Source organism: Roseovarius sp. CH_XMU1461 (assembly GCF_037027165.1).
Taxonomy (GTDB): domain Bacteria; phylum Pseudomonadota; class Alphaproteobacteria; order Rhodobacterales; family Rhodobacteraceae; genus Roseovarius; species Roseovarius nubinhibens.
Map to the genome: position 1 here is coordinate 1 of NZ_JAYMDV010000001.1, position 55,381 is coordinate 55,381.

The window sequence follows — 55,381 nt, forward strand, 5'->3', positions numbered from 1 at the left end:
ATCATGTTCTTCACATAGTCAGCGTGGCCGGGGCAGTCGACGTGGGCGTAGTGACGGGTGTCGGTCTCGTATTCCACATGTGCGGTCGAGATGGTGATCCCGCGGGCCTTCTCTTCGGGCGCGCCGTCGATCTGGTCATACGCTTTGAAGTCGCCGAAATACTTCGTGATCGCAGCGGTCAGCGTCGTCTTGCCGTGGTCAACGTGACCAATCGTGCCGATGTTCACATGCGGTTTCGTGCGGTCAAACTTTTCCTTTGCCATATTCCGGGCGCCTTGTCAGTTGGGGGGCCATCCTGACCCAGTTACACTTTCCGCGCGGCACATATTGCGTTGCAGTCGGAAAATCAAGCGGTTCCTTGCCCTCTCGGGGCGACAGATTGCGGGGGATCAGTTTCTGCGCGGTGTCTTGGCCGCGCGGGGCGCCTCTTTGGTGCCGCCGAACCAGCCTTCTTGATGATATTGCCGTTCAAGCCAGCTCTGGATCTGCTTCGAGGCATTGAGGCTCAGGTTGCGCATCTGCCGGGCCTTGGACTGGGTCAGCCCCGAGCCGAGAAACGTGTTGCCAGACAGGGTTTCGACCACGGTGATCGTCTCTGGCTTGTCGTTGAGCTTCTTGCCCGCCGCATCGTCCCAGACCGTCACATTGAGGATCAGCGCCGATTTCGGTGAAGCGACGATCGGCACGCCCGGCACCGCCAGAACATAGCCTTCGATCGACACGCCCAGATGATAATAGGCCTCGCCATCATAGCGCTTGAACCGGTCATCCACCGCCGTTTTCACGGCCTTGATCCACTCTTCCTTGCTGGCTTCGCGCGACGCGGGCCCCTTGGTCAGGTTCGGCGCCACCACGGCATTATGCCCGAGAAGGAAATTGCCAAGCTCGGCCGGTTCCTCATGCAGATCATGGGGGTTGGTGCAGGCCCCAAGAGCCAGCAGCACAAGCAGGGGCATCACAAAACGCAGCATGGGCACATCCCAGTTAGGTTACATCGCCCCCCGATAGCCTAGCCAGCTCCGCGGCGCAACGATTTGCCCCACGCCTCTGCCGCGCTATAGTCGCCCTAGCCACGAAAGGAGCCGCCATGCCCCCTGCCCCCCCGGTACGAGTGCCCCTCGTGACGAAACCCATGGGCGTACTGGCCTCGCTGCGCTCCGTACGGCGCAATATCCTGAGCATCATTCCCGAGATCGCCACCAAACAGCCGATGGTCTCGGGCCGCACCGGCAAGCGCTGGCATATGGTGATGGACCCCGGCGCGATACGGCGTATCTTGTTGGAAGAGCTCGACAATTACCCGAAATCCCTGGTCACGAAGAACCTGCTCCGCCCGGCAGTGGGCGAGTCGCTCTTTATCGCGGAGGGCGATCATTGGCGCTGGCAGCGCCGGGCGGCGGCACCGGCGTTTTCCCATCGCAACGTGCTCAACCTCGCGCCGGTGATGAGTGGCGCGGCGGGGCGCTCGGCGGATCGCGTCGCCGCTGCACAAGGCCAAGCCCTTGATATGGCCGAAGATATGGTGCGCACCACCTTTGACGTGATCAGCGATGTGACCTTCTCGGGCGGCGATGCCTTTGACGCGGATGGGGTGCATCGCGCGATTGACGATTACATCTCGGCGGCGGGCAAGATTTCGCTCTTCGACATCCTCGGATTTCCCGATTGGGTGCCGCGTCCGGCCCGGGTCGCGGCGGGGCCCGGGATGCGCCAGATGAAGGCGCTGGCGGACCGGGCGGTGAATGACCGAAGAGCCCGCGGCCATGACGGCACGCCCGACCTCCTCGACCTGCTGCTCGCCGGGGAAGACCCTGAAACCAAACGGAAAATGAACACGGCCGAGCTGCGCGACAACCTCCTGACCTTCATCGTCGCGGGCCATGAAACCACGGCGCTGACATTGGCCTGGTCGCTCTATCTCTGCGCCTTCGACCAAGAGGTGCAGGACCGCGCCCGGGCCGAGGCCGGGGCCGTTCTGACCCAAGGCCAGCCCGCCACCGGCGAGGATGTGGCGAAGCTGCCCTTCATCCGCCAGATCGCCGACGAGGCGCTGCGGCTCTACCCGCCGGCGGGGATGATCTCGCGCACGGCGCTCAAGAAAGACCGGCTCTGCGACCGCGATATTCGCCCCGGCGACACGGTGATCATCCCGATTTATGCCTTACATCGCAATCACTTGCTCTGGGAGGACCCCGATCACTTCCGCCCCGAGAGATTTGCCGATCGCAAGGCGGTGGACCGCTATGCCTACCTGCCATTTGGCGACGGGCCGCGCATCTGCATCGGGTCGAGCTTTGCCCTGCAAGAGGCGGTGATCATCCTTGCCACGTTGCTCGCGCGCTTCCGCTTTCGCCCCGTAGCAGGCCGCGATCCCAAACCGGTGATGATCCTCACCCTGCGCCCCGAAGGCGGGGTCTGGCTCACCGCCGAAGAGCTCTGAAACGGCACGTCGGTAACACGTCGGTATTGCGACAGCAAAACGACAGTGGTGATTTCGACCCCTCTCGACCATGAAAAAACCCGGCCGCGATGCGCTGCGGCCGGGTCTCTTTCTGGTGTCAAATACCCCTGCCCGACAGGGGCCAAGGCCGCGCCCGTTCAGGTAAAGCGGTTGTCGCGTGGGAAGCCGCGTGGCGCCATGCGCCCGGTCCCGGCCCGTTTGCCAAGCCATTCGCCGAGATCCGTCTCGGTCCGGGTGCGCCCGGCCGGGTCGAGCCAGCTCAGCCCTTCGGCCAGCGTAAAGGTCGTGGCATCCGAGAGCCCGCCATCCTTGTACTTTTGCAACCGCACGCCCTTGCCGCGGCCCATCTCGGGCAGCTCGTCGAGCGGGAAGACCAGAACCTTGCGATTCTCGCCCACCACGGCCACGTGATCGCCGCTCACCGGCTTGCAGACCCGCGCCCGCGTGTCGCCGCGCACATTGAGCACCTGCTTGCCGGTCCGGGTCTGTGCCAAAAGCTCTTCTTCCGGCACCACGAACCCATCGCCCGCCGAGGACGCCAAGAGCATCTTGCCGCCGGGCTTGTGAATGAAGATGTCGATGATCTCGGCCTCGTTGGGCAGATCGACCATCAGGCGCAAGGGCTCGCCCATGCCACGCCCGCCGGGCAGGTTCGCCGCCGAGATCGTGTAGAACCGTCCGGTCGAGGCAAAGACCAAGAGCCGGTCGGTGGTCTCGGCATGGAACATAAAGCTCGGCCCGTCGCCATCCTTGAACTTGAGCTCGCGGCCAAGGTCGATATGGCCGGTCATGGCGCGGATCCAGCCCATCTGGCTACAGACCACGGTGATCGGCTCGCGCTCGATCATCGCCTCGATCGGCACCTCTTCGACCTCGCCCGCCTCGGCAAATGTGGTGCGTCGGGCGCCCCCTTCATAGTCCTTGCCGAAGGTCTTCTTGGCCTCGCGCAGCTGATCCGAGATCGCCGCCCATTGCAGATCCTCGCTCTCGAGCAGATCCTCGAGCCCGGCGCGTTCCTCCATCAGCGCGTCGCGCTCTTTCACCAGCGCCATCTCTTCGAGGCGCCGCAAGGCGCGCAGCCGCATGTTGAGGACCGCCTCGGCCTGCACCTCGGTCAGCCCATCCGGGGCCCCCGGCGCGGGCGGCACGTAATCGGCCTCGTCCATCGCACGGACAAAGTCGCGGCCCCAATCCTCGCGCATCAACGCGGCCTTGGGGTCTTCGTCATAGCGGATGATGTCGATCACCCGATCGAGATTGAGGAAGGCCACGATCAGCCCCTCGAGCACCTCGAGCCGGTGGTCGATCTTCTCCATCCGGTGCACCGAGCGGCGCTGCAGCACCTCGCGGCGGAAATCGAGAAAGGCGCGCAGCACTTCCTTCATCGAGCAGACCTTGGGCGTGACCCCGTCGATCAGCACGTTCATGTTGAGCGAGAACCGCACCTCGAGATCGGTGCTGCGGTAGAGCATCCCCATCAGCACCTCGGGATCGACATTCTTCGAGCGCGGCTCGAGAATGACGCGGATGTCATCGGCGCTCTCGTCGCGGACATCGGCGAGGATCGGCACTTTCTTGGTCTGGATGACCTCGGCCAGCTTTTCGATGAGCTTGGATTTCTGCACCTGATAGGGGATTTCGGTGACGACGATCTGCCACTGCCCCCGCCCCAGATCCTCGACCTCGTAGCGGCAGCGCAGGCGGAACGCCCCGCGCCCGGTGCGATAGGCCTCGGCGATGTTCTCGCGCGGCTCGACGATGATGCCGCCGGTCGGGAAATCCGGCCCCGGCACATAGTTGAGCAGCGTGTCGTCGCGCGCATCCGGCACCTTGATCAGATGCAGGCAGGCATCGACCAGTTCGGGGATGTTATGCGGCGGGATATTGGTCGCCATGCCGACCGCGATGCCGCTCGACCCGTTGGCGAGAAGGTTCGGGAAGGAGGCGGGCAGCACCACCGGTTCGGTGAGCGTGCCGTCGTAATTGTCGCGGAAATCAACGGCGTTCTCGGCCAGCCCCTCGAGCATGGCCTCGGCCACCGCCGTCATCCGCGCCTCGGTGTAGCGGCTGGCGGCGGGGTTGTCGCCGTCGATATTGCCGAAGTTCCCCTGCCCGTCGACGAGCGGGTAGCGCACCGCGAAATCCTGCGCCAGACGCGCCATCGCGTCATAGATCGCGGCATCGCCATGGGGGTGGTAATTGCCCATCACGTCGCCGGAAATCTTGGCCGACTTTCGGAAGCCCCCGGTGGAACCTAATCGCAGCTCGCGCATTGCATATATGATCCGGCGGTGAACGGGTTTGAGCCCGTCCCGCGCATCCGGCAAGGCCCGATGCATGATCGTCGAGAGCGCATAGGTGAGGTAACGCTCGCCAATGGCGCGGCGCAACGGTTCGGCCACCGCCTGGGGGGCCTGATCGGGATCGTCGAGAAGGTCGTTCATGGCGATTGTGATACTCGGGCGTCGGGGAACGGTAAAGCGGCTTTACAGGCCGCACCGGGGAAACTTTCTGGGCTTTCCCACAAAAGCTACACGAGAATCGTGTATACTGTGGGGGCTGCTACTCGGGTAACGAGAAAAATGATTGGGGGAACTATGTGGCGCTTTATCTTGATAACATTTGGATTTCTAGGCTTCGCCTTTTACGAGCTGAGCGGAGGGGCCGATTATGCGCCCAGTGACGATTCCCTGCAGGCGCATATGCAGCGCGACCGGGCCGAACGCCAGGTTGCCGCTGCCAGTGCCACGCCCGCTGAAACACCCGTTTCCTCCGCTGCCAAACCGGCCCAAGCCTCGCCGCAGGTGACGCTCGCCACGGTCAAGGCCGAGACGCTGAGCGCGACCTCGGGTCAGGACGCGGCCATCGATCTGGCGCTGGCCAAGGCGTTGCAGGACAGCAAGGGCACGCCCCCCTCTGCTGAGGCCACCGAAGCCAAGGTCACCACCGCCGCGCAGACCGTGATCGGTCTTGGCGAGCTGACCGGGCGCACCGGCAATGGCAACGGCGTGAACCTCGTGCTGGCCTCGGCTGGCAGCGCGGACGCCTCGGGCATGGGCGCGCTGGGCCAAGGGCTTGAATATGTGCAAGTGGCCGCGGCCGACAGCCGCAATGTGGCGGGTGCGGGTCAAGCCGCCAGCGCGTCTGAGGCCAAGCCCGAAGAGACTTTCGTCGTGCTTTCCACCGATCGCGCCCCCGATATGCGCGAAGTGACCGGCAATGTGGTCAATATGCGCTCGGGTCCGGGCACGAAATATGGCCGTCTCGATCAACTCAACCGTGGCGCCAAGGTCGAAGTGCTCGAAGATATGGGCAATGGCTGGCTGCGGCTCCGGGTCGAGGAAACCGGTCGGGTGGGGTATATGGCGGCACGGCTCGTCTCTGACGCGGGCTAAGACGCACGCAGCCCATTGCACAAGGGCCGCATCCGGGTCAGGGTGCGGCCATGAGCCAAAAAACCATTCTGATCACCGGATGCTCGTCGGGCATCGGATATGACGCCGCCCTCGGTCTGCGCGACCGAGGCTGGCGCGTGTTTGCCGCCTGTCGGCGCGAAGAAGACTGCGCCCGCCTGCGCGAGCTGGGCTTTGACGCGCCGCGCATCGACTATCAGGACGGCGCCTCCATAGATGCCGGGCTGGCCGAGGTGCTGAAGGCCACCGGCGGCACGCTGGACGCGCTCTTCAACAATGGCGCCTTCGCCTCACCGGGTCTTGTCGAAGACATGCCGACCGATGGGCTGCGGGCCATTTTCGAGGCGAATTTCTTTGGCTGGCACCATTTGATCCGGGCGGTGATCCCGGTGATGCGCGCCCAGGGCCATGGCCGCATCGTGCAATGTTCCTCGGTGCTGGGTCTGGTGACCCTGCCCTGGCGCGGCGCGTATAATTCCACGAAATTCGCCCTCGAAGGCATGACTGACACGCTGCGCATCGAGATGCGCGGCACCGGCATTCATGTGAGCCTGATCGAGCCGGGCCCGGTCACCTCGAAAATCCGCGAAAACGCCATCCCCCATTTCGAACGCTGGATCGATTGGGAAAACGCGCCGCGCGCCGAGGATTATGCCAAGCTGCGCCACCGGCTCTATCAGAGCTCGGGGCCCGATGCGTTCGAACTGCCGCCCTCGGCGGTGACCCGCAAGCTCGCCCATGCGGTCGAGCATCCGCGGCCGCGGCCGCGCTATTATGTGACCACCCCGACCTATCTCATGGGCGGGCTGAAACGCGTGCTGCCGACGCGTTGGCTCGACGCCATTCTGGCCCGCGCCTGACGCCCGACTTCTTCTGGCCTTAAATATCCTCGCCGAAGGCGAACGCGCGCTCAGACAAGATCGGTTTTCTCGGCTCTCAGCAGCGCCTCGGGGGCCGGGCGCATCAACCGGGCCGCGCCATGCCCCGCCTCGCCGAGCCAGAGCGGCCAATCCTCCTCGGCCAGCACCACCGGCATCCGGTGATGGATCGGCGCGAGGGTCTCATTGGCGGCGCAGGTGACGATGGCGCAGGTGGCCTGCCGCGCTTCAGCCTCACCCCAGTCCTGCCAAAGCCCGGCCAGCGCCAGCGGGGTGTCATCCGGGGCGGCGATCTTCCACGGCTGTTTCGCCCCCTTCTCGCCGGTCCATTCGTAGAACCAGCTCGCCGGGATGAGACAGCGCCGGGCGCGGGCGGCGGCGCGAAAGGCGGGTTTTTCGGCCAGGGTTTCGGCCCGCGCGTTGATCAGCAGCGGGCCGTCATTCAGCGCCCGCGCCCAATGCGGCACGAAGCCCCAGCGCATCTGGCAGAGCTGCCGTCCCGTCTCGCCCTGCCGCACCACATGCACGGGATCTGTGGGGCGGATGTTGAGATTGGGCACCGGCGGCAGATCATTGGCAGGCTGCGCCCGAAAGAGCCGCGCCATGGCATCGTCTGGCAAGGTGATGGCAAACCGTCCGCACATGGGCAGAAGATGGCGCGGGGCCGCGCCGCTGACAAGGGGGCGCTGCCCCCGGCCTGCGGCCTCCCCCGGGATATTTGACGCCAGAAGACGCGCGCGCCGCTTGACGCCGCTCGGAGGGCGCTGCAAACACTCGGGCCATGATCATACTCAAGATATTTCGCGCCGAGGAATGGGCGGCGCTGCGCGAGACCGGCGAGAGCCGGGGCGCGCCTGTCGATCTGGCCGATGGCTATATCCATTTTTCCACGCCCGAGCAGGCGCCCGAGACGGCGGCCAAGCATTTCAAAGGCGAAAAGGGCCTGATGCTGGTGGCGGTCGAGACCGACCGGCTGGGCGATGCGCTCAAATGGGAAGTGTCGCGGGGCGGGGCGGAGTTTCCGCATCTCTACCGGGAGCTGCGGCTCAGCGACGTAACCTGGGCGCAGCCGCTGCCCTTGGAGAATGGCACGCATCACTTTCCGGCGGGGCTCTGATGAACAGATTGGAAGAACTGGGCCTCAAGGCGCTTCACAAGTTTGATCCCGAACGCGCCCACGGGCTGGCGATCAAGGCATTGACCAGCGGGCTTGTGCCGCTGTCTGGCCCGGTGACATCACCGCGGCTGCGCACCGAGCTGGCGGGGCTCGACCTGCCCAATCCGGTGGGGCTTGCCGCCGGGTTTGACAAGAATGCCGAGGCGCTCGGGCCGCTGTCGCGGGCCGGGTTCGGATTTATCGAGGTGGGGGCGGTGACGCCGCGCGCCCAGCCCGGCAACCCGCAGCCGCGGCTCTTCCGGCTCACCGAGGATCGGGCGGTGATCAACCGGTTCGGGTTCAACAACAAGGGGATGAAAGCGGCGGCGGCGCGGCTCGCCCGGCGGCCCAAGGACGCGGTGATCGGGCTCAACCTCGGGGCCAACAAGGACAGCGCCGACCGGGCCGATGATTTCGCGCAGGTGCTGCGACGCTGTGGCGTGCATCTCGACTTTGCCACGGTCAACGTGTCCTCGCCCAATACCGAGAAGCTGCGCGATCTGCAGGGGGCCGAGGCGCTGGCGCGGCTGCTGGCCGGGGTGATGGAGGCGCGCGATAGTCTCGGGCGGGCGTTGCCCGTCTTCCTCAAGATCGCGCCGGATCTGAGCGATGGCGAGCTCACGGAGCTGGCCGAGGTGGCGCAGGCGGGCGGCGTGGCCGCGATCATCGCCACCAACACGACGCTCGGGCGGGATGGCCTCAAGAGCGCGCATCGCGACGAGGCGGGCGGGCTCTCGGGCGCGCCCCTCTTTGAGAAATCGACACGGGTCTTGGCGCGGCTGTCGCAACTGACCGAGGGCAAGATGCCGCTTGTCGGGGTGGGCGGGATCAGCTCGGCCGAGGAGGCCTATGCCAAGATCCGCGCCGGGGCGAGCGCCGTGCAGCTCTATTCGGCGCTGGTCTATGAGGGGCTGAGCCTCGCTGGGCGCGTGGCGCAGGGGCTCGACGATCTTCTGGCGAAGGACGGGTTTGCCCATGTGGCGGATGCGGTCGGCACCGGGCGGGAGGCCTGGCTATGAGCACGCTCTGGCACAATCCGCGCTGTTCCAAATCACGGCAGGCGCTGGCGCTCTTGGAAGAGCGCGGCGCGGCGGTGGCGATCCGCCGCTATCTCGACGACGCGCCGAGCGAGGCCGAACTGCGGGCGGTGGCCGCGGCGCTGGGCCTGGGCCCGCGCGACATGATCCGGCGCGGCGAGGCGGCGTATCGCGAGCTGGGCCTCAAGGACGCCAGCGAGGACGCGCTCTTTGCCGCCATGGCGGCGCACCCCAAGCTCATCGAGCGGCCGGTGTTCCTCAAGGATGGGCGCGCGGCACTGGGCCGTCCGCCTGAGCGGGTGCTCGATATCCTCTAGCCTTGGCGGGCGCGGACTAGGCCTGTGCCGCGCGTTCGAGCGCCGGGTAGCGCATCCCGAGGGTCACGCCCCGGGCGACAAAGCTCACCAATAGCGCGAGCCACAGCCCGTGATTGCCAAGCCAGGGCACGAGGATCAGCGCCGCCACGATATAGGCGGCGAGACTCAGCACCATCATGTTGCGCATGTCCCCGCTGCGCGTGGCGCCGATGAAGATCCCGTCGAGCATCCACGCCCCCACCCCGAGCACCGGGGCCGCCACCATATAGGGCAGGTAATCGCGCGCCGCCTCGCGCACCAAGGGCGCGGTGGTCATCACATCGATGAGCAGCCCGCCCGCCAGCGCAAAGGCCGCCGCCAGCACCACATTCGTGCCGAGCGCCCAATGGGTTGCCAGAAGCGCGCCGCGCCGCAGCCGGGTGACGCTCCGCGCGCCCATCGCCTGCCCGACCAGCGCCTCGGCGGTAAAGGCGAACCCGTCCATCGCATAGGCGGTGATGTTGAGGAATTGCAAAAGCACCTGATTGGCGGCGAGCGTCACATCGTCGAACCGGCCGCCGAGCAGCAGGAAGGAGACGAAGATCACCTCGAGCATGAGCGAGCGCAGCAGGATGTCGAAATTCACCTGCGCCATGTTGCGCAGCGCCACCGCGTCAAAGACCCGCGTCCAGTCGCGCCAGGCTGGCACCCGGAACGCATCGCGGCAGAGCCAGAAGCCGAGCGCCAGCCCGCTCCATTCCGCGAGGAAGGTGGCAAAGGCCACGCCTTCGACGCCCCAGCCGAGACCGAGCACGAACCACAGGTCGAGCACGATGTTGAGCCCGTTCATCCAGATTTGCAGCACCAGAACCGCGCGCGTTCTCTCGAGCGCCACCAGCCAGCCGGTGATGCCATAGAGCGCGATGACGGCGGGGGCGCTCCAGATGCGGATCTGCATATAGGCGCGGGCCATGCTCTCGACCTCGGCGCTGGCGGGCGAGACCATGAACGCCCCGGCAAAGATCCAGATCTGCAGCGCCACGAGGCAGATGCCGGCGCTGAGCCCGATCATCAGTGCCCGGGTCAAGAGCGCCGCCACCTCGCCGGTGCGGCCGGCGCCATGGGCCTGGCTGGTGAGCCCGGTGGTTCCCATCCGCAGAAAGCCGAAGATCCAGTAGATCGCGGTGAGCACGATCGCCCCCACGCCCACCGCGCCGATCGGCACCGGATCGCCCAATTGGCCGACCACGCCGGTGTCGACCGCGCCGAGGATCGGCACGGTGGCATTGCTGAGCACGATGGGAAAGGCGATGCGGAACACCCGGCCATGGGTGATGTGCCGCTCCGGCTCGGGGATGGCCCTAGCCATCTTTGCGGGGCATCACGAAATGGCCTTGGGCCTGGGCAAAGGGGCGGTCGCGATTGTCTTGCCATGCCTCGACATGGACCGAGCCATAGCGCCGCCCGGCCCGGGTCACCCGCGCCCGCGCATAGGCGTCGCGCGGCAGGCCCGAGCGCAGGTAATCGACAGTGAAATCGACGGTGCGCGGCAGCCGGGGCATCTGGCCGCCGGCGAGCGCCTCGGCGTCAAACGCGCCGCTTTCGATCTCGGACCACAGGAGGTTCCAGCTCAGCCCGATGATCGCGGTGACCTCGAGAAAGGCCGCGGTCGCGCCGCCATGCAGGGCGGGCAGGATCGGGTTGCCGATGAGCTTCTCGTCAAAGGGCATGATCGCGGTGAGCTCGTCGCCACGGCGGTCGAACTGAATGCCGAGGAAACGGATATAGGGCACGCCATCGACCAGCGCGGTGAGCGCGGCGTCGCGGCGTTGTTTGACCACCTGGACGGGATCGGGGCGGGCGCGCGGGCTCATCTGCGGTCCTCCACGGTGAAAGTGCCGGTGGCGGTGGCCACCGGGCGCGTTTCGTCGCCATCCGAGGCGATGGCGCGGACAAAGGCCACCGAGCGGGTGATGTGATGGCATTCGGCGCGCACCCGGATTGTGGCGCGCGGCGTGGCCGGGCGCATATAGTCGATGCGCAGCCCGATGGTGGCGGTCACCCCCTTGAGCTGCGGATGGCTCATCGCCGCCGCGCCACAGCAGGTGTCCATCAGCGCGCTCACCGCGCCGCCGTGGATCACCCCGGTTTCCGGGTCGCCCACCAGATCCTCGCGCCAGGGCATCGACATCACCGCCACCCCGTCGCCCATCTCTTCGGGCTCCATCCCGAGCGCCACGGCATGGGGCAGCGCCTCGAAGAAGCGGCGCGCCATGCCGAGCCGCTCGCCCGGCGGCACATCGCCGCCTTGCAGCGGGTTGAAGGTGGGGTCTGGTCTGTCGTTGCTCATCGCGCGGCCTCGGGCTCGGATCGGTCGGATTCTGCTCTCTTGCCAAAACTTTAGGCGCTTCCGCCAGCCCCCGCCAGCCGAAAGCGGGTTTTCGCCCTGCCCCCAACTCCTGCCTGGCGACAACACTTGACAGTTGAGGAAACACTGCTAACTGTTGCAATTGAGAATAATTCGCAATTGCAGGAAACATGATGACCCCGCCCGCAGACAGCACCATGGCCTATGACACCACGCCCGCCCCTCTTGTGGCGCGGCTGGGCGCGTTCCGGCCCAAACGACTGATCATCGCGATGGCCTTTCTGGCGCTGGCGCTCTGGCCCGGCGAGCTTGGCGAGGTCACCCGTGGGCTGATGGTCGATGCCTATGTGCAGGTCTCGGTCTTTGTCGCCGCAACATTGATGCTGTTTTACGGGGCCGAGCGGCTTTTCCGGTTCAACATCGGCACGGCGCTCAGCCGCGCCAAGGGCTGGCAGGTGCCGATTGCGGCGCTGATGGGGGCGACGCCGGGCTGTGGCGGCGCGGTGGTCGTGGTGGCCGCCTATTCCTCGGGCCATGTGGGCTTTGGCGCGGTGGTGGCGACGCTCACCGCGACCATGGGCGACGCGGCCTTTCTGCTCATCGCGACGCGGCCCGAAGCGGCGCTGGTGGTGCTGCCCCTGTCCTTTGTGGTGGGCATCCTGTCGGGCTGGCTCGTCGATCGGTTCAACCGGGTCGAGCTGCATTCCAGCGCACGCCAGCATTGCGAGATCGCGCCGCGCCTCGGCAACACCCGGGCCCGCGACTGGGCCTATCTGGCGCTGGCCCTGCCCGGTCTGGTGATCGGGGTCAGCCAACTCGCCATGTATGACATCGACGCGCTCTATGGGCCGCTGCCGCTGATCCTCGGGCTTGCCGGCACGGCGCTTGGCCTGGCCATCTGGGCCAGCTCGCCCTTGCAGGCGATGACCAATCCGGAAGACGGCCCGCTGACCCGGATGGCCGAAGAGACGAGTTTCATCTCGGTCTGGGTGATCGGCGCCTATCTCGCCTACGACTACATCGTGATGTTCACCGGGCTCGACCTTGAACAGCTCTTTGCGACCGTGGCCCCCGTGCTGCCGCTGGTGGCGGTGCTGATCGGCTTTGTCCCCGGTTGTGGGCCGCAGGTTCTGGTGGCGACGCTCTATATCAACGGGGTCATTCCCTTCTCGTCGCTGATCGCCAACGCGATCTCGAACGATGGCGATGCGCTCTTTCCGGCGATTGCGCTCAACCCCAAGGCGGCGGTGCTCGCCACGGCCTATTCGGCGGTGCCGGCGCTCATCGTGGGCTATGGGTTCTACCTGCTGGCACCCGGCTTTATGAACTAGGCGGTGCCGCAACCTTCCCCTGCTGTAAGGTTTCGCCCCCCGGTCACACGGGGGGCTTTATTCCGCGACGCAAATCGTGCAGGCTGGCCCTACCGGAGCGTTAACAGAGGTAGACCCGAGCCTTCCATGAGCGACACCCGCCTGACCCTCAAAGAAATGTGCGCCAAGTTCGACGCAACGCCGCGCACCCTGCGTTATTATGAGTATATCGAGCTGTTGCAGCCCGAGCGGGAGGGCCGCACCCGATATTACGGGCCGCGCGAATGCGCCCGGATGACGCTCATCCTGCGCGGGCGGAAATGGGGGTTTTCGCTCGAAGAGATCCGGCAATGGCTGTTGATCTACGAGGATGAGGGCAATGAGGCGCAGATGCGCAGCATGATCGAGCTGGCCGACCGGCAATTGGCCGATCTGGCCGAGCAGCAAAAGCAGCTCAAGGAAGCGGTGAGCGAGCTGCAGGAGCTGCGCGACAAGGTGGCGGCGGATCTGTCGAAGGGCTGAGCCCCCTCCCCCAAACGCGCCCCGAGCCCATCCCGCACCTAGCCCATGCTCGCCCGTGCCGCCTCTGTCATGGCGCGGCTGAGCGGGGCGAGCTCTTCCGCCGCGAGCCGGTTCACCTGCCAGTAAAGCGGCCGTTCCATCACCGCGCCGGGGATGAGTTCCACGAGACGCCCCGCCGCCAGATGATCCGCCACCATCGGCGCCGGGTTGAGCGCCCAGCCCATCCCCATCACACAGGCTTCGACAAAGCTCTGCGACGAGGGCAGGAAATGGGTGGGATAGCTGAGGCTATGGCCAAATTCTGCGCGCAGCCAATCCTGTTGCAGCCCGTCCTTCTGGCTAAAGGTCAGGCCGGGGGCGCGGGCCATGGCCGCCTCGGTCACGCCTTGGGGGAAGTATCTGCGCAGGAACTCGGGGCTCGCCGTGGCGTGGTAGCGCATCGCGCCGAGCGGCGTCACCTCGCAGCCCTGCACCGGGCGCTGCGTCGCGGTCACCGCGGCGAGCACCCGGCCCGCGCGCAGCGCCTGCGCCGTCTCGGTCTCATCCTCGACGGTGAGATGAATGAGATAGCCTTCGCTTTGCGAAAATGGCGCCAGCGCCGCCAGCGCCCAGGTGGCGAGACTGTCGGCATTGACCGCGAGGCTGAGCGTCACCGGTGCCGCCCCGATGCCCGCCCCTGCGCCGCCGGGCAATTCGCGAAAGAGCGTGCGCTCCATCAACCCGACCCGTTCCATATGACGGCAGAGCGCCGCGCCTTGCGGCGTGGCCCGACAGGGCGAACCGCGCTCGATCAGCACCGCGCCGAGCCGTTCCTCGATCTGGCGCACCCGCTGGGACACGGCCGAGGCCGTCACCCCGAGCGCGGCGGCGGCCCCGTCGAAACTGCCGGTCTGGGCGACAAGCGCCACGGCGCGGGCGGCGGGATAATCGATCATGATATTAAGCCTAGCTAATGCAAACTTAGATTGTTTAATTTGTTTAACCCAGCGCCCTGCGTTAGGCCAGCCCCGGTAACCAGGACGGCAAAAGGTGTTGGCGATGGATTTTTCGGTATTTCTCACAGGGCTTGGCATGGGGCTCGGCCTCATCCTCGCCATCGGGGCGCAGAACGCCTTTGTCCTCAAACAGGGGCTGCGGGGGGCGCATGTGCTGCCGGTGGTGCTGGCCTGTGCGATCTCGGACGCGGCGCTCATCCTGTTGGGCGTGACGAGCTTTGCCAGCATCTCGCGGCTCTTGCCCTGGCTCGATCCGGTGATGCGTTTGGGCGGCGCGGCATTTCTCGTCTGGTACGGGGCGCGCAGTGCGCATTCGGCGCTGCGCTCGACCGAGGCGCTGGAGACCAGCGCGCTGCGCGACGCCCCGCCCGAGCCGCTCTGGCCGGTGCTGCTCACCTGTCTGGCGCTGACCTGGCTCAACCCGCATGTCTATCTCGATACGGTGGTGCTCTTGGGCTCGATCTCGACCCAGTTCGACGGCCAGCAGACGAGCTTTGCGGCGGGGGCGATTGCCGGGTCCTTCCTGTTCTTCTTCAGCTTGGGCTATGGCGCGGCGCTGTTGCGGCCGGTCTTTGCCAGCCCGGCGTCGTGGCGCATTCTCGAAGGGGCGGTGGCGCTCACCATGTGGGGGATTGCGGCCAAGTTGATCTTTGGCAGCTAAGCCCCGCCCCGGACACAAAAAAGGCGGCCGCTGATGCGGCCGCCGAAACTTGTTACACAACGGTCAGGCAGGATTAGCCGTCATATTCGGGCTGTTGTTCCAGCTCTTCCTCGGTGGCGTTGATGTAGACGCGCACGTTGCCGTTTTCATCGTTGAGCACTTGCAGTTCCTCGAAGGACACGGCGATCTCTTTTTCGCCAATGCCGAGGAAGCCGCCGACGTCGATGATGGCATGCTCGACTTCACCGCTGTCGGTGAGGATCAGGTTGCCGATCTCGCCAACATCTTCGTCATTGGTGCCGTAGACACGCTCGCCCACCAGGGTATCGGTCGAGATTTTAGTGAAGTCGGTGACTTCATTATAGCCTTCGAGCTGCATCTGCGGACGCTCGAGCGGGGTGCGCTCGGTGCCGGCTTCTGCCATCTCGGCGGTCTCGGCATCGGCCTTGGCTTCGCCTTCGGCCATCTCGGTGGTGGCCGCTTCTGCGGTTGCGTCGACCTCTGCGTTGGTCTCGGCAGTCGCCATCGTGTCGGCATTCGCATCAGCGTTGGCGTCCGCATTGGCTTCGGCGTTCTCTGCGTTCGCGTCAGCATCAACCTGAGCGGTCAGGTCGGTGTTGGCAGCGTCGCCCTCGGCCTGAGCCTGGGTGTCAGCATTGGCTGCGACCTCTTCGGACATCGGGCCTTCTTCGGGGTTGGCAGCGGCCAGGGTACGGCGGCCTTCACGCTCCACATTGGGAGCCGATTCAAGCTCTTCCGGGGCGATGTTCACGACAAGGAAGCGCTCGCCGCTGTCGCCGTCCTCATGCAGCACCTTGATGCTGTCCATGTTGATGGCCACGTCTTTTTCACCAATGCCGAGGAAGCCGCCGACGCCGATGATGGCCACTTCGACTTCGCCGTTGGTGTTGACGATCAGGTCGTTGACTTCACCGATGTCATCCCATTCCTGGGTGGCGTCGGCGTTGATTTTCGCTTCGTTTTCAAATTCTTGCTCGGCGCGATAGACACGCATACCGATCAGGTTCGATGCGTAGAAATCCTGCTCGGCATTGAATTCATAGCTGGTGGCCTGGCCTGCGTCCTGGGCATAGGCGCCAGTGCTGAGCACGAGGGCGGTTGCAGCAGTTGTCAGAAGACGTTTCATGTTTTCCTCCGATAGTCGGGTTGAATTGCTTCGTGGTGGATCAACGCCAAACTGTCGGTGCGGTTCCGGGGTGGTGAATATTTTTCGCGACCTACAGCGCGCCACTGGTCAACCCTTTGGATCGCCCCACATTCCTAGCTCGCGCGCGCGAGACGACCCGCAAGAGAGCCGGTGTGTTGGCAATATTTTTCCCAATCCGGGGGCAGGTGTTTAATTGACGCAACGTACTACTTACGTAAACGTCAATCAGGGCGCTATGCTGTCTCTATCAGCCGCGCCTTTCCCGAACGCTTCGAGACGAGACGAGAATGACCGACACGGACACACGAACCATCCGCCAGATGTGCGACGCCTTTGACGTGACCCCGCGCACCTTGCGATTTTACGAGGCCAAAGAGCTTCTCTTTCCGATCCGCGATGGGCAGAAACGCCTGTTCACGCGCCGCGACCGCGCCCGGCTCAAGCTGATCCTGCGCGGCAAGAGATTCGGCTTTAGCCTCGAAGAGATCCGCCAGCTTCTCGATCTCTATGACACCGGCGATCAGCAATATACGCAGATGAAGGAAACCCTCGCCCTCGCCCAAGAGCGGCTCGAGGCGATGGAAGCGCAGCGCGAAGAGCTCGACCATGCGATCACCGATCTGCGCGACCAGATGGACTGGGTGTCGAATGTGCTCGGCTCGCTCGACCCCGACAAGAAAGCCGCCGAGTAACCTCGGCCCTGCCCCGACAAAGACGTTTAAGTGGAGGAGACTTAAAACATGACCCGCTACACCGCGCCCACCCAGGATATTCAATACCTGCTGCACGATGTTCTCGACGTGGCCAATGACCCGACCCCGGGCTATGCCGAGCTCGAACCCGATTTCACCTCTGCCGTGCTCGAAGAGGCGGGCAAGATCGCGGGCGAAGTGCTGCACCCGCTGAACGCGGTGGGCGATCAGGAGGGCTGTGTTCTCGAAAACGGTGTGGTGCGCCCGCCGAAAGGGTTCAAGGAAGCGTTCGACCAGGTGCGCGAAGGCGGCTGGACCGCGCTCGACCTGCCCGAGCAATATGGCGGCCAGAACATGCCCTATCTCTTGGGCACCGCCGTGGGCGAGATGTTCTCGGGCGCGAACCAGGCCTTTACCATGTATCAAGGCCTGACCCATGGCGCGGCTTCGGCCATTCTCGTCCATGGCACGGATCAGCAAAAAGACACCTACCTGCCCAAGATGTTCAGCTGCGACTGGACCGGGACGATGAACCTGACCGAGCCCCATTGCGGCACCGATCTGGGCCTCATGCGCTCCAAGGCCGTACCGCAGGACGATGGCAGCTATGCGATCTCCGGTCAGAAGATTTTCATCTCGGCGGGCGAACATGACATGGCCGAGAACATCATCCATCTGGTTCTTGCCAAGATCCCCGGCGGCCCCGAGGGCATCAAGGGCGTGTCGCTCTTCATCGTGCCGAAATTCCTCGTCAAGGAGGATGGCAGCCTTGGCGACCGCAATGGCGTCAAATGCTCGAAGATCGAAGAGAAGATGGGCATTCACGGCAATTCCACCTGTGTGATGGATTACGACGGCGCCAAGGGCTGGCTCTTGGGCGAAGAACACAAAGGCATGCGCGCCATGTTCACCATGATGAACGAGGCCCGGATCGGCGTCGGCATGCAGGGTCTGGCGCAGGCCGAAGTGGCCTATCAAAACGCGCTCGACTATGCCCGCGACCGCCTGCAAGGGCGCAGCGTGACCGGCGTGGAAAACCCCGACGGGCCGGCCGATCCGCTCATCGTGCATCCCGACATTCGCCGTAACCTTCTGGATCAGAAGAGTTTCATCGAGGGCGCGCGGGCCTTCCTTCTGTGGGGCGCGCAGATGATCGACCGGGCCGAACGCGGCAAGGACGAGGCGGCGCATGGCATGGTGTCGCTGCTTACCCCGGTGATCAAAGGCTTTCTCACCGATGAGGGCTATGACATGACCGTGCAGGCCCAGCAGGTCTATGGCGGCCATGGCTATATCGAGGAAACCGGCATGTCGCAGTTCACCCGCGATGCCCGGATCGCGATGATCTACGAGGGTGCGAATGGCGTGCAGGCGCTCGATCTGGTGGGGCGCAAGCTCGCCCAGGATGGCGGCAAGCATGTGATGGCGTTTTTCGACATGGTGAAGGGCTTTATCAAGGAGGCTGGCACCGAAGGCGCCATGGCCGAATTTACCGAACCGCTGAAATCCGCCTCCAAGGATTTGCAATCGGCGGGCATGTTCTTCATGCAGAACGGGATGAAGAACCCCAACGCCGCGCTGGCCGGGTCCTATGATTTCATGCATCTCTTTGGCCATGTCTGCCTTGGCCTGATGTGGGGACGCATGGCCGAGGCCTCGCTCAAGGCGCTGGCCGAGGGGCGTGGCGATGCGGATTTCCACGAAACCAAGCTCGCCACCGCGCGGTTCTACATGACGCGCCGCCTGCCCGCGACCAAGCTGCATCTGGCGCGGATCGAAAGCGGGGCGGACCCGGTGATGGCGCTCGACGCCGACCGGTTCTGATCCAAGGCCCGGCCCGCCCGAGGAGGGGTGGGCCGGGACAGACAACAGGGAGGATGGCCCATGCCAAAGCGATTTCGCCTGACCCGCCGCTTCAACGCGGCGATGACCGAGGATGGCTATCGCCGCCTGCGCCGTTTTGCGCAGGAGGCCGGGCTCGACGAGGGCGAGGCGCTGTCCTTTCTGTTCGAGAATTTCGACAGTGTGATTGACGAGGACACGTTCGGCCACCGGCTTCGGATCTTCAATTCCGATCTCGAGGCCCGCAAGAAATGACGCAACCCCCGAGGGAGGATCAGGGCGCAATGACCATCAAACTTTACTGCATGGGCGAGAGCGGCAATGCCTATAAGGCGGCGCTGGCGCTCGAACTGGCCGGGCTCGACTGGGCGCCGGTGCATGTCGATTTCTTTGGCGGTGAAACCCGCACGCCCGAGTTTCGCAAGATCAACGTGATGGGCGAAGTGCCGGTGATGATCGACGGCGATCTGACCCTCACCCAATCCGGCGTCATGCAGATGCATATCACGGAAAAGACCGGGAAATTCGGCGGCAAGGACGCCGTAGAGGCGCGCGAAGTGCTGCGCTGGATGTTCTGGGACAATCACAAGCTCAGCTCGCCCGCGGGCATGACGCGGTTCTTGATGAATTTTCTCGCCGCCGACAAGCGCCCCGCCGAGGTCATCGCGTTTCAGCAGGGCCGTCTCAAAGCCGCCTATCAGACGCTCGACATGCATCTCGAGGGCCGCGACTGGATCGTCGGTGACGGGCTCACCAATGCCGATATGTCCTGCTGCAGCTATCTCTTCTACCCCGAGCCTTTCGGTTTTGACCGCAAGGACTGGCCCAATATCGACCGCTGGCTGAGCCATATCGAGGCCGTGCCCGGTTGGAAACACCCCTATGACCTGATGCCCGGCTCCCCTGCGGACCGGGCCTGATGAAAGGAGACATCATGTCTGACGCCTATATCTACGATGCCGTCCGCACCCCGCGCGGCAAAGGCCGCAAGGACGGCGCCCTGCACGAAGTGACCTCCGTGCGCCTCTCGGCACAGGTTCTCAACGCGCTCAAAGAGCGCAACGGTCTCGACGGGCATGCCGTCGAGGATGTGATCTGGGGCAATGTCACCCAGGTGATGGAACAGGGTGGCTGTCTGGCACGGACCGCCGTGCTCGCCTCCGATCTCGACGAGAGCATTCCGGGCCTCGCCATCAACCGGTTCTGCGCCTCCGGCATGGAGGCGGTGAACCTCGCCGCCAACCAGGTGCGCGGCGGTGCCGGTCAGGCCTATATCGCGGGCGGCGTCGAAATGATGGGCCGCGTTGCCATGGGCAGCGACGGGGCGGCGATTGCCGTTGATCCGACCGTGGCCATGGACAGCTATTTCGTGCCGCAAGGCATCAGCGCCGACATCATCGCCACCGAATACGGGTTCACCCGTGATCAGGCCGATGCGCTGGCGGTCGAAAGCCAGAAACGCGCCAAGGCGGCCTGGGACGACAACCGGTTCGAGAAATCCATCATCACGGTGAAGGATCAAAACGGGCTCACCATTCTCGATCATGACGAATACATGCGCCCGGGCACCGACATGCAGGCGCTCGGCAGCCTCAACGCGAGCTTTCAGGCGATGGGCGAGGTGATGCCCGGCTTTGACGCGGTGGCCAAGCTCAAATACCCGCATCTCGAGCGGATCAACCACATCCACCACGCCGGCAACAGCTCGGGCATCGTGGATGGCTCGGCGGGCGTGCTCATCGGCAATGCGGAGTTCGGCAAGGCCTATGGGCTCAAGCCGCGCGCCCGCATACGCCAGACCTGCAAGATCGGCACCGATCCCACGATCATGCTGACCGGGCCGGTGCCTGCCACCGAAAAGATCCTCGCCGACAGCGGCATGAAGATCGGCGACATCGACCTTTTCGAGGTCAATGAAGCCTTTGCCAGCGTCGTGCTGCGCTTTCAGCAGGCCTTTGAGGTTGATCCCTCGCTGGTCAATGTCAACGGCGGCTCGATCGCCATGGGCCACCCGCTCGGCGCGACCGGGGCGATCATCATCGGCACGCTTCTGGACGAGCTCGAACGCTCGGACAAGGAGGTGGGTCTCGCCACGCTCTGCATCGCGTCCGGCATGGGCGCGGCCACGATCATCGAACGCGTCTGAGCGCCAGGACAGAGGAGAAAGACATGACCGATTTCACCATGGAGACAGGCGCCGACGGCGTCGCGATCATCACCTGGGACACGCAAGGCAAGTCGATGAACGTGATGAACCAGCAAGGGTTCATCGATCTCGACGCGCTGGTCGACAAGGCGCTGGCCGATGACGCGATCAAGGGCGTCATCCTCACCTCCGGCAAGGAGGGCTCTTTCGCCGGCGGGATGGATCTCAACATCATCGCCCGGATGAAGGAAAGCGCGGGCGACAACCCGGCGCAGGGGCTGATGGATGGGCTGATGCAATGCCACAATATCCTGCGCAAGATCGAACGCGCCGGCATGGACCCCAAGACCAACAAGGGCGGCAAGCCTATCGCCGCCGCCCTGCCCGGCACCGCGCTTGGCATCGGGCTCGAAATTCCGCTCGCCTGTCACCGCATCTTTGCCGCCGACAATCCCAAGGCCAAGATCGGCCTGCCGGAGATCATGGTCGGCATCTTCCCCGGCATGGGCGGCACCACGCGGCTGGTGCGCAAGATGGGCGCGATGGCGGCCTCGCCCCTGCTGCTCGAAGGCAAGCTCAACGATCCCAAGAAGGCCAAGCAGGCCGGTGTCGTGGACGAGGTGGTGCCTGCCGATCAGCTCATCGAAAAGGCCCGCGAATGGGTTCTGTCCGAGCCCAATATCGTCAAGCCTTGGGATGAGAAGGGCTATAAAATGCCCGGCGGCGCGCCCTATCATCCGGCGGGGTTCATGACCTTTGTCGGTGCCTCGGCGATGGTCCATGGCAAGACCCAAGGCGCGTTTCCGGCGGCCAAGGCTTTGCTCTCGGCGGTCTATGAAGGCGCGCTCGTGCCCTTTGACACGGCGATCAAGATCGAGGCCCGCTGGTTCACCAATGTGCTGATGAACCCCTCGTCGAGCGCGATGATCCGGTCGCTCTTCATCAACAAGGAAGCGCTCGAAAAAGGCGCGAACCGTCCCGATGTGGCCGATGAAACCGTCCGCAAGGTCGGCGTCATGGGCGCCGGCATGATGGGCGCGGGCATCGCGCTCGTCTCGGCGCAGGCGGGGATGGAGGTCGTGCTCATCGACCAGAAACAGGAGGCCGCCGATCGCGGCAAATCCTACACCGCCGATTACATGGACAAGGGCATCAAGCGCGGCAAGGCGACCGAGGCCAAGAAGGACGAGGTTCTCGGCCGCATCACCGCCACCACGGATTATGCCGCGCTCAAGGGCTGCGACCTGATCATCGAGGCGGTGTTCGAAGACCCCGCCGTCAAGGCCGAGGTGACCAAGGCCGTCGATGCGGTGACCGATGACAATTGCATCTTTGCCACCAACACCTCGACCCTGCCGATCACCGAACTGGCCAAAGCGTCGAAAAACGCCGAGAACTTCATCGGCATCCATTTCTTCTCGCCGGTCGAGAAGATGATGCTGGTCGAGATCATCAAGGGCCGCGACACCGGCCCGCGGGCAGTGGCCAAGGCGCTCGACTATGTGCGCCAGATCCGCAAGACGCCGATCGTGGTCAATGACGCGCGGTTCTTCTACTGCAACCGCTGCATCATCCCCTATATCAACGAGGGCATCCGCATGGTGGCCGAGGGCGTCGCCCCCGCGCTCATCGACAATGCGGCACGTCAGCTGGGCTTTCCGGTGGGACCGCTGCAGCTGGTGGACGAGACCTCGATCGATCTCGGGGCCAAGATCGCCCGCGCCACCCGTGCCGCCATGGGGGATGACTATCCCGATGCGGCGGTGGATGAGGTCATCTTCTGGATGGAAGGCGAAGGCCGGCTCGGTCGCAAGACCGCCAAGGGCTTCTTCGACTATGACGACAAGGGCAAACGTCAGGGCTATTGGTCCGGTCTCGAAGAGAAATACCCCCGCGCCGAGGATCAGCCCGATCTCATCACCGTGCAGCATCGCCTGATGTTCGCGCAGGTGCTCGAAGCGGTGCGGGCGCTCGAAGAGGGGGTTCTCGAAGACATCCGCGAAGGCGATGTCGGCGCGATCCTCGCCTGGGGCTTTGCGCCCTGGTCGGGCGGGCCTTTCTCCTGGCTCGACATTCTCGGCACGCCCTATGCGGCGGACCGCTGTGACGAGCTGGCCGAAGCCTTTGGCCCCCGCTTTGCCACGCCCGCGCTGCTGCGCGAGATGGCGGACAAAGGCCAGAGCTTCTATGGCCGCTTTGCCGGGGAAAAGGCCGCCGCCTGATCGCCCGCAAAACAACAAAGGGCCGGGGTTTCCCCCGGCCCTCCCCCAAGACCCGTCAATCTGCCCTCCGTCAGATCATCGGGCACAGCTCCGAGGCGCGTGCCTCCTGAAGCGTCAGCGTCTCGACAATGTCCCGCGCCAGCGTCAGCGGCAGCATCTCATACTGCGGACGGTCGCCATCAAGATCGAGCAGATCGCGCGACGACGGGCAGTGCAGCAGGCCGCCCTCTCGCGAAAACACCACCTCTTCTTCGGCAAAGCGCAGCGTGACACAGCGTGTCTTGGCCCGCACCGGCAGGCGGCTCACCCCCGGCAGCGCCTCGAGCGCCAGCGCCGGGATCACGCTGAACGGATCACCATAAAGCAGCTCGGCCGCGTCGCTTTCGACCATGACGCCCTGTTGCGGTGGCAGCCGCAATGTCGTCCGGTTGCCGAGCGTGTTGGCCGGCATCTCGACCAGCCAGTGATCCTGCGGTGCAAGCCCGTCACCGGTCCAGCTCTTGGCGCTCTCGACGGCGGTCACCTCGCGGAACCCGTTGTCGAAGGTCAGCACCATATCGCCCGCGACGAGGCCCTCCACCGCGCGCCAGCCCATCGGCGTGGCCACCTGCGTGTCGGACAAAAGGCCCGTCGCCACGATCACGGCTTTTTCATGATTTCCGCTGTCCCGGCCCGGCGTCCCGACCGTGCCCTCCCTTGGCCGTCCCTGGGCCGTCACTCTTTCTGCAAACATCGTCATCCCCTTGTGTTGGCACATTCTGCGCCCCGCCTGTCTGAGCAGCTGGGATCAACCTGCCTGCGATTCGGGATGGAGTTGTGCCGAGATTATGGCGCAATCGCGTCACTGTTCGGGCAGATGCACCAATCCTGAGGGAATTGATTTAAAGTTTCTGTATCCACGCCTAAAACGCGTAGCCGAACCGCGCGATATCCTCGGCACAGAGCCGTCCGACGAGCTCCGAATCGGCCTCGGAGTAATAGCTGCGATAATCGCGCCTGCGCCTTGATACATTGGCCTTTGGCAGCTCTATGCCAAAGCCGAGATGGGCCTCGAATGCGGCGATATCGCGTTGGAAATCTTCCAGCCTGACGAAGAAATCGCCCCGTTTTGCCCCATTTGCCAAAGTGACATGCCGCTCGAAGGGCCATTGCAGGAAAGACGCCTGCGTATGCGGGTGATTGAGAAACCCGGAAAAGCTCAGCCCTTGCGCCAGCCGCACCGCCTCGTGATCAAATGTCTGCTCCTGCAGCCAATGGTAATAGCTCACCAGCCGGTCCCACGGGTTGCGCACCATGCAGATCACTTTCATCTGCGCCATCTGCTCGGGCGGCAGGATCCCGTCGATATCCGCCAGCGTCGAATGTTTCCAAAGCCGCCCCGCCGCCTGTAGACCCTTGAGCCGCCCGCGTCGCCGCTGCGCCTTGGGCGTGTCACCGATCAGGATGTCATCCGCCGCCGCCCGCGCCTCGAGCGCCAGCGCCAAAGAGGTGCCGCCGGTCTTGGGGATATGCACAAAGATATAGCGGCGCCGGGTCGAAATGATCATGCCCTACCCTAGCCCGCCGCCCCGCCGCTGGGAACGCCAATAGGCCTGCCGAAGGGGATTTCGCTGCGCCGCCCCCAATTGTAAGACAATTAAAAAATTGACCGGCGGATTTTTCTCAATATTGTCACCCAACCGGGCGAGGAGAATCAGGGAGGATTCGATGGGCTGGATGAAGGACGAGACAGGGCTCGACAAATGCGCGGCGAATTTCGTGCCGCTGACGCCGCTGTCGCATCTGCGCCGCGCGGTGCAGATCTATCCCGATTACGAAGCGCTGGTCTATGGCGAGACCCGCCGCAGCTATCGCGAGTATCACGCCCGCGTCACCCAGCTCGCCTCGGCGCTGAAGAACCTCGGGCTGCGGCCCGGCGATGTGGTGGCGACGCTGCTGCCCAATGTCCCCGCCCATGTCGAGGCGCATTTCGGCGTGCCCGCCAGCGGCGCGGTGCTCAACGCGATCAACACGCGGCTCGAGCCTGACACGATCTCCTATATCTTCGGCCATGGCGAGGCGCAGCTCGCCCTTGTCGACACCGCGCTCTTGCCGCTGGCCGAGGCCGCCATCGCAAGGATGAAGGGCAAGGGCCCGCAAATCGTCGAGGTGGCCGACCCGCAGGCCGGATACCCCGCCACTGGCCGCTATCTCGAATATGAAGATTTCCTCGCCAGCGGTGACGAGGATTTCAACTGGATCATGCCCAAGGATGAATGGGAGAGCCTCGCGCTCAACTACACCTCGGGCACCACGGGCCGCCCCAAAGGCGTGGTCTATCACCATCGCGGCGCCTATCTGATGACCATGGGCACGGCGGTGAGCTGGCCAATGCCGCATCAGGCGCGCTATCTCACCATCGTGCCGCTCTTTCACTGCAACAACTGGAACCACAGCTGGATGATGCCGCTGGTCGGCGGCTGTGTGGTCTGCTGCCGCGACATCACCGCCCGCGCCATCTATGACGCCATCGCCGATGACGGCGTGACCCATATGGGCGGCGCGCCCATCGTGCTCAACATGATCGTCAACGCCAAGCCCGAGGACCGGCGCGCCTTTGACCATATCGTGCAGACCTACACCGCCGGGGCGCCGCCCCCCGCCGCCACGCTGCGCGCGATCGAACCGCTGGGGTTCAGCGTGACGCAGGTCTACGGCCTGACCGAGACCTATGGCCATGTCACCGAATGCACCTGGCACGCCCGCTGGGACGGCGAGGAGGACGAGGAACGCTATGCGATCAAGGCCCGCACCGGGGTCTTGATGCCGATGATGGAGGACATCACCGCGCTCGACCCCGAGACGATGAAACAGGTGCCGATGGATGGCGCCACCCAGGGCGAGATCATGATCCGCGGCAATGCGGTGATGAAAGGCTATCTCAAGAACCCCGAGGCCACCAAAGAGGCCTTCAAGGGCGGCTATTTCCACTCCGGCGACATCGCCTTTCAGCATCCCGACGGCTATCTCAAGATCGCCGACCGGGCCAAGGACATCATCATTTCGGGCGGTGAAAACATCTCGTCCATCGAGGTCGAAGGCGTGTTGATGAAACACCCCGAGGTGCTGCTCTGCGCCGTGGTGGCCAAGCCGGATGACAAATGGGGCGAAGTGCCCTGCGCCTTTGTCGAGCTCAAGGAAGGCGCGGTCTGCGACGAGGCTGCGATCATCGCCTTCGCCCGCGAGCGGCTCGCCGGGTTCAAGACGCCGAAACAGGTGCGGTTTCAGGAATTGCCCAAGACCTCGACCGGCAAGATCCAGAAATTCGAACTGCGCAAGATCGCCGCCGAGGGCTGAGCCATCAGCCCTTGGTGCGAAAGCTATAGCGCGCCTGGATCGCCACCGGGAAATTCACCGACCGCGCGATGAAACAGACCTTGTGGATCTCGCCATGGACCGCGTCGGCGCGGGCCGGGTCGGCCCCCTCCGCCAGCACGATGCGCGGGCGCAGCGTGGCGCGCAGAAAGCGGCTCGCGCCATTGGCCTCGGTCTCGCCCACCGCCTCCGGCGCATCCTCATAGCCCAGCACGGTGATGCCCGCATCGCTCGCCAGATGCAAAAACCACAGCATGTGACAGGCCGAGAGCGCCGCGATCAACAGATCCTCTGGATTGTGCAGCCCCGGATCACCGCCCAGAAGCGGATCGTTCGAACACTGCACCACCGGCTTGCCCGGCGTGCTCACATCCCATGTGCGGTCATAGGCGCGGTAATGCGCCGTCCCTTCGCCCCGGTTGCCGGTCCATGTGACCCCGGCCGTATAGAGATGTTCCGCCATGTCGCCCCCCTAGCCGAAGCTGATCACCTCGGCCTCTGTCACCAGCATATCCAGCGGCTGATCCGTCACTTCGAGCGGCAGCCGCGCCGCCTCCTGCGCACCATAGGCAAAGCCGATGGCCAGCGTCGGCCGTTTCGCGCGGAGCTTTTCAAGCGTCCGGTCATAGAACCCGCCGCCATAGCCAAGCCGCCCGCCCTGCCGGTCGAACCCGACCAGCGGCACGATGAGGATCTCCGGCTCAAAGAGCTCGCCCTTGGCCGGAACAGAGGCGCCGAACGGCCCCTCCACCATCTCGCACTCCGGCTCCCAGCGCGAAAAGATCAGTGGCGCGCCCTCGGCCACGATCACCGGCACGCCGACCGGCCCATGCGCCGCCGCCTCGGCCATGGCGGGCAGCGGGTCGATCTCGGTGCGGATCGGCATATAGCCCGCCAGCGGCACGCCGCGATAGCCTGCGAGCACCTCGCTGAGCCGCCCCGCCGCACCGGGGGCCGCCGCCGCATGGGCCGCCTTGCGCCGCGCAAAGGCCGCCCGCCGCGCCTCTGCCTTGATCTCGATAAGTGCCGCGTCGCTCACAACAGCCACATCCCTGCCAGTCCCAGAAAGGCGAAGAACCCGACCACATCGGTCACGGTGGTCACAAAGGCCCCCGAGGCCAGCGCCGGGTCGACGCCGATACGTTCGAGTACCACCGGGATCACCGTCCCGGCAAAGCCCGCAACGACAAGATTGATCACCATTGCGGCGGCAATCACATAGCCAAGCTCTGGCCCGCCGAACCACAGCACGCCGACGATCCCCATGACCACGGCAAAGATCGTGCCATTGACCAGCCCGACCAGCACCTCGCGCCGGATGACGCGCCAGACGTTGCGCCCGGTCAAGTCCTTGGTGGCGATGGCGCGCACCGCCACGGTGAGGCTCTGGGTGCCGGCATTGCCGCCCATCGAGGCGACGATCGGCATCAGCACCGCCAGCGACACGAATTTCGCAATCGTATCCTCGAACATCGAAATCACCAGCGACGCGAGGATCGCCGTCACCAGATTGACCGCCAGCCAAGGAAAGCGCTGCCGCGTGGTCTCGGCGATATTGTCGTTGAGACCGCCTTCGCCGACCCCGGCGAGACGCATGATGTCTTCCTCATGTTCCTCGTCGAGCACCACCATCGCGTCATCGATGGTGATCACCCCGACGAGCCGGTCGTTTTCATCCACCACCGGCGCCGAGATCAGGTGATACTGATTGAACGCATAGGCGACATCGCCCTCGTCCTGCGTCACCGGGATGACGTGGAATGTCTCTTCGGCAATGCTCTTGAGCAGGATCTCCCGGCGCGAGCCCATCAGCTTGCCGAGCGTCACATTGCCCACCGGGCGCAGCCGCGGATCGACCAGCACGATGTGATAGAACTGATCCGGCAATTCCTCCTGATCGCGCAGGAAATCAATGGCTTCGCCGACATTCCAATGCTCGGGCGCCATCACCACCTCGCGCTGCATCAGACGACCGGCGGAATATTCCGGATAGGTGAGCGATTTCTGAACGGCGGCCCGGTCGCTGTCCTCGAGCGCCTCGAGAATGGCCTCCTGCTGATCCTCTTCGAGATCCTCGACGAGATCGACCACGTCATCGCTGTCGAGCTCGCGCACCGCCTCGGCAAGGACTTCGGGGCTCAGGATCGACAGCACGTCCTCGCGGATCGATTCGTCGAGCTCCGACAGGATCTCGCCGTCGAACTCGTTGCTGTAGAGCTCGATCAGGCGGCGGCGGTCAAAAGCGTTGAGCTGTTCGAGAAGGTCGGCGATGTCGGCCGCGTGCAGCGGCTCCATCTCGGACAAGAGCCGGTCACGGTCATTGGTATCAACGGCGAACATGATGCGCGCGATGGCCTGCGGGTCGAGCGCATAGGCATCCTCGTCGCGCTCGGCTTCGGTCTCGTGCTGGTCGTCATATTCGCTCATTGGCGCAGCTCCCCGCTCTGCCCCCTTGCGCTGGGCACACGCGCGGGGAAATTGATGCCCCTGTCGGGCCTTGTTGCCGCGTCCCTAACCCGAAACCTGCCCTCACGATAGCGGGAAAATTTGGCACCTTTCCCGCAAAACGAAAGCCCCGCGCCTCAGCAGCCGCGCTCGCCCAGCACCATCACCCAATAGGCTCCGCGTTGCGCCAAGGCCATCTCGCGCGCCCGCGGGTTGAGCATGTTCTGCCGATGCCCCGGTGACGCCATCCAGCCCGCCAGCGCCTCGGGAATATCCTGCGGCCCCTGGGCGATATTTTCCGCAATGAAACAATAGTCATAGCCCGCCGCCCGCGCCCGATCGGCCACATCGCCGCCATCGCTGCCGGTATGGCTGAGCCCGTCGGTCGCCGCCATATCCGCCGCATGCGAGGCCGCCGCCGCCGCCAGTCGCCCATTGGTGCGCAGCAGGGGCTGCGAATACTGGGCCCGGTAGGAATTGACCGCATCCAGAGCCTGCCGGCTGAGATCGCCGGGAATATGGCTGATCGGCCCGGCCCGGACCACGGATTCCTGTGGCCCCGGCCCGGTCCCGCCGCCGCCACAGGCCGCGAGCAGCAGGGTCGTCGCAAGGATCATGAAATGTTGCGCAGGTCGCATGGCGTTCTCCTTCTCGTCTCGTCTCAGGGCCAGTCCGACAGAATGTCGAGCGCGGCCTTGTGCTGCGCCGCATTGGCCGCCGCGAGAACCCGGCCGCCCATATGCGCCGGGCCGCCCTTCCAGTCGGTGACAATGCCGCCCGCCGCCTCGATCACCGCCATCGGCCCCTGAATGTCATAGGCGTTGAGCCCGGCCTCGATCACCAGATCGATCTGCCCCGCCGCCAAAAGCGCATAGGCATAGCAATCCATCCCATAGCGGGTGAGCTGCACCCGGTCCGACACCGCGCGAAACGCCGCCGCCTCATCGGCACTGCCCAGCTCGGGAAAGGTGGTGAAGAGGATGCAATCTTGCAGTTCGCGCGGCCCGCGCGTGACGAGCTTGGCCTCGCCCTGCGGCCCAACGACCCGCGCCTGACCAAGGCCACCCTCAAACCGCTCGCCGATATAGGGCTGATCCACGATGCCATAGAGCGGCCCGCTCTCATCCGAGAGCGCGATGAGCACCCCCCAGGTCGGCGTGCCCGACAGAAACCCGCGCGTGCCATCCACCGGATCGAGCACCCAGGTGAGCCCGCTGGTGCCCTCGCTCTCACCATATTCCTCGCCAAGGATCGCATCCTCGGGGCGGCGCTCGGCCAGCACCGCGCGCATGGCGCGCTCGGCGGCGCGGTCGCCCTCGGTCACCGGGTCGAAGCCGGCGGCATCCTTGTTGTCGGCAACAAGATCGCCATGTCTGAAAAACGGCAAAACCGCCCGGCGGGCCGCGTCGGCCATCGCATGGGCGGTTTCAATGATTTGCGCGCTGTCAGCCAGCTGCGCCTTGCGTCCGGTCATCCGCGGCACCTTTCGGGTCTGAGTATCCCCCGGTGGTAGCGCGATGCCGGCCTGGGCTCAAGCGACGTCGCTCAGCACCCGGGCCAGTTCGAACAGACGGCGGCGTTGGTTTTCGGGGATGGAATAATAGGACCGCACGAGATCGAGCGCCTCTTTATCCCCCAGAAGATCTCCCGCAGCCGAGGGCGCGGCGGCATCCGCCCGCTCCAGACCATCGAAGAAAAAGCTGACATCGACATCCATCGCACCGGCGATATCCCAAAGACGGGAGGCGCTGACGCGGTTGGCACCGGTCTCGTATTTCTGGATCTGCTGAAACTTGATCCCGACGCTTTCGGCCAATTGCTGTTGGGTCATCCCCACCAGCCACCGACGATGGCGAATGCGTTTTCCAACATGTACATCAACTGCGTGTGGCATATTCGTAATCCTTGTTTACTCGTCCTACTCGGTGCCGCCATGGTCCCCGATCAAGACTTAGGATGATTGTTCGCCCTAGAATAAATGGGCGCTGGAAACACGACGACAACGAGAAAGATACACGGTTTTCGTTCCGCCGAGAAGGTATTTGATCAAAACAAGCTCAATTATAACGCGAATTGTATAAATTCCCCCAACAACATTCACGGTCAGTTGCGATTTTCTAGCCTTTGGACACAATTTGAGGCAGTTACGTTAACCATTTAACCCTGATTCTAAGGAGGTTTTCCTGTGCGCAGCTACCAAGTGACGCGATTTGACGTCGCTCCGACGCTCCAAGACAAGCCCGTCCCGACACCCGGAGCGGGAATGATTCGTGTCAAGATCTTGGCTTGCGGGCTCAACTTCGCCGACCTGCTGATGTGTCAGGGCAAATACCAGGACACGCCCGAGCCCCCCTTCACCCTCGGCATGGAGGTGGCCGGCGTGGTCGATGCGCTCGGTCCCGACACCGACGGCCCCGCCGTCGGCAGCCGCGTCGCGGTGTTTGGCGGTCAGGGTGGTCTCGCCGAATATGGCTGCTTTCCCGCCAACCGCGCCGTCCTCCTCCCCGATGACATGAGCTTTGACGACGCCGCCGCGCTGCAGATCGCCTATGGCACGAGCCATCTCGCCCTCGACTACAAGGCGCGGCTGCAACCGGGCGAAACGCTTCTGGTGCTCGGCGCAGCGGGCGGCGTTGGCCTCACCGCCGTCGAAATCGGTCATGCCATGGGGGCCAAGGTCATCGCCTGCGCCCGTGGTGCCGAGAAACTCGAGGTCGCCCGCCGCGCCGGGGCCGATTACCTGATCGACGCCGCCAGCGAAGACATCCGCGAGCGCGTGCGCGCCCTGGGCGGCGCCGATGTGGTCTATGATCCGGTGGGCGGCGACCAGTTCAAATCCGCCTTTCGCGCCTGCAACCCCGAGGCGCGGCTGCTGCCCATTGGCTTTGCCAGCGGCGACGTGCCGCAGATCCCCGCCAATCACCTGCTGGTCAAGAACCTCACCGTGATGGGGCTCTATTGGGGCGGCTACCTGGCCTTCAAACCCGAGGTCGTCACCGACAGCCTCGCCACCCTGCTATCCTGGCACCGCGAGGGCCGCATCAAACCGCATGTGAGCCACGCCCTGCCGCTGGCGCAGGCGGGCGATGGGCTCGAATTGCTGCGCAGCCGCAAATCCACCGGCAAAGTGGTGATCAGGCCTCACGAATAGCCACCGGCGGCGCGGCGGCACAGGCAAACCCCTGCCGCAGCATCGCCGCCAGCTCGTCAAGAACCGGCCCGGTGCTGCCCGGCGCGCGATAGAGGTTGATCTTCTGGCTGCCCAGATCGGGCAGCTCACAGCCCGGCGGCAATGCCTCGAGATAGGGCGGAATGCTGTCTTCGAGCATCGCCCCCACCGCCAGATCGGCCGAGACCAGCGCCTCGATGGCGCGGTCATCCTCGCTCTCGACGGCGAATTCCCAGTGGATCCCCGCCCCGTCCAGCGCTTTGATAGCAATGGGCCGAAAGGCACAGACCTGCCCAAAGGCCAGCCGGATCGGCCGCTTCTTCCAGGCCTGCCCGCCCCGTGGCGAGGTCCAGCGCAGCGGCATCTCGGTGAGCGTCTCGCCCCCCGGCTGCAGCTCGGCCTCGGTGCCAAGAATGATATCCACCTCGCCGCGCCGCATCTCTTCATGCAGCTTCCAGGTGCTCGACGAGCGCAGCTGCACCTTCACCCGCGGGCAGACGCTGTTGAAGGTCTTGAGCACGCGCGGAATCACCGGATACACCACGTCATGCGGCACCCCGAGCACCACCTCGCCCTCAAAGAGATCCTCGGTGAGCCGCCCCACCGCCTCGTCATTGAGCGCCACGATCCGCCGCGCATAGCTCAGCAACTGCTCGCCCGAGGCGGTCAACGTCACCCGCCGGTTGGCCCGATCCAAGAGCGTGATGTCGAGCATCTCTTCGAGCCGCTTGATCTGCATACTCACCGCCGATTGCGTCAGATTCAACGCCCCCGCCGCCCGCGTGACGCCGCCATGATCGGCCACCGCCATGAACGACCTGAGCGTGGTCATGTCCAGATTTCGCATTCATCACACTCCTTGATGTGGACCATCTCAATCATTCGTTTCACTAATCATGCCAGATGGGGCAAATATATCAATACCGAAAATGCAAAAGGCCCAACACATCACGAATACGAAAGGTTAGACCGATGACCCAGCTTACCTCCACCCGCTCCCGCACCCAAGCCCTCCACAGCCGCCGTGGCCTCCTGCCCCGCCTGCAGACCTGGGCCTCCCTGCGCCGTCAGCGCCGCCTTCTGGCCGAGCTGGACGCTGACCGGCTCGCCGACATCGGCCTGACCCGCACCGAGGCCCTGAGCGAAGCCCGCCGCCCCTTCTGGGACGAAGGCTGAGAGGCTTGCCGCCCCCCTGTCGACCCCGTGCCGCCCCCGTGCTGACTGCGGCAAATGGGCCCGGAAGGCATCAGGGCGGCGAATTGCACGATTTTACGCAACCGCCGCCTTGCCAGCCTCTTGAAAACAAACCGCGCCTCGCCGATATTGAGTGCAAACCACCCGTCACTGGGTGTGGACCAGCTATCGGAGGGATACATGGCGCAATTTGACACCATCCGCACCCGCGCAGGCGCGCAGGCAGCGGCCATTGACGAGGGCCTTCGCGCCCATATGAGCAAAGTCTACGGCACGATGTCCGTCGGCATGCTGCTGACGTTCCTCGCGGCCTGGGCCGTGGGCAACAACGCCGCGATGATGGAAGTGCTGTTCACCGGCTTCACCCGTTACATCGTGATGTTCGCCCCGCTGATCATGGTCTTTGCCTTCGGCGCGGTGATCAACCGCCTGAGCGCCGCCGCGGCACAGCTCTTCTTCTACGCCTTCGCCGCTCTGATGGGCGTGTCGATCTCCTATATCTTCGTGGTCTTCACCGACATGTCGATCGCGCAGGTCTTCTTCGCGACCGCAGCCGCCTTCGGCGGTCTGTCGCTCTGGGGCTACACCACGAAAAAGGACATCTCGGGCTGGGGCTCGTTCCTGATCATGGGTGTGATCGGCCTCATCGTGGCGTCGATCGTCAACATCTTCCTCGGCAGCGGCGTCGTCTCCATGGCGATCTCGGCCATCGGCGTGCTGATCTTCGCCGGCCTGACCGCCTATGACACGCAGAACATCAAGAACACCTACATCGCCCATGCCGCGCATGGCGACAGCGAGTGGCTCGGCAAGGCCGCCATCATGGGCGCGCTGAACCTCTACCTCGACTTCATCAACATGTTCATGATGCTGCTGAACCTGCTGGGCTCGCGCGAATAAGCGCCCGCAGATAACGACAGATGCAAAGGCCGGTCCTCGTGACCGGCCTTTTTCGTGGCAAGGGCTCATGCGCACACCTATCGGCGGAAATCCGTCCACCAAGCCCCAATGCGCCCCTTAGGGGATTCCCAAACCGCCCCGCCTGTCCCATAGTGCGCGCTACAACGACATGCCACGACGGCACCGCACATAGACAGGAGTTCGACCCATGCAGATCAGCAGGCTTGCCCTCTCCGCCGCGACGCTCGGCGTCTCGACCAATGTGGTCTTTGCCCAGCCCGACACCTGGGCGCTGCTCAACGGGATCCAGATCGACGAGATCGTCACCGAGACCACCTATGAGGTGCGCAAGACCTGGCCCAAGGGCTTTGCCGATGAAGCGGTCGAGATCGAGATCACCGGCTATGCCGCGCCGCTCACCCCCGAGGGCGAAGCGCTGCGCGAGCTGATCCTCGTCTCCGACATGGGGCTCTGCCCCTTCTGCGGCGATCCCGACCACAACGCGGCGCTGCAGGTGCAGCTCGCCGACGCCCTGCCCTTTGTGACGGAAAATCAGCGCATCACCCTGCGCGGCACCCTCTCCAAGGTGCATGACCCCGAAACATGGCAGGCCGCCATCCTGCGCGACGCCCGCATCGTGCCCTGAACCATCAGAGACAGGCAGACAAGAGACAGGCAGACATGAAAAAACCGCGCTCTAGGGCGCGGTTTTTTTGATCTCTGTCGAGAAAGGCGATCTTACTTGATCTTGCCTTCCTTGTACTCGACATGTTTGCGCGCAACGGGGTCGTATTTGCGCACGACCATCTTCTCGGTCATGGTGCGGGCGTTTTTCTTGGTCACATAGAAATGGCCCGTGCCCTCGGTCGAGTTCAGACGGATCTTGATTGTCGTCGGCTTCGCCATTGGTTGTCTCCTGCACAGGGGGGCCGGGGCCGCCCGTGAAATTCGTCATGAAGCCTGCCTTTTAACCGCATCGCGGCCCGAGTCAACAGGATTCCTGTCGCAATCGGCGGGCTTTCCCCTCTCCGGGCGTGGCCCGGATATGCGCGGAGGGGCTATAAGCCGGATTCTGTCATAGACAGCGCCAAAGACGCTGCCCGAGATGACCATTCATCTTGGCCACATGTTGCCATGCGGCCTCTAGCTGCCAACCCGGATCTGCTGGGCCAAGGCGGCCTGCGGGCGGTATCGGTTGCCCGACCGGCCCCGCGCGCGATCCCTATTCGGCATTGCTCCCGGTGGGGCTTGCCATGCGGGGACTGTTACCAGCCCCCCGGTGGGCTCTTACCCCACCGTTTCACCCTCACTCCGGCATGCCGGAGCAGTCTGTTCTCTGTGGCGCTTTCCCTCGGGTTGCCCCGGCCGGGCGTTACCCGGCACCGTTGCCTTGTGGAGTCCGGACTTTCCTCGCGGCCTGTTGCCAGACCCCGCGGCCATCCGCCCCTCCGCGCAACCTGCATCTAGGCCGCGCCTTGCCCCCGGTCAACCGGATAGCGTGCCGCGATGTCGCGCAGCACCGCAATATCTTCGGCACCGAGCGGCCCGCGCCCCCAGGGCCGATACCGCAGCCGCACCGCCGCGAGCACATGTTCGTCCGAGAACTCAGCCCGATAGCCCACCTGCCCCGCCAGCGCCCGAAACTGCGTCAGATCCTCATCGCCGCGCGGTGCCGTGACCTCGGGCCAGACCGCCAGCCCCTGCCGCGCCAGCCGCTGCCAGTCGAAATGCGGGCCGGGATCATCCTTGCGATCGGGCGCCATGTCGGAATGGCCGATGACTCGCTCCGGCGGGATCGACCAGCGCGCCATGATGCCCCGCATCATCGCCTCCAGAACCCGCATCTGCGGCTCGGGAAAAGGATGGTTGCCCCGGTTGGCGAGCTCGATCCCGATGGTGCGGCTGTTCATATCCTGCGCCACCCGGCCCCAGCCGCCCAACCCGGCATGAAAGGCCCGCCGCTCTTCCGCGACGAGCTGCCAGGCACGGCCATCCTCGGCGATGACATAGTGACAGGACACCTTGGCCTCGGGACAGCAGAGCCGCGCGACCGCGGCCTCCGCCGTCTCCATATTGGTGAAATGCAGCAAGAGCGTATCGGCAGGCCCGCCCGCCCGCTCATTCTGATTGGGCGACGGGTGCCAGATCAGATCCTCCGGCAACCCCTCCGCCAGCGCAGAGCGATCCTGCCCCGGCTCAGCCACCGACAGCCTTGCGGAACGGCGCGGGATCCCAGGAACAGGCGAACCCGTCCCCATCGGGGTCGAGCCCCATCCGGTCACGCTCCGGCCCGCCTTGGGCGAGGAAATCTTCCTGCGCCTTGTCGGGCGAGGGGTATTTCGCACAGTTCTTGGCATAGCGGTTGCCCGCATTGATGTTGAGCCGCCGGTGCACCTGCGTGCCGACCGGATGGCTCGCCGCCAGCGCATAGGCCACGATATTGGGCTCTGATCCGCCCGTCCGCGCCGGAATGGCGGTGGGCTCGACCACCTGATACTGCGCGCGGTTGGCTTCGATCCGGGCCTTGTCGCCCTCGATCGAACGTTCCGCGCCCACTGCGTTGAAATCATTTTCCTGGCTGATGCCGGCGGCATTCTCCACCGTCTGCGGCGGCGGGTTCGACGGGCTCGCCTCGAGCGGCACAACCCCGGAATTGACCGCCGCGGCCCGGCTCTCGCCCGCGCCAAGCGCCGCCATCGTCTCAGACGCGATATCGCCCTCGGCCGACCCGGTCGAGGCGCTGGCAGTGCTGGCAGTGCTCGCATCGGCCTGCGGCAGACGTTCGCTGCTCACCACCGGCGCGGCAGGCACGACACCCCCCGCCAGTTGCGCATCACGGGCGCGTTGCGCGGCATAGCTGTCATAATCGTTGAACCCGACGCCAGTGCCCGGATCGGGTGCGCCACTGTCAGGGATGGCGGGCGAACAGGCGGCAAGCGCCAGAACGGCCAACAGGCCAAGGGGACGACGGTAGATCATGCTCAACTGCCTCACTTTTCTCACCGCGGGCAAAGGCCCGCGCTGCGGCCCCGGGGGCCGAACAGCGCGGCTTTTACCACCATTTACCGGGCTTTTCCACAAAGCCCGTGGCCTGTTCCAGCGCATAGGCGCAATTCAGCAACTCGCCCTCTTCCCAAGGCTTGCCGATGAGCTGCAGCCCCAAGGGCAGCCCCTGACGATCCATGCCACCCGGCACCGAAATGCCCGGCAGACCGGCGAGGTTGACGGTCACGGTGAACACATCGTTGAGATACATCTGCACCGGATCGGCATCCTTCATCTCGCCAAGCCCAAAGGCCGCCGAGGGCGTGGCGGGCGTCAGGATCGCATCGACCCCATCCGCAAACACCTGCTCGAAATCGCGCTTGATGAGGGCGCGCACCTTGCGGGCGCGGTTGTAATAGGCGTCATAGAACCCGGCCGAGAGCACATAGGTGCCGACCATGACCCGGCGCTGCACCTCATGGCCAAAGCCTTCGGCGCGGGTCTTTTCATACATCTCGGTGATGCCGTCCCCAGCCTCGAGCTTGGCGCGGTGGCCATAGCGCACCCCGTCATAGCGGGCGAGGTTCGACGACGCCTCGGCGGGCGCGATCACGTAATAGGTGGGCAGCGCATATTTCGTATGCGGCAGGCTGATATCGACGATCTTGGCCCCGGCATTGCGCATCTTGGCGATGCCCTCTTGCCAGAGCGCCTCGATTTCTTCCGGCATGCCCTCCATCCGGTATTCGCGCGGAATGCCGATGGTCTTGCCGCGAATGTCGCCGGTCAGGGCCGCTTCGAAATCCGGCACCGCCAGATCGGCGCTGGTGCTGTCCTTGGGGTCATGGCCGCACATCGCTTCGAGCATGATCGCCGCGTCGCGCACCGATTTGGTCATCGGACCCGCCTGATCGAGGCTCGAGGCAAAGGCCACGATGCCCCAGCGCGAACACCGCCCATAGGTCGGCTTGATGCCGGTGATGCCGGTAAAGGCCGCAGGCTGACGGATCGAGCCGCCGGTATCGGTGCCGGTCGCCGCAAGACACAGGTCCGCCGCCACCGCCGCCGCAGAGCCGCCCGACGACCCGCCCGGGGTCAGCGCCGTCTCGTCATTGCCACGCCGCCACGGGTTGACCGCATTGCCGTAAACACTGGTCTCGTTCGACGAGCCCATGGCGAACTCATCCATGTTGAGCTTGCCAAGCATGACCGAGCCCGCATCGAACAGCTTCTGCGACACGGTGCTTTCATATTCCGGGGTGAACCCTTCGAGAATGCCGCTCGCCGCCTGGCTCGGCACGCCCTTGGTGCAAAACAGGTCCTTGATGCCGAGGGGGATGCCGCACATGGCCGGCGCATCGCCCTTGGCAATCCGCGCATCCGCCGCCGCCGCCTGTTCGCGGGCGATCTCGGGCGTGTTATGCACAAAGGCATTGAGCGCCCCGGCCCCCTCAATGGCGCTCAGGCAGGCATCGGTCAGCTCGACCGAGGTCACGTCGCCCTTGCGCAGACGGTCCCGCGCCTCGGCGATGGTCAGTTCATTCAGCTCGGTCATTGATCACTCCACCACTTTCGGCACGGCAAAGAACCCTTCGCGGGCATCCGGCGCATTCGACAGCACCTTGGCCTGCTGGTCGCCGTCATTGACCTCGTCCACCCGGCGCGGCAGGCGCATCGGCGTGACGCTGGTCATCGGCTCGATGCCGTCGACATCCACTTCGTTCAGCTGCTCGATAAAGCCGAGGATCGTGTTGAATTCCTGCGCCAGCGCGGGCAGCGCATCTTCTTCGACCCTGATCCGGGCCAGCTTGGCCACTTTGGCGGCGGTTTCGGTGTCAATCGACATGGGATCACTCTCCGGGTTCTGTCGCCCTGCGTTTAGCGTCCTCGGCCCGCGCCCGCAAGGCGAGAGGCGGCGCAGAGCCCCGGCGACGCCCCGTGAATCGCCACTGTCGTGGTACCGACGCAATACCGACAGGCTACCGACGTGCCATTTCGCGGCTTTTTGCGGCCCGAACCCGGCCCGACGGTTGGCCGAATCCCCGCATCGCGCTAGGTTTTGCAGGCATCTCAAGGGAGGGATTGGACATATGCGTATCACCTGGCTCGGACATGGCTCTTTCCGCATCGAAATCGGCGGCCAGACCCTGCTCATCGACCCCTGGCTCACCGGAAATCCGATGCTCGCCGAGGATCAGCACGACGCCGCCACCAAGGGCGCGAGCCATATCCTGCTGACCCATGCGCATTTCGATCACGTCGCCGATGTGCTCCGCCTGGCCAAGCGCGACGGCGTCACCGTGGTGGGGCAATACGACCTTCTATCCCATTGGGAAAGCACCGAGAATATCGAAGTGATCGGCTTTAACAAAGGCGGCACCGTGGCGCTGGGCGATGTGGCGGTGACCATGGTGCACGCGGTCCATTCCTCGTCCTTTGGCACCGACGCGGGGCCTTCCGTGCCGGGCACCGAATGCGGCTATATGATCACCGGCGAGGGCCACACGATCTATGTCTCGGGCGACACCGATGTGATGGCCGATATGGGCGTGTTCAACGCGCTGCATCAGCCCGACATCGGCATCCTCTGTGCGGGCGGCCATTTCACCATGGACATGCGCCGCGCCGCCTATGCTGCGAAAACCTTCTTTGATTTCAAGACGGTGATCCCCTGCCACTACCGGACCTTCCCGATTCTCGAACAATCCGCCGCGGCCCTGATCGACGCCCTGCCCGGCGTCGACGTGATCGAACCCGAGGTGCTGCAACCGATCGAGCTCTAGCGGTTTACCCGCTGTTTACCGCTTGAGCCCTATGGTCTGAGGCGCCCTGGGCGTGAGCGCGCACATATCCGCCGCGCCATCCACATCGCGCAGCTGATCGATCAGCCCATGCCGCAGCCCGCCAAGACTGCGGATACTGTCCTCCAGCGCATTGGCGCTCGACCAGCGCACATCGTCAAACAGCGTCGCCGGAACTGCCCGGCTGCGTTTGAGGCCCACGAGCCAATAGCCCCCGTCATCGGCCGGGCCAAACACCGCGTCGCGCCGCCCCAACATGGCAAAGGCGCGGGCCACATGGGCGCGCCGCACCCCCGGCACATCGCCCCCGACAATCGCCGCCGGCCCCGGCGGCGCGTTGCGCAAGAGCCGCGCCATCCGCGCGCCAAGATCACCCTGCCCCTGCGCCACCCGTGGCAGATGCGGCGGAAACATCCGGCTCATGAGCCCCGCGCGATCCGGTGCCACTGCCAGCACCAGCTGCCAGCGCGGATCGTCGAGCTCGCGACAGGCCCGGGCGATCTGTTGCCGGAACCAACAGGCTGCGCCCACCATGCCGATCTCGCGCCCGAGGCGGGTTTTGACCCGGCCGGGACGCGGCTCTTTCAGCATGAGGTATAAATGCGGGCGCATGCGCGTTTATGAAAAGTAATCGCGCAGAATACGCGAATACACGCCTTTGAGCTGTTCGATATGGTCAAGGACCACATGCTCATCAACCTGATGCATCGTCTGCCCGACAAGGCCAAACTCCACCACCGGACAATGCGATTTTACAAACCGCGCATCCGACGTGCCGCCGGTGGTCGAGAGCACCGGTTTGACCCCGGTCTCGGCCTCCACCGACCGTGCCACGAGGTCAGAGAGCGCCCCGGGAGGGGTGATAAAACTCTCGCCGGAAATCTTGATCTTGATCTCGGTCTCGACGCCAAATTCCTCGGCCACTCGCGCCAGTTCTTCATGCAGCCATGCGCTCAGGCTCGCGCCGCTGTGGCTGTCGTTGAACCGGATGTTGACGATGCCGCTGGTCTGCGCCGGGATCACATTCGAGGCCGGGTTGCCGGTATCGATGCTCACCACCGCCAGCGTCGAGGGATCGAAATGCTCGGTCCCTTGATCGAGCTCGCGGCTCGACAGCCGGTCCACCAGCCGCGCCATCGCCGGGATCGGGTTGTTGGCCCGATGCGGATAGGCCGCATGGCCTTGCGTCCCGGTGATGGTGAACCACGCGCTGAGCGACCCGCGCCGCCCGATCTTGATCATCTCGCCCATGGTCTCGGGGCAGGTCGGCTCGCCCACGAGACAGACATCCATCCGCTCGCCCGCGTCCTCCATCCAGTCGAGGATCGCCGTTGTCCCATCCACCGCATCGCCCTCTTCATCGCCGGTCACCGTGATGATCACCGCCCCCTCGGGCGGCGCATCGCGCACCAGATCGATCGCCGCCGCCACAAAGGCCGCGACCCCCGATTTCATATCGGTCGAGCCCCGCCCCCAGAGCTTGCCATCGCGGATTTCAGCACCGAAGGGATCGACGCTCCAGGCCGCCGCATCGCCCACCGGCACCACATCGGTATGACCGTTGAAGCCAAAGCTCTTCGCCGCGCCCTTGTCGCCCCAGCGCGCGAAAAGGTTCGATACCCCGCCCCGGTCGATCCGCGTGCAGGCAAACCCCGCCTCTTCGAGCAGGCCCTGCAACAGCACCAGCGCCCCGCCCTCCTCAGGCGTCACAGAGGCGCAACGCACCAGTTTCGCGGTCAAATCAACGGGATCAATGGCAGTCATGGGCCGGGCCTTTTCGTCGCTGGAAATACGTGCCCCTGCCCTACCGCCTTTCCGCCTGTGCTGCAATTGGCGTCACCATTTTGCAACGCCCAACCCAAGATTGCATGTTTACAAGGGCAATTCGCCTCCTGCCCCGGTTTCCGCCGTAAACACGCCACATTCTCGCCCCATTCTGGCGAAACCGTGGTGATAATAAGAAAAACAAAGGCAGAGTAGCAGGCAAGCTGAGACAATCAGCATCTGTAGAGAGTTCGGACACTCATCGCGTGATCCCCGCCGCAAGGCTGTTATTAATAGTGACATTGCCAGGTTGCACTGCCCCATGACGTGGGGCATTGGACATGATCTTGGGCGAAGAGCTCCCTATCGATCGCAACGCGAGCGCGATCGAAATGGCCGAAACGATGTTCGGCGATGGCGTGACGATTGTCAGCGCCTCTTACACCGGTGACCGCGACTCGTCCGGCATCTACACCAATGGCAACAGCGTCTCTCCCGGGGTGACGCCGAGCGACACCGGCGTGATGTTCTCCACCGGCGATCTGCGTGGCTTTACCAATACGCTCGACCTCTTCTCCGGCGCCAACCAAAGCAGCAACACCACCACCAATTCCAGCGGCCCCAACAACAACGCCGAATTCAACGCGGCCGCCGGGGCGCGGACCTATGACGCCTCCTTCATCGACGTCGATTTCATCCCGACCGGTGACCTGCTCACCATGCAGTTCATCTTTGCCTCCGAGGAATACCCCGAATACGCCCAAGGCTCGTTTCAGGATTTTGTCGGCGTCTGGGTCAATGGCGTGCAGGTCGAGCTCGCGGTGGGCGACGGGGATATCGATCCCAACAACCTCAACGCCGGGGCCAATGGCAACCTCTTCATCGACAACACCAATGATGATTACAACACGGAGATGGACGGGTTTACCGTCACCCTGACGCTGAAAATGCCGGTGGTCGCAGGCGAGATGAACTCGATCCGCATCGGCGTCGCGGATGTGTCGGACAGCAATTACGACTCCACCCTGCTAATTGCCGGCAACAGCATCCAGACGTCGCTCATCGCGCTTGATGATCAGGTGACGCTCAATCCCACCGGCTCCAAGACCGTCGATGTGCTGGCCAATGACAGCAACAATGGCAGCGGTCAGATGTATATCACCCATATCAACGGCAATGCCGTTGTGGCGGGCGATATCGTCACCCTGTCCAGTGGCCAGACCGTGCAGCTCAATGCCGATGGCACGCTGACCCTGACCGGCGATGGCGAGATCGAGCAGACCAATTTCACCTATACCGTCGCCAATGGCTCGGGCAACACCGACACGGGCTTTGTGCTGGTGGACTCGGTCCCTTGCTTCGTGACCGGCACGCGCATTCTCACCCCCGATGGCGAGGTGGCCATCGAAACTTTGCGCGCCGGGGATCTCGTCATCACCCGCGACCGTGGGCCGCAGCCGATCCGCTGGATCGGCCAGCGCCGGGTCGAGGCCACGGGCAATTTCGCCCCCATCCACATCGCCGAGAACGCCCTGGGTCAGCACCGCGCGATCCGACTCTCGCCCTTGCACCGGGTGCTGATAAGAGACGCTCGCGCGGAACTTTACTTTGGCGAGGCCGAAGTTCTTGTCGCAGCCCGCGATCTGGTCAATGATCACAGCATCCGTCCGGTAGAAGGCGGCATGGTCGAATATGTGCATATGCTCTTCGATCAACATGAGGTGGTGTACTCGGAAGGGCTTCAAACCGAGAGCTTTTTGCCCGGTCCGCAGTTCGCCCGTAGTTTCGAGGCCGAAATTGTGAGTGAAATTTGTGTTCTGTTCCCAGAGATTGACCCCGCCACCGGTGCCGGATACGGCGCGGCGGCCCGCACGACCCTCAAAAGCTATGAGGCGCGCGTCCTGTCCAGCCCTGCGGCCGTAGCCGCCTGAATGGCCTGGATCGCCATCATGGACCGAGGCTGCGGGCAGTTCGATGCCCGCGGTCTGGATCATCCCCCAGAGACCTGCGCCACGCGGGTCGCGCCCGAGGTGCTGTTGCGGCGCGGCACGCTGATGATCGAGGCGCAATTCTCGGCCCAGCCCCATCCGCAGACCCTCCTCTCCTTTCGCCATGGCATGCCCCATAGCGGCGGCTTTTCGCTGCGTGCCCTGCCACGCGGCGGGGTGGTGCTGGCCCAGAACCTCGGGCAGGATCTGCGCCATTGCACCATCGAACAGCGCGACGATTCCCGGGCCGACCGGGTGCGCATCTGCTACAGCTGGGATTGCGACATCGGTCAGGCCCGGATGAGCCTTGAGCATCTCGACACCGGCGAATGTCTGAGCGTACGCATGGCCGATCCGCATCCGATGCCGCTCGCCAATCTCAAGATGGTCACCCTCGCCCCGTCGCTGCGCGAGATCGACGGCGACGTCCGCTATGTGGCGATTGCCGATCATATTCACCCCTTGGGCCCGATGCCCGGCATCTGTGCCACGGTCCCCATCGCGACCCCGGAGGGCCCGCGCCCGATATCTCAGCTCCGCCGGGGCGATCAGGTCCTCACCGCCTGTGGCAAGACGGCCCCCGTGCTGCAGGCGCTGCGCCTCACCGTCCCCGCTCGAGGCGCGTTCCGCCCCATTCGGCTGCGCGCGCCTTATTATGGGCTGACCGAGGATATTCACCTCGCCCCGCAAGAGCGGCTGATCCTTTCCGGTTCGGATGTGGAATATCTCTTCGGCACGGAATCCGTGCTCTTGCCCACACAGCATCTGGTGGATCAGACCTCGGCCTTTCGCGCCAAGAGCGCGACGCTGGTCACCTATCATCACCTGCTTTTGCCCCGGCATCAGGCCGTCATGGCCGCCGGTTGCCCGATCGAGAGCCTCTATATCGGCCGGTTGCGCCGCAAGACGCGCGACCTGCGCGAAAGCGTTCTGAACCATTGCGACCCGCAGGCCCTGCCGGAACATGCCAAGCCGGTCTGGCCGGTGCTGCGCCCCTATGAGGCGATCACCCTCGCCCGCTGGCGCGCTGCCTGACCCAAGGGCAGCCATAGCCAATCGGAACACGCCGCCCTTGCCGAATGCGCATATCTTAAGTATGCGAGCGAAAACGCCATTTTGGGGATGGGATGTTCCGGACACTTCTGTTGCTGGCTTTGATGGTCTTCGCCGCATCGGCCTCGGCTCAACAGGCTGAGCCTCTCAAGGTCGGCACCGTGAACCGCCCGCCCTTTTCCATGGCCGCCGATGGCGACCCCACCGGGTTTTCCATCGACCTCTGGAGCGGCCTCGCCGAGCGTATGGGGCGGAGCTACGACTTCGTCGTCTTCGACAGTTTCAGCGACATGCTCGCCGCCGCCGAAACCGGTCAGGTGGATGCCGCCATCGCCAATATCTCCATCACCGCCGAGCGCGAATTGACCCTCGATTTTTCGCAGCCGATCTTTAGCGCCGGGCTTCAGGTGCTGATCCATGACGATGGAACCGGCAGCACATCGGTCTGGAAGATCCTGTTATCCAAGGACATTCTGATCGCTGTCGGGCTGGCCTTCGGTCTCTTGCTGGGCGGCGGCATGCTCATGTGGCATTTCGAACGGGGCCGTCAGCCCTATTTCGATCTCGCCCCGCGCGAGGCGCTGTTTCCGGCCTTCTGGTGGGCGCTCAACCTTGTGGTCAACGGTGGCTTTGAGGAACGCATGCCGCGTTCGCCCGCCGGGCGGTTCTTTGGCGTGCTGCTGGTCATCTCGTCGCTCTTCATCGTGTCGGTCTTTGTGGCCAAGATCACCTCGGTGATGACAGTGGAGGCGATCAACACCTCGATCGGCGGGCTCAACGATCTCTATGGCAAACGGGTCGGCACCGTGGAGCGCAGCACCGCCGCCGATTTCCTCGACCGTCGCGAGATGCGCTATGAGGGCTATGGCGATCCGGCCACCATGCTCACCGAATTTGCCGAAGGCGAGCTTGATGCGCTGGTCTATGACGCGCCGATCCTCGCCTATTACGCCAATAACGAGGGCGACGGCACCACGCGGCTGGCGGGGCCGATCTTCTTGCGCGAAAGCTATGGCATCGCCCTGCCCTCGGGCAGCGATCTCGCCGAAGAGATCAATCAGGCGCTTCTGCACATGCGCGAAGACGGCAGCTATGACGTGATTTATCGCAACTGGTTCGGCGACGCCGACCGCTAAGCGATCAGGACCTCAGTCCTCGAAAGGCGTGACCTGCGCCACGATCACCGCATTCTCGTCGAGCGCCCGCTGCATGAGCGCGCGTTCCTCGTCGGGGATCTCGTGACCTTCGGCCTCGCGTTCTTCCAACGTGCCATAGCCCGTCACATCGAGCGGCGCGGTATCGGCCTGTTTGAGGATCGCCACCGTTTCGCGCACCGCTTCGGCCTCGTCCACGCCCGAGGCATAGATGACCAGCGCCGCACCGGTGGCGTTCTTGGGCAGCCCATCGCCCGTCTTGCGGCCGATCTCGACCAAGAGCGTATAGACTTTCTGACGGGAGGGTTTGGCGGTTTTGCTCATGCTTCCCTTTGCGAAGGCACGGGCGGAAAGTCAAGCCGTGGCCTTGGCCCAAGCGTCAGAAATGCAAAACGCGCGCCCCAGGGGTTTGGGACGCGCGTCGTTTATTTCAGAACTGGGCCGAGGCCTGACTGCGCCTTAGTCGCGCAGCAGCTCGTTGATCGAGGTTTTCGAGCGGGTCTTTTCATCGACGCGCTTGACGATCACCGCGCAATAGAGGTTCACGCCGTTTTTCGACGGCATCGAGCCTGCCACCACGACCGAGCCCGACGGCACTTCGCCATACATGACTTCGCCGGTCTCGCGGTCGACGATCTTGGTCGACTGGCCGATGAACACACCCATGCCGAGCACCGAGCCTTCGCGCACGATGCAGCCTTCGACCACTTCCGAACGCGCCCCGATAAAGCAATTATCCTCAATGATCGTGGGACCTGCCTGCATCGGCTCCAGCACGCCGCCGATGCCGACGCCGCCCGAAAGGTGCACGTTCTTGCCGATCTGAGCGCAGCTGCCCACGGTGGCCCAGGTGTCGACCATGGTGCCCTCGTCCACATAGGCGCCGAGGTTGACGAAAGACGGCATCAGCACCACGCCCGGCGCGATAAAGGCCGATTTGCGCACGACGCAATTGGGCACGGCGCGGAAGCCTGCGGATTTCCAGTCAGAGGCGCCCCAGCCCTTGAATTTGCTGTCGACCTTGTCCCACCAGCCACCGGCCTGCGGGCCGCCGTCCTGCACTTCCATATCCTTGATGCGGAAGCCCAGAAGCACAGCCTTCTTGGCCCATTGGTTCACATGCCAGGTGCCGTCCTCGCCGCGCTCAGCCACGCGCAGCTTGCCGCTGTCGAGGGCGTTCAGCGTCTCTTCGATCGCTTCGCGGGTGGCGCCGGTGGTCGCGGGGGTGATCGTGTCACGCGCGTCCCAGGCGGATTCGATGGCGGTTTCAAGCTCTGCGTTGGACATGGGTCATTTCCTCCGGTCAATCTGTTGCCTTGGGACATGGCCCATAGCGCCGCCCGCGTCCAGCGGCAATGCGACATAAACCGCCGCATTGCCGCCGTCAGAGCGGCTTGGGATCAGGTGAGATCCTTGTAGCTCACCTCGGGGATATCGCTGCCCCCGCGCGACTGGCGCACCATGAGCCGGTTGAGCGCATGGATATAGGCGCGGGCCGAGGCGACGACGGTGTCGGTGTCCGCAGACTGGCCGGTGGCGATCTTGCCAGCCTCTTCGAGGCGGACGCTGACGGTGGCTTGGGCGTCGGTGCCTTCGGTGACGGCGTTCACCTGATAGAGCTGCAGCTTGGCGTCATTGGGCCAGATTTCCCGCACTGCCTTGAACGTGGCATCGACCGGGCCATCCCCTTGACAAGTGGCGCTTTTTTCCTCGCCACCCACTTCCATTTCGAGCACGGCTTCGGCCGGACCGGTGCCGCAGATCACCTTGAGATTGATCAGCTCGAGATGGTTCGAGGTTTCGCCCGTGACGCTCACCAGCGCGAGAATATCGTCGTCGTAAACTTCTTTTTTGCGGTCGGCGAGATCCTTGAACCGCACAAAGATGTCCTTGAGTTGATTGTCCCCCACTTCGATGCCGAGATCCTTGAGCTTGGCGCGCAGCGCGGCGCGGCCGGAATGCTTGCCCAAGGGGAGCGAAGTGCCTGAAATACCGACATCTTCCGGGCGCATGATCTCGAAGGTTTCGGCGTTCTTGAGCATGCCGTCCTGGTGGATGCCGCTCTCATGGGCGAAGGCGTTCTTGCCGACGATGGCCTTGTTGGGCTGCACCACAAAGCCCGAGACGGTCGAGACCCGGCGCGAGATATTCATGATCTTGGTGGTGTCGATCCCGGTGTGCCAGGGCATGATGTCATTGCGCACCTTGAGCGCCATCACCACTTCTTCGAGCGCGGTGTTGCCAGCGCGTTCGCCTAAGCCATTGATCGTGCACTCAATTTGACGCGCGCCACCGGCGACGGCGGCGAGGGAATTGGCGGTCGCCATGCCGAGATCATTGTGGCAATGGGTGGCGAACACCACGTCATCGGCGCCGGGCACGGTCTCGATCAGGCGCTTGATGAGATCCGCGCTCTCGACCGGGGCGGTATAGCCCACGGTGTCGGGGATGTTGATCGTGCTGGCCCCGGCCTTGATGGCGATCTCGACCACGCGGCAGAGATAATCCCATTCGGTGCGGGTCGCATCCATCGGCGACCATTGCACATTGTCGCAGAGATTGCGGGCATGGGTCACGGTCTCATGGATGCGTTCGGCCATCTCGTCACGGGTGAGATCGGGGATGGCGCGGTGCAGCGGCGAGGTGCCGATAAAGGTATGGATGCGCGGTTGGCGGGCGTGTTTCACGGCCTCCCAGCAGCGGTCGATATCCTTGAGATTGGCGCGGGCGAGACCACAGATCACGGCGCTCTCCGCCTGCTTGGCGATCTCGCTTACGGCGCGAAAATCTCCTTCAGAAGCAATGGGAAAGCCCGCTTCGATGATGTCGACACCCATCTCGTCGAGCAGCCCGGCGATCTCGAGCTTTTCGTCATGGGTCATGGTTGCGCCGGGGCTTTGTTCGCCATCGCGCAAGGTGGTGTCAAAGATCACCACGCGGTCATTGTCGGGTTTTGTCATGTCGGTATCTCTTGTCTAAATCTGATCCAGCGGCGCGAAAGGGCACATCCTCTGAGCGGTCGCGCCAAGGAATGGCACGCTCAGAGGCGGCTTAGGATCAGTAGGGCAAGCGGGCGGGCACGGCGAAGGCCGTGCTGCGGAATGGTGATATGCCCGAAATCTGTCATGCGCCCGACTATACGCAGGCCGCGCCAAATGAAAAGCCCCGAAATTTTCCTCTCAGGCCTGGGGTCACTGCGGTGTTTCGGGGGCGATTTCGCCCATTTGACGAAACCAAGCGAATCGAATGGTTAATCCGTTGAAATCGCTGAAAAACGAGGGTTCGGCATCGCGTCGGCAACACGTCGGTATTGCGACAGTATGGATTTCCCGATTTGCCGGTTTTGGGGATGGGTTAAGCCTGCGGGCGCAGAGGCAGGGCGGCGCTAAGCCGCCCCGTCTATCGTCGGAGGTTTGGGTCAGGCTGGTTCCTCGGGCCGATTATTCAGACGGGGCGCTGTTGGTCTCGGTCTCAGTTCCGGTCTCGGTCTCTGTCGCCTCGGCCGCCGGGTTCGGCTCGGTCGAGGCTTGGCCATCGATGCTCTCGGCCGGGACGCCATCAGGCTCAGCCGTGGTTTCAGCCCCGGCCTCGGCTTCCGCCGCGCCGCCTGCCGGGGTCGCGCCGTTCAGCGCGCCTTCGTCCCAGGTGCCGCTGGCCTCTTCGCCGCTGGCATAGCGCATCGTGCCTTCGCCCTGCCGCTTGCCATTGCGGAAATTGCCCTCGTAGACATCGCCGTTGGAATAGGTCGCGACGCCTTCGCCGTTGATCTCGCCGCCGGACCAGCCGCCCGCGTATTTGAACCCGTCGGGCATGACGATCTCGCCCTGCCCGTCACGCTGACCTTCCTTGAAATCGCCGGTGTAGACCGTGCCATCGGGATAGGTCGCGACGCCCTTGCCATGGCGCTGGCCATCGACCCAGTCGCCCTCGTAGCGGTAGCCATCGGCATAGGTCATCACGCCTTTGCCATGGTTGCGGGCCTTCTTGAATTCGCCCTCATAGACCAGACCGCTTGGATAGGTGGCGCGGCCCGAGCCTTCGATCACGCCATCGACCCATTCGCCCTCATAGGTGGCGCCATCGGGATAGGTGATCTTGCCAGTGCCATTGGCGAGGTCTTCGGCAAATTCGCCCTCATAGACAGAGCCATCGGGATAGGTCACGCGGCCGGTGCCGGAAATCTGCCCCTCGGCCCAGTCGCCCACGTATTTATAGCCATCGGTGCCGGTGAACGTGCCGGTGCCTTGGCGTTTGTCATCGACAAAGCCGCCCTCATAGACATCGCCATTGGCATAGGTGACCTTGCCTTGGCCCTCGCGGCGGCCATTGACGAGGCTGCCCTCGTAGACATCGCCATTGGGCTGGACGAGCTTGCCCTCGCCGTCGATCTGGCCGTCTTTCCAGAGCCCTTCATAGATGAGCCCGTCGGGCATGGTCAGCGTGCCTTGGCCGTGGCGCGCGCCTTTCGACACTTCGCCCTCGTAGATCGCGCCATCGGGATAGGTGATCTTGGCACTGCCTTCCTTGACGCCCGCGACCCAGTCGCCTTCGTAGACATAGCCGCCGGGCGAGGTCATCGTGCCGCGCCCCGAATGCATCGCATTGCGAAAGCCGCCCTCGTAGCGAACGCCATTGGCATAGATCGCGACGCCATCGCCGTTGATTTTGCCGTCTTCCCATGTGCCCTCGTAGGTGCCGCCATCGGTGAAGGTGATCTTGCCCACGCCATTGGGTTTGCCGGCGGCAAATTCGCCCTCATAGACCGAGCCATTGGGGAAACGCGCGACACCGGTGCCGCGAATCTCGCCCTCGGCCCAATCGCCGCGATATTGGTAACCATTGGGCAGCGTGTAGCTGCCGGTGCCATGTTGCAGCCCGTTCTTGAACGTGCCCTCGTAGACGCCGCCATCGTCGTATTGCTTGGTCCTGATCTCGCCGTCCTGGGCCTGAGCGGCCCCGGCCGCCGCCAATGTCACGATCAGTGCCGCCCTTTGCGTCCACGCAGCTGTCATCTTGAAATCCATGCTGTTTTGCCCCGGCTGCCCGACCCCATCCACGTCGTCAGGCGTCCCTGCGAAATCTAGAGGACACATGGCTAAGTGACAACGGGGTTTTCGGAAAGTGGCTTTCCCTTGCCGGGGCTTGCCGGTAATCAAGGCGCAGGTTTTCGCCAAGTCGAGAGAGGAATGTGTGTATGTCCGACCGGTTTCGCCTGACGCTGGCCCAGCTTAACGCCACTGTGGGCGACATCGAGGGAAATGCCGAGAAGGCCCGCCGCGCCTGGCAGGAGGGGCGCGACGCCGGGGCCGATCTCGTGGCGCTGCCCGAGATGTTCATCACCGGCTACAACACGCAAGACCTGGTGCGAAAGCCCGCCTTTCATCAGCATGCGATTGCCGCGATCGACACGCTCGCGCGCGATTGCGCCGATGGCCCGGCCCTGGCCATTGGCGGTCCCTGGCTCGAGGGGGCGGAGCTGCACAATGCCTATCACATCCTGCAGGGCGGTCAGGTGTCGCGCCGGGTTCTCAAACATCATCTGCCCAATGAGACGGTGTTTGACGAGGTGCGGCTCTATGGCTCGGCCCCGATTGGCGGGCCCTATGCGGTGGACGGGCTGCGCATCGGCAGCCCGATCTGCGAGGATGCCTGGCACGAGGATGTGACCGAGACGCTGGAAGAGACCGGGGCGGAGCTGCTGCTCATCCCCAATGGATCGCCCTATTATCGCAATAAGATGGAGACCCGGCAGAACCTCATGGTGTCGCGGGTGATCGAGACCGGGCTGCCGCTCGTCTATCTCAACCTTGTGGGCGCGCAGGATGATCAGGTCTTTGACGGCGGCTCTTTCGTGCTCAACCCCGGCGGGGAACTGGCGTTGCAGATGCCGCTTTTCCAAGAGGCGATTGCGCATCTCGATCTGGTCGACACCGGGGCGGGCTGGCGGGCGGAGAAAGGCGATCTGGCGCCGCTGCCCGATGCCTGGGAACAGGATTACAACGCCATGGTCCTGTCGCTGCGCGACTATATGGGCAAGACCGGGTTCAAGAAGGTGCTTCTGGGCCTCTCGGGCGGGATCGACAGCGCGATTGTCGCCACCATCGCCGCCGATGCCATCGGGGCGGACAATGTCCGCTGTGTCATGCTGCCGTCGGAATACACATCGCAAGCCTCGCTCGACGATGCCAAGGCGCTGGCTGAAAATCTCGGCTGTTCCTATGATTTCGTGCCGATCAGCCAGAGCCGCCAGGCGGTGACCGAGACGCTCGCGCCGCTGTTTGAGGGCCATGCGCCGGACCTGACGGAAGAGAATATCCAGTCGCGGCTTCGCGGGCTGTTGCTCATGGCGATGTCGAACAAGTTTGGCGAAATGCTGCTCACCACCGGCAATAAATCCGAAGTGGCGGTGGGCTATTCGACGATCTATGGCGACATGGCGGGGGGCTATAACCCGATCAAGGATCTCTACAAGACCCGTGTCTTCGAGACCTGCCGCTGGCGCAATGCCAATCACCGCGATTGGATGATGGGCCCCGCAGGCGCGGTGATCCCCGAGAACATCATCACCAAACCGCCCAGCGCCGAGCTGCGCGACGACCAGAAAGACAGTGATTCCCTGCCCGATTACCCGGTGCTCGACGCCATTCTCGAAATCCTTGTCGACCAGGACGGCAGTATCGAGGATTGCGTGCGCGCGGGCTTTGATCGGGATGTGGCAAAACGGGTCGAGCATCTTATCTATATCAGCGAGTACAAACGGTTCCAGTCGGCCCCCGGCACGCGTCTCACCAAAGGCGCGTTCTGGCTTGACCGGCGCTATCCCATCGTCAACCGCTGGCGCGATCCGGGCTAAGCCCCGGCGCCAGAAAGCCTCGCCAAGGAGAGCCCCAGAGATGATCCGCCTTGCCACCCGTCTTGCCGAGGGGATTGCCTCTGGTCTGGCGGCGCTCAGCCTTTCGGCCACCACGCTCTTTGCCGCCTGCGAGGGCACCGACCTCATCAACGCGCTGCCGGCGCATCAAAAAGAGGCGCTGGTGGCGCGCGCGGCGCAGCAGCCCCATGCGACGGGGATCTTGTGGCATGCGGTGCGGGGCGATGCGCGGATCACGCTTTTTGGCACGTTTCACCTGCGCCATGACGCGACCGAGGCGCATCTCGCGGCGCTCAGCCCGTTTATAGATGCCGCCGACGCGGTCTATCTCGAGATGTCGAACGCCGATGCCGAGGCGCTGCAGGTGGAGTTGGCCAATGATCCGTCGCTGATGTTCCTGACCGAGGGCCCGACCCTGCCCGATCTTCTGGGGGATGCGGATTGGGCGCGGCTGGCGGAAGAGTTCAAATCGCGCAACATCCCGCCCTTTATCGCCGCGCGGTTCAAGCCGATCTGGGCCGCGATGATGCTCGGGCTTGGGCCGTGTGAGGCACAGTCCGGGGCGCTCGAGGCCAAGGGGATCGACACGCTGATCGGGGCCTATGCCGCGCAGGCGGGCAAACCGAGCCAGTCGCTCGAAGACGGGGCGGCGATCTTGCGGTCGCTCGACGATGTGCCGCAGGAAAAACAGCTCGACATGCTGCGGCTGTTCTTTGATCTGACCATCGACCCCGATGATCTCATGTACACGACCAAGGCGCGCTATCTGAGGCAGGAGATTGCGCTCTTGTGGGAATATTCGCGCAAAGTCTCGCTCGAAGGCGGCGGCGACAGCGCGCAGGAAGATTTCGACATGTTCGAAGAGGCGCTTTTGACCAAGCGCAATCGCGATTGGATCAGCGTGATGACCTCGGACAGCTTTACCGGGGATATTTTCGTGGCGGTGGGCGCGGCCCATCTGCCGGGCGATCGCGGGGTGCTCAACCTCTTGGAAAGCAAGGGGTTTCGGATCACGCCCCTGCCGTTTTCACCTTAGGCTGCGGCAGCTCTGAGGTCGCCTCAACGGTGACTTCAGCCGCCGCCTGAACCGCCACGGCCTGCCCCGCCGCGCTCAGCCCGTAGACGCCGCGCGCCACCCTCTCGAACCAGCCATAGTGGTTGGCGGCCATCATCGCGGTGGCCCGGCCAACGCCGGTGGCACGCGCCACCTCGGCGCCGCGACACGGCCCGACCTGAGCCAGATGATCGCGCAGCCGCTGCGCATCCTGCCGGTAGGCGGTCATCACCTGCCCGCGCGTGCCGCCCTGTGTCGGATCGCCCGCCCGCGCCGCAAACTCGGCCCGCAAGGCGGCCTGTTTGCGCGGCGATTTGCGCGGCTGAAACGGGCCGGGATCGGCATGGACCTCGACCGTGCCATCGGCGCGCACGCTCATCACCCCGAGACCGAGCCGCCGACAGAGCCCGAGATTGCCCTTGAAGGCGCGCCAGCCCGGTTTGCCCCGCCAGCGCGGCACCGCCACATAGACCAGATCCGTCACCGATTGCCGCGCCACCGCCTGCTGTAGCAAGGTGAGCGAGAACCCGGTCTTGAGCTCGACCACCAGGGGCGCGTCATCGCCCGCGCGATAGCCCAGCACATCGACGCTGCCGATCTCGCCCTTGACCTCATAGCCGAGGCTTTCGAGAAAGCCTTTGACCGGCCCGTAGAGATCCGTTTCCGCCTGTATCACCATGGTCGCAGTGTCGCCGCCTCCGTGCCCCGTGACAAGCCCCGCCATGCCGCTTATAAGGCGCGCGACCCCGATCTTTTTCCAAGGACTGCGTACACATGACAACCCTCGTTTTCGGCCATAAATCCCCCGACACCGACAGCACCGGCTCGGCCATCCTCTGGGCCTGGTATCTGAACGAGATCAAAGGCGACAAGGCCGAGGCCGCGCTGCTCGGCGAGCCGAACACCGAGGCGGCCTTCATGCTCAAATACTGGGAGCTGCCCAAGCCGGCGATCATCGCCGACGTCAAGGATGATCAGCCCTGCGTCATCGTCGACACCAACAACCCCGCCGAGCTGCCCGCCAATATCAACGCGGCCGATATTCGCGCCATCATCGACCATCACAAGCTCGTTGGTGGGCTCGAAACCCGTGGTCCCATCGACATCACCGTGCGCCCGCTCGCCTGTACCGCCACCATCATGATCGACCTGATGGGCGAGGATGCCGCCAAGATGCCCGACTGGGCCAAGGGCGTCGCGCTGACCTGCATTCTGAGCGACACGCTCGAATTCCGCTCGCCGACCACCACCGATCACGACCGCGCCACCGCCGAAAAGCTGGCCGGTGATCTCGGGCTCAACATCGGCGATTACGCAGCCGAAATGTTCGCCGCGAAATCCGATGTCTCGGCCTTTTCGGATGCCGAGCTGCTGCGCATGGACAGCAAGGAATATGCCGTGGGCGACACGAAATTCCGCGTCTCGGTTCTCGAAACCACCGCGCCGAAGATCGTGCTCGACCGCAAGGCGAGCCTCGTCGAG

Annotated in this window: 57 protein-coding genes and 1 other RNA gene (1 of these 58 cut by a window edge); 27 read left to right on the top strand and 31 right to left on the bottom strand. The window is 64.3% G+C overall.

Annotated features, from left to right (window positions below; all coding sequences use genetic code 11):
• Both WA237_RS00005 and WA237_RS00010 read right to left on the bottom strand, forming a co-directional pair.
• Positions 1–263, bottom strand: a 263-nt coding sequence (locus WA237_RS00005) for a GTP-binding protein (RefSeq protein WP_336096203.1), incomplete at its 3' end; no start/stop codon positions are given.
• 126 nt (positions 264–389) lie between these two features.
• Positions 390–971 (bottom strand): hypothetical protein, encoded by a 582-nt coding sequence (locus WA237_RS00010; protein ID WP_009812414.1) that lies wholly within the window; start codon positions 969–971, stop codon positions 390–392.
• A 116-nt stretch (positions 972–1,087) separates the two neighbouring features.
• Here WA237_RS00010 and WA237_RS00015 point away from each other — a divergent pair, with 116 nt between their 5' ends.
• Entirely contained in the window at positions 1,088–2,440 is a 1,353-nt protein-coding gene (locus WA237_RS00015; RefSeq protein WP_336096204.1) for a cytochrome P450, read from the top strand.
• A 158-nt stretch (positions 2,441–2,598) separates the two neighbouring features.
• On the opposite strand, the gene WA237_RS00020 is transcribed toward WA237_RS00015, so the two are convergent.
• Positions 2,599–4,905, bottom strand: a complete 2,307-nt coding sequence (locus tag WA237_RS00020) for a DNA topoisomerase IV subunit A (protein ID WP_009812416.1) — start codon at positions 4,903–4,905, stop codon at positions 2,599–2,601.
• A 168-nt stretch (positions 4,906–5,073) separates the two neighbouring features.
• Between WA237_RS00020 and WA237_RS00025 the strand changes: the two genes are divergently transcribed.
• Both WA237_RS00025 and WA237_RS00030 read left to right on the top strand, forming a co-directional pair.
• Positions 5,074–5,856 (top strand): SH3 domain-containing protein, encoded by a 783-nt coding sequence (locus WA237_RS00025; RefSeq protein WP_336096205.1) that lies wholly within the window; start codon positions 5,074–5,076, stop codon positions 5,854–5,856.
• Between the two features lie 50 nt (positions 5,857–5,906).
• A complete protein-coding gene (locus WA237_RS00030) occupies positions 5,907–6,734 on the top strand; it encodes an SDR family NAD(P)-dependent oxidoreductase (protein ID WP_336096206.1) in 828 nt (275 codons plus the stop codon).
• Between the two features lie 50 nt (positions 6,735–6,784).
• On the opposite strand, the gene WA237_RS00035 is transcribed toward WA237_RS00030, so the two are convergent.
• The gene (locus WA237_RS00035; protein ID WP_009812419.1) at positions 6,785–7,396 is read right to left on the bottom strand and encodes an SOS response-associated peptidase; all 612 of its coding nucleotides are present in this window, start codon (positions 7,394–7,396) and stop codon (positions 6,785–6,787) included.
• 137 nt (positions 7,397–7,533) lie between these two features.
• Between WA237_RS00035 and WA237_RS00040 the strand changes: the two genes are divergently transcribed.
• The 3 genes from WA237_RS00040 to arsC are packed head-to-tail and all read left to right on the top strand — an operon-like array spanning position 7,534 to position 9,262.
• Positions 7,534–7,869 carry a DUF952 domain-containing protein gene (locus WA237_RS00040; protein ID WP_336096208.1) on the top strand — a complete coding sequence of 112 codons (336 nt, stop codon included), beginning with the start codon at positions 7,534–7,536 and terminating at the stop codon, positions 7,867–7,869.
• Positions 7,869–8,927: a quinone-dependent dihydroorotate dehydrogenase gene (locus WA237_RS00045; protein ID WP_336096209.1), complete on the top strand. Its 1,059-nt coding sequence runs from the start codon at positions 7,869–7,871 to the stop codon at positions 8,925–8,927. The genes WA237_RS00040 and WA237_RS00045 overlap by 1 nt, the downstream gene beginning before the upstream one ends.
• On the top strand, positions 8,924–9,262 hold the full coding sequence (gene arsC, locus WA237_RS00050; RefSeq protein WP_336096210.1) for an arsenate reductase (glutaredoxin): 339 nt from the start codon (positions 8,924–8,926) through the stop codon (positions 9,260–9,262). The genes WA237_RS00045 and arsC overlap by 4 nt, the downstream gene beginning before the upstream one ends.
• 16 nt (positions 9,263–9,278) lie before the next feature.
• Here the strand turns inward: arsC and WA237_RS00055 are convergent, their stop codons facing one another.
• The 3 genes from WA237_RS00055 to WA237_RS00065 are packed head-to-tail and all read right to left on the bottom strand — an operon-like array spanning position 9,279 to position 11,516.
• Positions 9,279–10,610: an MATE family efflux transporter gene (locus WA237_RS00055; RefSeq protein ID WP_336096211.1), complete on the bottom strand. Its 1,332-nt coding sequence runs from the start codon at positions 10,608–10,610 to the stop codon at positions 9,279–9,281.
• Complete coding sequence (locus WA237_RS00060; protein WP_009812424.1) at positions 10,603–11,115, bottom strand: PaaI family thioesterase; 513 nt, start codon at positions 11,113–11,115, stop codon at positions 10,603–10,605. The genes WA237_RS00055 and WA237_RS00060 overlap by 8 nt, the downstream gene beginning before the upstream one ends.
• Complete coding sequence (locus WA237_RS00065; protein ID WP_040618244.1) at positions 11,112–11,516, bottom strand: PaaI family thioesterase; 405 nt, start codon at positions 11,514–11,516, stop codon at positions 11,112–11,114. The genes WA237_RS00060 and WA237_RS00065 overlap by 4 nt, the downstream gene beginning before the upstream one ends.
• Positions 11,517–11,782: 266 nt before the next feature.
• On the opposite strand from WA237_RS00065, the gene WA237_RS00070 reads away from it, so the two are divergent.
• Positions 11,783–12,940 (top strand): putative manganese transporter, encoded by a 1,158-nt coding sequence (locus WA237_RS00070; RefSeq protein WP_336096212.1) that lies wholly within the window; start codon positions 11,783–11,785, stop codon positions 12,938–12,940.
• A 126-nt stretch (positions 12,941–13,066) separates the two neighbouring features.
• The gene (locus WA237_RS00075; protein ID WP_009812427.1) at positions 13,067–13,441 is read left to right on the top strand and encodes a MerR family transcriptional regulator; all 375 of its coding nucleotides are present in this window, start codon (positions 13,067–13,069) and stop codon (positions 13,439–13,441) included.
• A gap of 38 nt (positions 13,442–13,479) precedes the next feature.
• On the opposite strand, the gene WA237_RS00080 is transcribed toward WA237_RS00075, so the two are convergent.
• Entirely contained in the window at positions 13,480–14,376 is an 897-nt protein-coding gene (locus WA237_RS00080; protein ID WP_336096213.1) for a LysR family transcriptional regulator ArgP, read from the bottom strand.
• A gap of 103 nt (positions 14,377–14,479) precedes the next feature.
• Here WA237_RS00080 and WA237_RS00085 point away from each other — a divergent pair, with 103 nt between their 5' ends.
• The gene (locus WA237_RS00085; RefSeq protein ID WP_336096214.1) at positions 14,480–15,097 is read left to right on the top strand and encodes a LysE/ArgO family amino acid transporter; all 618 of its coding nucleotides are present in this window, start codon (positions 14,480–14,482) and stop codon (positions 15,095–15,097) included.
• A 73-nt stretch (positions 15,098–15,170) separates the two neighbouring features.
• Here the strand turns inward: WA237_RS00085 and WA237_RS00090 are convergent, their stop codons facing one another.
• Positions 15,171–16,244 (bottom strand): PRC-barrel domain-containing protein, encoded by a 1,074-nt coding sequence (locus WA237_RS00090; protein ID WP_336096215.1) that lies wholly within the window; start codon positions 16,242–16,244, stop codon positions 15,171–15,173.
• 308 nt (positions 16,245–16,552) lie between these two features.
• Between WA237_RS00090 and WA237_RS00095 the strand changes: the two genes are divergently transcribed.
• From WA237_RS00095 to WA237_RS00120, 6 genes are read left to right on the top strand one after another with little or no spacing between them, the layout of a single operon-like run.
• Positions 16,553–16,957: a MerR family transcriptional regulator gene (locus tag WA237_RS00095; protein ID WP_009812432.1), complete on the top strand. Its 405-nt coding sequence runs from the start codon at positions 16,553–16,555 to the stop codon at positions 16,955–16,957.
• 48 nt (positions 16,958–17,005) lie between these two features.
• Positions 17,006–18,781, top strand: coding sequence for an acyl-CoA dehydrogenase C-terminal domain-containing protein (locus WA237_RS00100; protein ID WP_336096216.1), 1,776 nt, complete (start codon positions 17,006–17,008; stop codon positions 18,779–18,781).
• 60 nt (positions 18,782–18,841) lie between these two features.
• Positions 18,842–19,054 (top strand): hypothetical protein, encoded by a 213-nt coding sequence (locus WA237_RS00105; protein ID WP_040617774.1) that lies wholly within the window; start codon positions 18,842–18,844, stop codon positions 19,052–19,054.
• Positions 19,055–19,083: 29 nt separating this feature from the next.
• Positions 19,084–19,719, top strand: a complete 636-nt coding sequence (locus tag WA237_RS00110) for a glutathione S-transferase family protein (protein ID WP_336096217.1) — start codon at positions 19,084–19,086, stop codon at positions 19,717–19,719.
• 14 nt (positions 19,720–19,733) lie between these two features.
• Entirely contained in the window at positions 19,734–20,945 is a 1,212-nt protein-coding gene (locus WA237_RS00115; RefSeq protein ID WP_336096218.1) for an acetyl-CoA C-acetyltransferase, read from the top strand.
• 23 nt (positions 20,946–20,968) lie between these two features.
• Complete coding sequence (locus WA237_RS00120) at positions 20,969–23,167, top strand: 3-hydroxyacyl-CoA dehydrogenase NAD-binding domain-containing protein (RefSeq protein WP_336096219.1); 2,199 nt, start codon at positions 20,969–20,971, stop codon at positions 23,165–23,167.
• Positions 23,168–23,237: 70 nt separating this feature from the next.
• On the opposite strand, the gene WA237_RS00125 is transcribed toward WA237_RS00120, so the two are convergent.
• Positions 23,238–23,900: a Hint domain-containing protein gene (locus tag WA237_RS00125; protein ID WP_336096220.1), complete on the bottom strand. Its 663-nt coding sequence runs from the start codon at positions 23,898–23,900 to the stop codon at positions 23,238–23,240.
• A gap of 169 nt (positions 23,901–24,069) precedes the next feature.
• Positions 24,070–24,714: a sulfotransferase family 2 domain-containing protein gene (locus WA237_RS00130; protein ID WP_336096221.1), complete on the bottom strand. Its 645-nt coding sequence runs from the start codon at positions 24,712–24,714 to the stop codon at positions 24,070–24,072.
• A 160-nt stretch (positions 24,715–24,874) separates the two neighbouring features.
• On the opposite strand from WA237_RS00130, the gene WA237_RS00135 reads away from it, so the two are divergent.
• A complete protein-coding gene (locus WA237_RS00135; protein WP_009812440.1) occupies positions 24,875–26,503 on the top strand; it encodes an AMP-binding protein in 1,629 nt (542 codons plus the stop codon).
• 4 nt (positions 26,504–26,507) lie between these two features.
• Here the strand turns inward: WA237_RS00135 and WA237_RS00140 are convergent, their stop codons facing one another.
• From WA237_RS00140 to WA237_RS00165, 6 genes are all read right to left on the bottom strand, one after another.
• A complete protein-coding gene (locus WA237_RS00140) occupies positions 26,508–26,984 on the bottom strand; it encodes an OsmC family protein (RefSeq protein ID WP_336096222.1) in 477 nt (158 codons plus the stop codon).
• A gap of 9 nt (positions 26,985–26,993) precedes the next feature.
• Entirely contained in the window at positions 26,994–27,560 is a 567-nt protein-coding gene (locus WA237_RS00145; protein ID WP_336096223.1) for a 5-formyltetrahydrofolate cyclo-ligase, read from the bottom strand.
• Positions 27,557–28,948: a magnesium transporter gene (gene mgtE, locus WA237_RS00150; RefSeq protein WP_009812443.1), complete on the bottom strand. Its 1,392-nt coding sequence runs from the start codon at positions 28,946–28,948 to the stop codon at positions 27,557–27,559. Before mgtE ends, WA237_RS00145 begins: the two co-directional genes overlap by 4 nt.
• 155 nt (positions 28,949–29,103) lie before the next feature.
• The gene (locus WA237_RS00155; RefSeq protein WP_336096224.1) at positions 29,104–29,604 is read right to left on the bottom strand and encodes a CAP domain-containing protein; all 501 of its coding nucleotides are present in this window, start codon (positions 29,602–29,604) and stop codon (positions 29,104–29,106) included.
• 23 nt (positions 29,605–29,627) lie between these two features.
• Positions 29,628–30,440, bottom strand: coding sequence for an inositol monophosphatase family protein (locus tag WA237_RS00160; protein WP_336096225.1), 813 nt, complete (start codon positions 30,438–30,440; stop codon positions 29,628–29,630).
• Positions 30,441–30,497: 57 nt separating this feature from the next.
• A complete protein-coding gene (locus WA237_RS00165; protein ID WP_040617775.1) occupies positions 30,498–30,860 on the bottom strand; it encodes a helix-turn-helix domain-containing protein in 363 nt (120 codons plus the stop codon).
• A gap of 369 nt (positions 30,861–31,229) precedes the next feature.
• Here WA237_RS00165 and WA237_RS00170 point away from each other — a divergent pair, with 369 nt between their 5' ends.
• Positions 31,230–32,117: an NADPH:quinone oxidoreductase family protein gene (locus WA237_RS00170; RefSeq protein WP_336096226.1), complete on the top strand. Its 888-nt coding sequence runs from the start codon at positions 31,230–31,232 to the stop codon at positions 32,115–32,117.
• Here the strand turns inward: WA237_RS00170 and WA237_RS00175 are convergent.
• Positions 32,101–32,982 (bottom strand): LysR family transcriptional regulator, encoded by an 882-nt coding sequence (locus tag WA237_RS00175; RefSeq protein WP_040617777.1) that lies wholly within the window; start codon positions 32,980–32,982, stop codon positions 32,101–32,103. The two genes, WA237_RS00170 and WA237_RS00175, sit on opposite strands and share 17 nt — an antisense overlap.
• 125 nt (positions 32,983–33,107) lie before the next feature.
• On the opposite strand from WA237_RS00175, the gene WA237_RS00180 reads away from it, so the two are divergent.
• From WA237_RS00180 to WA237_RS00190, 3 genes are all read left to right on the top strand, one after another.
• On the top strand, positions 33,108–33,311 hold the full coding sequence (locus WA237_RS00180; protein WP_336096227.1) for a DUF1127 domain-containing protein: 204 nt from the start codon (positions 33,108–33,110) through the stop codon (positions 33,309–33,311).
• 198 nt (positions 33,312–33,509) lie between these two features.
• On the top strand, positions 33,510–34,229 hold the full coding sequence (locus WA237_RS00185) for a Bax inhibitor-1/YccA family protein (RefSeq protein ID WP_336096228.1): 720 nt from the start codon (positions 33,510–33,512) through the stop codon (positions 34,227–34,229).
• 208 nt (positions 34,230–34,437) lie between these two features.
• Positions 34,438–34,875, top strand: a complete 438-nt coding sequence (locus WA237_RS00190) for a hypothetical protein (protein WP_216015557.1) — start codon at positions 34,438–34,440, stop codon at positions 34,873–34,875.
• 92 nt (positions 34,876–34,967) lie between these two features.
• Here WA237_RS00190 and rpmG read toward each other — a convergent pair whose 3' ends face one another.
• The 6 genes from rpmG to gatC form a co-directional block, all read right to left on the bottom strand.
• The gene (rpmG, locus tag WA237_RS00195; RefSeq protein WP_009812452.1) at positions 34,968–35,135 is read right to left on the bottom strand and encodes a 50S ribosomal protein L33; all 168 of its coding nucleotides are present in this window, start codon (positions 35,133–35,135) and stop codon (positions 34,968–34,970) included.
• A gap of 139 nt (positions 35,136–35,274) precedes the next feature.
• An RNA gene (rnpB, locus tag WA237_RS00200) (RNase P RNA component class A) lies at positions 35,275–35,681 on the bottom strand.
• An 11-nt stretch (positions 35,682–35,692) separates the two neighbouring features.
• Positions 35,693–36,433, bottom strand: a complete 741-nt coding sequence (locus tag WA237_RS00205) for an N-acetylmuramoyl-L-alanine amidase (RefSeq protein ID WP_336096229.1) — start codon at positions 36,431–36,433, stop codon at positions 35,693–35,695.
• Entirely contained in the window at positions 36,426–37,208 is a 783-nt protein-coding gene (locus tag WA237_RS00210; protein ID WP_336096230.1) for a hypothetical protein, read from the bottom strand. Before WA237_RS00210 ends, WA237_RS00205 begins: the two co-directional genes overlap by 8 nt.
• A 73-nt stretch (positions 37,209–37,281) precedes the next feature.
• Positions 37,282–38,769 carry an Asp-tRNA(Asn)/Glu-tRNA(Gln) amidotransferase subunit GatA gene (gene gatA, locus WA237_RS00215; protein ID WP_336096231.1) on the bottom strand — a complete coding sequence of 496 codons (1,488 nt, stop codon included), beginning with the start codon at positions 38,767–38,769 and terminating at the stop codon, positions 37,282–37,284.
• A gap of 3 nt (positions 38,770–38,772) precedes the next feature.
• Positions 38,773–39,060 (bottom strand): Asp-tRNA(Asn)/Glu-tRNA(Gln) amidotransferase subunit GatC, encoded by a 288-nt coding sequence (gatC, locus tag WA237_RS00220; protein WP_009812456.1) that lies wholly within the window; start codon positions 39,058–39,060, stop codon positions 38,773–38,775.
• A gap of 244 nt (positions 39,061–39,304) precedes the next feature.
• On the opposite strand from gatC, the gene WA237_RS00225 reads away from it, so the two are divergent.
• Positions 39,305–39,997 carry a metal-dependent hydrolase gene (locus WA237_RS00225; protein WP_336096232.1) on the top strand — a complete coding sequence of 231 codons (693 nt, stop codon included), beginning with the start codon at positions 39,305–39,307 and terminating at the stop codon, positions 39,995–39,997.
• A 15-nt stretch (positions 39,998–40,012) separates the two neighbouring features.
• Here the strand turns inward: WA237_RS00225 and WA237_RS00230 are convergent, their stop codons facing one another.
• Positions 40,013–40,627, bottom strand: a complete 615-nt coding sequence (locus WA237_RS00230) for a TIGR04282 family arsenosugar biosynthesis glycosyltransferase (protein ID WP_336096233.1) — start codon at positions 40,625–40,627, stop codon at positions 40,013–40,015.
• A gap of 6 nt (positions 40,628–40,633) precedes the next feature.
• Positions 40,634–41,779 (bottom strand): succinyl-diaminopimelate desuccinylase, encoded by a 1,146-nt coding sequence (gene dapE / locus WA237_RS00235; protein WP_336096234.1) that lies wholly within the window; start codon positions 41,777–41,779, stop codon positions 40,634–40,636.
• Positions 41,780–42,120: 341 nt separating this feature from the next.
• Here dapE and WA237_RS00240 point away from each other — a divergent pair, with 341 nt between their 5' ends.
• The 3 genes from WA237_RS00240 to WA237_RS00250 all read left to right on the top strand — a co-directional run bounded on the left by WA237_RS00240 (position 42,121) and on the right by WA237_RS00250 (position 45,956).
• Positions 42,121–43,710, top strand: a complete 1,590-nt coding sequence (locus tag WA237_RS00240) for a Hint domain-containing protein (protein ID WP_336096926.1) — start codon at positions 42,121–42,123, stop codon at positions 43,708–43,710.
• Positions 43,711–43,728: 18 nt separating this feature from the next.
• Entirely contained in the window at positions 43,729–44,802 is a 1,074-nt protein-coding gene (locus WA237_RS00245; protein WP_336096235.1) for a Hint domain-containing protein, read from the top strand.
• A gap of 92 nt (positions 44,803–44,894) precedes the next feature.
• The gene (locus WA237_RS00250; protein ID WP_336096236.1) at positions 44,895–45,956 is read left to right on the top strand and encodes a transporter substrate-binding domain-containing protein; all 1,062 of its coding nucleotides are present in this window, start codon (positions 44,895–44,897) and stop codon (positions 45,954–45,956) included.
• Positions 45,957–45,968: 12 nt separating this feature from the next.
• Here the strand turns inward: WA237_RS00250 and WA237_RS00255 are convergent, their stop codons facing one another.
• From WA237_RS00255 to WA237_RS00270, 4 genes are all read right to left on the bottom strand, one after another.
• Positions 45,969–46,298, bottom strand: a complete 330-nt coding sequence (locus tag WA237_RS00255) for a hypothetical protein (RefSeq protein WP_009812463.1) — start codon at positions 46,296–46,298, stop codon at positions 45,969–45,971.
• A 135-nt stretch (positions 46,299–46,433) separates the two neighbouring features.
• Positions 46,434–47,261 (bottom strand): 2,3,4,5-tetrahydropyridine-2,6-dicarboxylate N-succinyltransferase, encoded by an 828-nt coding sequence (gene dapD / locus WA237_RS00260; RefSeq protein WP_336096237.1) that lies wholly within the window; start codon positions 47,259–47,261, stop codon positions 46,434–46,436.
• Positions 47,262–47,374: 113 nt separating this feature from the next.
• A complete protein-coding gene (locus WA237_RS00265) occupies positions 47,375–48,934 on the bottom strand; it encodes a 2-isopropylmalate synthase (protein WP_336096238.1) in 1,560 nt (519 codons plus the stop codon).
• A gap of 480 nt (positions 48,935–49,414) precedes the next feature.
• Complete coding sequence (locus WA237_RS00270; RefSeq protein WP_336096239.1) at positions 49,415–50,986, bottom strand: MORN repeat-containing protein; 1,572 nt, start codon at positions 50,984–50,986, stop codon at positions 49,415–49,417.
• Positions 50,987–51,168: 182 nt separating this feature from the next.
• Here WA237_RS00270 and WA237_RS00275 point away from each other — a divergent pair, with 182 nt between their 5' ends.
• A complete protein-coding gene (locus WA237_RS00275) occupies positions 51,169–52,827 on the top strand; it encodes an NAD+ synthase (protein WP_336096240.1) in 1,659 nt (552 codons plus the stop codon).
• A gap of 40 nt (positions 52,828–52,867) precedes the next feature.
• Positions 52,868–53,881, top strand: coding sequence for a TraB/GumN family protein (locus WA237_RS00280; RefSeq protein ID WP_336096241.1), 1,014 nt, complete (start codon positions 52,868–52,870; stop codon positions 53,879–53,881).
• Here the strand turns inward: WA237_RS00280 and WA237_RS00285 are convergent.
• Positions 53,856–54,578 (bottom strand): DUF2161 domain-containing phosphodiesterase, encoded by a 723-nt coding sequence (locus tag WA237_RS00285; protein ID WP_336096242.1) that lies wholly within the window; start codon positions 54,576–54,578, stop codon positions 53,856–53,858. The two genes, WA237_RS00280 and WA237_RS00285, sit on opposite strands and share 26 nt — an antisense overlap.
• Positions 54,579–54,673: 95 nt before the next feature.
• On the opposite strand from WA237_RS00285, the gene WA237_RS00290 reads away from it, so the two are divergent.
• Positions 54,674–55,381, top strand: partial view of a manganese-dependent inorganic pyrophosphatase gene (locus tag WA237_RS00290; RefSeq protein WP_336096243.1) — the 5' portion only. Its footprint extends 213 nt past the window's final position; the window shows 708 of its 921 coding nt (coding positions 1–708); the start codon lies at positions 54,674–54,676; its stop codon lies beyond the right edge, outside the window.

Coding starts and splice junctions, on each gene's coding strand:
- WA237_RS00055 (WP_336096211.1), bottom strand. CDS start 10,610: ATGGCTAGGGCCATCCCCGAGCCGGAGCGGCACATCACCCATGGCCGG.
- WA237_RS00245 (WP_336096235.1), top strand. CDS start 43,729: ATGGACCGAGGCTGCGGGCAGTTCGATGCCCGCGGTCTGGATCATCCC.
- WA237_RS00240 (WP_336096926.1), top strand. CDS start 42,121: ATGATCTTGGGCGAAGAGCTCCCTATCGATCGCAACGCGAGCGCGATC.
- WA237_RS00120 (WP_336096219.1), top strand. CDS start 20,969: ATGACCGATTTCACCATGGAGACAGGCGCCGACGGCGTCGCGATCATC.
- WA237_RS00230 (WP_336096233.1), bottom strand. CDS start 40,627: ATGCGCCCGCATTTATACCTCATGCTGAAAGAGCCGCGTCCCGGCCGG.
- WA237_RS00280 (WP_336096241.1), top strand. CDS start 52,868: ATGATCCGCCTTGCCACCCGTCTTGCCGAGGGGATTGCCTCTGGTCTG.
- WA237_RS00285 (WP_336096242.1), bottom strand. CDS start 54,578: ATGGTGATACAGGCGGAAACGGATCTCTACGGGCCGGTCAAAGGCTTT.
- WA237_RS00075 (WP_009812427.1), top strand. CDS start 13,067: ATGAGCGACACCCGCCTGACCCTCAAAGAAATGTGCGCCAAGTTCGAC.
- WA237_RS00060 (WP_009812424.1), bottom strand. CDS start 11,115: ATGAGCCCGCGCGCCCGCCCCGATCCCGTCCAGGTGGTCAAACAACGC.
- mgtE (WP_009812443.1), bottom strand. CDS start 28,948: ATGAGCGAATATGACGACCAGCACGAGACCGAAGCCGAGCGCGACGAG.
- WA237_RS00175 (WP_040617777.1), bottom strand. CDS start 32,982: ATGCGAAATCTGGACATGACCACGCTCAGGTCGTTCATGGCGGTGGCC.
- WA237_RS00030 (WP_336096206.1), top strand. CDS start 5,907: ATGAGCCAAAAAACCATTCTGATCACCGGATGCTCGTCGGGCATCGGA.
- rpmG (WP_009812452.1), bottom strand. CDS start 35,135: ATGGCGAAGCCGACGACAATCAAGATCCGTCTGAACTCGACCGAGGGC.
- WA237_RS00065 (WP_040618244.1), bottom strand. CDS start 11,516: ATGGCGCGCCGCTTCTTCGAGGCGCTGCCCCATGCCGTGGCGCTCGGG.
- WA237_RS00095 (WP_009812432.1), top strand. CDS start 16,553: ATGACCGACACGGACACACGAACCATCCGCCAGATGTGCGACGCCTTT.
- dapD (WP_336096237.1), bottom strand. CDS start 47,261: ATGTCCAACGCAGAGCTTGAAACCGCCATCGAATCCGCCTGGGACGCG.
- WA237_RS00165 (WP_040617775.1), bottom strand. CDS start 30,860: ATGCCACACGCAGTTGATGTACATGTTGGAAAACGCATTCGCCATCGT.
- WA237_RS00020 (WP_009812416.1), bottom strand. CDS start 4,905: ATGAACGACCTTCTCGACGATCCCGATCAGGCCCCCCAGGCGGTGGCC.
- WA237_RS00090 (WP_336096215.1), bottom strand. CDS start 16,244: ATGAAACGTCTTCTGACAACTGCTGCAACCGCCCTCGTGCTCAGCACT.
- WA237_RS00085 (WP_336096214.1), top strand. CDS start 14,480: ATGGATTTTTCGGTATTTCTCACAGGGCTTGGCATGGGGCTCGGCCTC.
- WA237_RS00130 (WP_336096221.1), bottom strand. CDS start 24,714: ATGATCATTTCGACCCGGCGCCGCTATATCTTTGTGCATATCCCCAAG.
- WA237_RS00070 (WP_336096212.1), top strand. CDS start 11,783: ATGACCCCGCCCGCAGACAGCACCATGGCCTATGACACCACGCCCGCC.
- WA237_RS00105 (WP_040617774.1), top strand. CDS start 18,842: ATGCCAAAGCGATTTCGCCTGACCCGCCGCTTCAACGCGGCGATGACC.
- gatA (WP_336096231.1), bottom strand. CDS start 38,769: ATGACCGAGCTGAATGAACTGACCATCGCCGAGGCGCGGGACCGTCTG.
- WA237_RS00035 (WP_009812419.1), bottom strand. CDS start 7,396: ATGTGCGGACGGTTTGCCATCACCTTGCCAGACGATGCCATGGCGCGG.
- WA237_RS00265 (WP_336096238.1), bottom strand. CDS start 48,934: ATGACAAAACCCGACAATGACCGCGTGGTGATCTTTGACACCACCTTG.
- WA237_RS00180 (WP_336096227.1), top strand. CDS start 33,108: ATGACCCAGCTTACCTCCACCCGCTCCCGCACCCAAGCCCTCCACAGC.
- WA237_RS00080 (WP_336096213.1), bottom strand. CDS start 14,376: ATGATCGATTATCCCGCCGCCCGCGCCGTGGCGCTTGTCGCCCAGACC.
- WA237_RS00110 (WP_336096217.1), top strand. CDS start 19,084: ATGACCATCAAACTTTACTGCATGGGCGAGAGCGGCAATGCCTATAAG.
- WA237_RS00210 (WP_336096230.1), bottom strand. CDS start 37,208: ATGATCTACCGTCGTCCCCTTGGCCTGTTGGCCGTTCTGGCGCTTGCC.
- WA237_RS00190 (WP_216015557.1), top strand. CDS start 34,438: ATGCAGATCAGCAGGCTTGCCCTCTCCGCCGCGACGCTCGGCGTCTCG.
- WA237_RS00270 (WP_336096239.1), bottom strand. CDS start 50,986: ATGACAGCTGCGTGGACGCAAAGGGCGGCACTGATCGTGACATTGGCG.
- arsC (WP_336096210.1), top strand. CDS start 8,924: ATGAGCACGCTCTGGCACAATCCGCGCTGTTCCAAATCACGGCAGGCG.
- WA237_RS00100 (WP_336096216.1), top strand. CDS start 17,006: ATGACCCGCTACACCGCGCCCACCCAGGATATTCAATACCTGCTGCAC.
- WA237_RS00170 (WP_336096226.1), top strand. CDS start 31,230: ATGATTCGTGTCAAGATCTTGGCTTGCGGGCTCAACTTCGCCGACCTG.
- WA237_RS00250 (WP_336096236.1), top strand. CDS start 44,895: ATGTTCCGGACACTTCTGTTGCTGGCTTTGATGGTCTTCGCCGCATCG.
- WA237_RS00185 (WP_336096228.1), top strand. CDS start 33,510: ATGGCGCAATTTGACACCATCCGCACCCGCGCAGGCGCGCAGGCAGCG.
- WA237_RS00045 (WP_336096209.1), top strand. CDS start 7,869: ATGAACAGATTGGAAGAACTGGGCCTCAAGGCGCTTCACAAGTTTGAT.
- WA237_RS00160 (WP_336096225.1), bottom strand. CDS start 30,440: ATGACCGGACGCAAGGCGCAGCTGGCTGACAGCGCGCAAATCATTGAA.
- WA237_RS00010 (WP_009812414.1), bottom strand. CDS start 971: ATGCTGCGTTTTGTGATGCCCCTGCTTGTGCTGCTGGCTCTTGGGGCC.
- WA237_RS00155 (WP_336096224.1), bottom strand. CDS start 29,604: ATGCGACCTGCGCAACATTTCATGATCCTTGCGACGACCCTGCTGCTC.
- WA237_RS00140 (WP_336096222.1), bottom strand. CDS start 26,984: ATGGCGGAACATCTCTATACGGCCGGGGTCACATGGACCGGCAACCGG.
- WA237_RS00040 (WP_336096208.1), top strand. CDS start 7,534: ATGATCATACTCAAGATATTTCGCGCCGAGGAATGGGCGGCGCTGCGC.
- WA237_RS00225 (WP_336096232.1), top strand. CDS start 39,305: ATGCGTATCACCTGGCTCGGACATGGCTCTTTCCGCATCGAAATCGGC.
- WA237_RS00275 (WP_336096240.1), top strand. CDS start 51,169: ATGTCCGACCGGTTTCGCCTGACGCTGGCCCAGCTTAACGCCACTGTG.
- WA237_RS00115 (WP_336096218.1), top strand. CDS start 19,734: ATGTCTGACGCCTATATCTACGATGCCGTCCGCACCCCGCGCGGCAAA.
- gatC (WP_009812456.1), bottom strand. CDS start 39,060: ATGTCGATTGACACCGAAACCGCCGCCAAAGTGGCCAAGCTGGCCCGG.
- WA237_RS00015 (WP_336096204.1), top strand. CDS start 1,088: ATGCCCCCTGCCCCCCCGGTACGAGTGCCCCTCGTGACGAAACCCATG.
- dapE (WP_336096234.1), bottom strand. CDS start 41,779: ATGACTGCCATTGATCCCGTTGATTTGACCGCGAAACTGGTGCGTTGC.
- WA237_RS00135 (WP_009812440.1), top strand. CDS start 24,875: ATGGGCTGGATGAAGGACGAGACAGGGCTCGACAAATGCGCGGCGAAT.
- WA237_RS00125 (WP_336096220.1), bottom strand. CDS start 23,900: ATGTTTGCAGAAAGAGTGACGGCCCAGGGACGGCCAAGGGAGGGCACG.
- WA237_RS00255 (WP_009812463.1), bottom strand. CDS start 46,298: ATGAGCAAAACCGCCAAACCCTCCCGTCAGAAAGTCTATACGCTCTTG.